The sequence below is a fragment of the Bordetella genomosp. 13 genome, assembly GCF_007679965.1.
Classification (GTDB): Bacteria; Pseudomonadota; Gammaproteobacteria; order Burkholderiales; family Burkholderiaceae_B; genus Bordetella.
In genome coordinates this window covers 1-55,407 of sequence record NZ_VEHL01000001.1, presented here as the reverse complement: position 1 = coordinate 55,407, position 55,407 = coordinate 1, and the positions used below count along the sequence as shown (strand labels likewise).

Sequence of the window (55,407 nt, the reverse complement as noted above, 5' to 3'; positions counted from 1 at the left end):
CCAGCGTTTCCCAGGACGCGTCGGGCTGCGCCGCGCCGACGGCCACGCCATCGGCCACGGCCAGGCCGACCACGTCGGTCAGGTAGTACTCGCCCTGCGCGTTCTTGTTGTCGATGCGGGCGAGCCAGTCTTTCAGGCGCGCGGTAGGCGCGACCAGGATGCCGGTGTTGACCTCGCGGATGGCGCGCTGGGTCTCGTTGGCGTCCTTGTGTTCGACGATGCTGGCGACGTTGCCCTGGGCATCGCGCACGATGCGGCCATAGCCGGTGGCGTCTTCCAGCACTTCGGTCAGCACCGCCGCGCCCTGGCCACGCGCCTGCAGCAGGCGCTTGAGCGTATCGGGCTGCACCAGCGGCACGTCGCCGTACAGCACCAGCGTGACGTCGTCGGCGCCGTCGCCTTCCAGCAGTTGCGGCACGGCCTGCTGCACCGCGTGGCCGGTGCCGTGCTGCGGCTGCTGCAGCGCGAAAGCCAGGCCGTCCTGGCCTTCGAAGGCGCCGCGCACGCGGTCGGCGCCATGACCGACGACGACGATGATGCGCGCGGGATCGAGCTGGCGCGCGCTGTCCAGCACGTGGGCCAGCATGGGCTTGCCGGCCAGCGTGTGCAGGACCTTGGGCAGGTCGGACTGCATGCGTTTGCCGAGTCCGGCGGCGAGGATGACTACGTTGAGCATGGGATGGAATTCGCTAAAAAAAGAAAGCGCACGGCCGCCTTGTGAGCGGCCGCGCGGGAGGATACAGGATCAGGTCTTGTCGGCCGCGGGCTTGGCGGCGGTCTTGCGCGCAGCGGCCTTGCTGGCCGGCGTCTTGCGTGCCGCCGGCTTCTTGGCGGCGGCCGCGGACTTGGCGGGATTGGCGGATTTGGTCGCCTGGGCCGCGGACGGTCGGGCCGCGAACGGCTCGGCGGCGCGAGGCGCGCCCGCCGGCGCGGTGGAGGATCCCGCTTGCGGACGCGATGCCGCGCCCTTCGCCGGCGCGGCGTCCTCGTTGGGCGCCATGCCGGACATGCTGGCGGCGGTGGCCTGGGCGATGTTGTTGAACTGCTGCTGCAGCAGGCTCCACCACGCCTGCGAGGCCGAGCGTGCCGCATTGTCCAGCGCTTCGGGGCTGGGAGCCCCGGCCGACGCGGTGCCGGACGAAGCCCCTGCGGCCGACGCCGCGCCGGCCGATGCCGCGCCCGCCGATGTCGCACCAGACGACGCCGGACCGGACGAGCCCGACGAAGATCCGCCAGGCACAGCCGCGCCCGGCGAACCGGCGCCGAACGGCGCCGTGCCGGCCCCGCCCACCTTTTCGTCCTTGGGCGCGGGCTTCAGGCCCAGCACGATCTCGAGCGGCGAGGGCTGGCCCGGCGCTGGCGCGGCGCCGGTGTCCATGGACGCGGCGCTGTCGATGAAGGACCTCAGCGTGGCGATGGTGGCACGCTGTACCTCCATGCCCTGGATGGTACTGTTCAGCATCGACAGGTTCATGCGCAGCCAGCCTTCGACGGCGCGCAGGTCAGCGATGCGCCGCTCGAGCTCTTCGACATTCATCGGAGGCGTCATGGGCAGCGACTGCGCCAGGCCGCCCGGGCCCGTCAGGCCTGCCCAGGCCTGCTTCATCATCTCCATGCTGGCCAGCAGCGGATTGCCCGACAGGTTGGAACTCTGCCCCATGCCGGGCAGGATGAACGGATTGCTGTTCGAATCGGTCATTCGGTCTCCTGGAGGCGCGGCGTCAAAGCGGCAACACTTGGTTGTTCTCGACGCGCACAGGGGCGCCAGACGCATACGGGAAGGGTTGGGCGCTGCGGAACGAGCGCGCGCTGCCGTCGTTCATGCGAACGGTAAGCTCGTAGTGTGTCACCGTCTGTTGCGACCTGATATTACGCTCGATTTCATGGCCTGCCAAAGCGCCCCCCACGGCCCCGATTACCGTCGCGGCATCGCGCCCGCGACCGCCGCCGATCTGGTTTCCGACCACGCCGCCCACCACGCCGCCAGCCACCGTCCCGACGATGTTGTTGCTGTTGTTGCGCACGGGCACCTGCACGGTGCGCACGGCCTCGACGGTGCCGCAGGTCGCGCAGGCGGCGGCCTGCTGCGCGGGCGCGGCAGCCGGCTGCTTGCCCTGCGCCGGGTGCTGGGCGGACTGCGGCTGGCCCTGCGCGGCCTGCTGCGGGCCTTGCGCCGCGCCGGGCTGGGGCGGCTGGCCGGGTTCCTGCGCGGCGGCCTGCTGGGCGGGCGCGCGGTCGGCCGATGAGCCGGGCAGCCAGCCGGCAAGGGCGGCGACGGCCACGGCGCACAGCACGATGACCGACACCGCCGCGGTGGCGATCAGGGGATGCAGGCCGCGGCGCGGCTCGGATTGACGGGGGCTCGAAGGCGAGACGTTCATGACGGGTCTCCCAAATACACACGGGGAAACGGTATAGCACCCGGGCGCCATTTCGGCGTGTTGCGATAGTGACCCTTTGCAAGACTGGCCCGCCGCCGGCCTCTTCTGGGACAATGGTCCGCATGGATCAACCCATCGCCCTGCCGGATCTGGAAGACGCCATCAACTACTGGCGCACGCACTCGCCCTCGCAGGGCGAAGAAGCGCGCCTGTGCCCCGAAGCCGCGGCGCTGGCCAAGCCCTATGCGCTGATGATCATCTCGCACCGCCGCGACATCGCCGCGGACGACCTGAGCCCCGAGGCGCGCGAGGCCTACCGGCAATGGCGATCCGCCAGAGCCGGCTGAAGATCTAGAACGGGGGTACGCCGCAATGCCTTGCGGCGCGGACGGGAACAGGCGGTGTCGCGCCAAAGGCGCGGGCCGCCCTGGGCGAACCTACAGCAGCGCCTTGATGTCGTGCACCAGCGCGTCGGCGCCCACGTTGTTGTTGGCCAGCACGCGCGCCTCGCCCTTGCCATCCATCAAGTAGAAGGCCGCGGTGTGGTCCATGGTGTAGTCGCCATCCTTGCGCGGCACCTTGGCGTAATAGGCCTTGAACGAAGCGGCCGCCTTGCGGATCTGCTCGGCGTCGCCCGTCAGCGACAGGAAACGCGGATCGAACGAGGTGACGTACTGCTTCAGCACGTCGGGCGTGTCGCGCTCGGGGTCGACGGTGACCAGCAGCACCTGCACGCGATCGGCGTCGGCGCCCAGCTTCTTCATGACCTCGGACAGCTCGACCAACGAGGTCGGGCACACGTCGGGACACTGCGTGAAGCCGAAGAACACCACCTGCACCTTGCCCGCGAAGTCCTTCAGCGTGCGCGGCTTGCCGTTGTGGTCGGTCAGCGCCAGGTCCTTGCCCAGGTGCGTGCCCGTGATGTCGCTGCCCTTGAACGTCGGCGTGCTCTCGCCGCAGGCCGCCAGGACCAGGGCCATCGCGCCGGCGGCGCAAACTTGCAACAGGCGACGACGGGCGACGGACGCGAACATGGGACGGGAATCTCCGGAAGATTGGGAGGCCTGTGGCTTACCAGGCCAGCAGGCCGATCCAGTGGTCCAGCAGCAGCGCCGCGAACAGCAGCGACAGGTACAGGATGGAAAAGCGGAACATGCTGCGCGCCAGCTCGTCGCTGTAGTCGCGATACAGGCGCCACGCATAGGACACGAACATGCCGCCAAGCACCAGCGCGCTGGCCAGGTACATCAGGCCGCTCATGCGGATGGCGTAGGGGATGATGGTGCAGGCCACCAGCGCCACGCTGTACAGCAGGATCTGCAGCTGCGTGAAGGCGCGGCCATGGGTGACGGGCAGCATGGGCAGGCCGGACTTGGCGTAGTCGTTGCTGCGGTACAGCGCCAGCGCCCAGAAATGCGGCGGCGTCCAGATGAAGATGATCAGGACCAGCGCCCAGGCCTCTGCCGGCACGGCATTGGCGACCGCCGCCCAGCCCAGCGCCGGCGGCATGGCGCCCGACAGGCCGCCGATGACGATGTTCTGCGGGGTGCGCGGCTTGAGAATGACGGTGTAGATGATGGCGTAGCCGACGAAGGTGGCGAAGGTCAGCCACATCGTCAGGGGATTGACCAGGTGATAGAGCACCAGCATGCCGGCGCCGCCCAGCAGGCCCGACAGGCCCAGCACCTGCGTGGACGAGATGGTGCCCTGCGCGGTGGCGCGGCGCGCCGTGCGCGTCATGCGCGCATCGACCTCCTGCTCGATGAGACAGTTGATGGCGAAGGCGGCGGCGGCCAGCAGCCAGATGCCCAGCGTGGCGAACACCACGCGGTCCATCGGCGGCACGCCTGGCGTGGCCAGGAACATGCCGATGACCGCACAGAAGACGGCCAGCTGCGTGACCCTCGGCTTGGTCAGCACGAGGTATTGGCGCAGCAGTCCGGAAGAAGAGGCGACGGCAGTACTCATAGCCTGACTATTTTACCCGCCGATGTCGCCCCCGGGTGCGACTTAGGGTCGCAGGCTGGCCATTCTCCCTCTCAGGCGGGCTGTACCGGCCGCTCTCCGGCCGACGCCAACCGTACCAAAATGACCACACTGGCCAGGGTCAGGCCCGCCGCACCGCCGTTATGTAACACCGCGATCAGAAGCGGCCACTGGAAAAAGATGGTGGTCAGGCCCGTCAGCAACTGCGCCAGCAGCAGGCCGAGCAGCAGCGTGGCCGGCTTGCGCAGGCCCGGCTCGGCGCGCAGCCGGAATCCCAGCACGCCCAGGTAGGCGAACACCACGAAGGCGAAGTTGCGGTGCACCCAGTGGATGGCCGTCAGCGCGGACTGCGAGATCATCTCGCCGGAAGGCAGCTCGCCCAGCCCGCGGATGATGGAGAAGCCGCCATGGAAATCCATCTCGGGCACCCATGCGCCGTGGCAGGTGGGAAAGTCCATGCAGGCCAGCGCGGCGTAGTTGGTGCTGACCCAGCCGCCCAGCGTCACCTGGATCAGCAACAGCAGCAGCCCCGCGCGCATCCAGGGGCGCCAGCGCGCGGCGGCCGCCGCCAGGGCCTGGTGCGGCTGCTCTCGCGCCGCCAGCCAGGTCATCAGCGACAGCAGCAACAGGCCCAGCACCAGGTGCGAGGTGACCACCGCCGGCATCAGCTTGTGGGTGACGGTCCACGCGCCGAACGCGCCCTGCACGCACACGGCCACCAGCGTGACCGAGGCCAAGAGCGGCGAGCGGCCCAGCCGGGCGCGGTGGCGCCAGGCCATGTAGACAATGGCGATGATGAGCATGCCCAGCGCGGCGCCCACGTAGCGGTGGATCATCTCGATCCAGGCCTTGGACAGCGTGACCGGCCCGAACGGCATGGCCTGCGACGCCTGGTCGATGTGGTGCATGGCGCCCAGCGGCGTGACGCTGGCGTAGCAGCCAGGCCAGTCGGGACAGCCCAGTCCGGAGTCGGTCAGGCGTACGAAGGCGCCGAACATGATCAGGTCCAGCGTCAGGAACCAGGTAAGAAAAACGAGCTTGCGATAGCGCAGTTTGATGCGATCGTGTTCCATCTTCAGCCGATGCGCGAGTTGTAGAGAAGTTTGCTCAGATCCTTGCGGACCTGCACGCCGTCGGCCTCGGCCGGGAATTGCATCATCAGGTTGCCCAGCGGATCCATCAGCCACACCGGCGCGTGCAACGATGCCGCGTCGGCGCCGCCCTGGGCCTGCAGGAAGGTGCGCAGTTGCTCGGGCCGGGCCCGCACCATCACCGTGCCCTTGTAGGCCTCGAGCACCTTGTCGGGCACGGGCGCGTCGTCGGTGATGAACCAGACACGCGCGACGCGGTCGACGTTCTTGCCCTGGCTGGCGTGGCTGTTGCGGGCCACGAACAGCTTGCGCGCGCAGGATTCAGGGCAGGCGGCCTGGTCGGCGCTCATCAGCACCCACTTGCCGCGCAGGCTGCGCAGATCGAAGGGCTGGCCGTCCAGCGTGGTCAGCGCCAGCGCGTCGGGACCCGGGGCCGGACGCTGCGGCTGGACCAGCGTGCCGTAGTTGCTGGAATCCTCGGGCCACCACTGCGGGTTGTAGTAGACGACGAAGGCCGCGACGATGGGCGCCAGCGCGCACAGGAACACCAGCACCAGCGGCGTCAGGGAGCGCTTGGGCTGCGGACGGGACGGGACGGAAGGCGTGGTCATGGTCGAAGGTAGGAAACGTTAGGAGCCCGCGCGCCGCCCACGCCGCCAGGCGCGCACGGCCACGGCCAGCCAGGCGATCGCCGCGATGCCCGCGAACGAAAACCACTGCATGGCATAGCCCAGGTTCTGGTTGTAGTCGACGGAAGGCTGGGGCCACTGGCGCACCAGCCCGTCTTCGCCGCGGGTCTGCATCAGCACGGCCGGCAGCAGGCTCAGGCCCGTGGCTTGCGCGTAATCGGCCAGGTCCAGGTTCTGCACCGTGGGAACGCCGCCCGCGGCCGGCAGGGCCGCCGGCAAGGCGGCACGCGGCTGGCCGAAGGACCACAGCTCGAACAGGCGAGGCACGCGCGAGGACAGTTCGCCGGCCACGTCCTGGTCGCCCGAGGGCGGCGCGGGCAGGGCGGGCGGCGTGCCGTCCAGCGAACGCGGCAGCCAACCCCGCAGCACCAATACCGCCTGCCGCCGCGCGGGCTCCAGCAGCAGCGGCGTGGCCAGCCAATAGCCCGGACGGCCGCCCTGGTTGCGGTTCTCCAGCAGCACGCTGAGGTCGGGCAGCCACTGTCCATGCCCCTGCGCGGGACGCCAGGCGCGCAGTTCGCCGGCCGGCGTGTCCGCCGCCAGCGCCACCGGCGCCTGCGCGCGGCCCGCCTCGATGGCGGCCAGCGTGGCGCGGCGCTCGTCGGCGCGATGCAGTTGCCATCGGCCCAGCGAGGCGAGGATCGCGACGGCCGCCGCCAGCAGCAGCAAGGCCGCCACGGTCAGCCGGAAGGAATGCGGTCGCGCCATGTCTGCAATAATTTCCGTTCCACGCAGGAGGAGACCCAAAAATGCGAATTATCGTCGTGGTGGCCTTCATCGGCATCCTGGCCAGCCTCGGCTCGGCCCTGGTGTACCTGATGAAGGACAAGGGGGGCACCAACAGGACGGTCAATGCCTTGACCGTGCGCATCGGGCTGTCGGTGGCCCTGTTCCTGTTCGTGCTGTTCGCCCATCACATGGGCTGGATCGAAAGCACCGGGATCAGATGATCCGCCGGGGCCGAAGTTCCAGGCCCGCGCCAGGCATCCCCAACAAGGCAATGCCCCCGGATGGGGGCATTGTCGCATGGGGTCCTGGCGACCCGCCGATGCGCGGCCATGGGGCCGCGCCGGTCACATCCAGTAGACGAACAGGTACAGTCCCAGCCACACCACGTCGACGAAGTGCCAGTACCATGCGGCGCCCTCGAAGCCGAAATGATGGTTGGCCGTGAAGTGGCCGCGCAGCAGGCGGAAGAAGATCACCGTCAGCATCGTGGCGCCCATGATGACGTGGAACCCGTGGAACCCCGTCAGCATGTAGAACAGCGAGCCGTACGCGCCCGAATTGAAGCGCAGGTTCAGCTCGGTATAGGCGTGGTGGTATTCGGCCGCCTGGCAGGCCACGAAGATGAAGCCCAGGATGACGGTGGCGGCCAGCCAGAACATCGTCTTGCGGCGATGGTCCTCGCGCAGCGCATGGTGGGCGATGGTCAGCGTGACGCCGGACGACAGCAGCAGCGCCGTGTTGATGGTGGGCAGCCAGAACGGGCCGACGGTCTGGAAGTGCTCGACGACGCCGGCCGGGCCGAAGTTGGGCCACACGGCCTGGAAGTCGGGCCACAGCAGCAGGCGGTGGTCGAGGTCGCCCAGCCACGGCGTGGTGACGGTGCGCGTGTACCAGAGCGCGCCGAAGAAGCCGGCGAAGAACATCACCTCGGAAAAGATGAACCAGCTCATGGCCCAGCGGTACGACAGGTCGATCCGCTTGCTGTTCATGCCGGTTTCGGACTCGTGGATGGCGTCGCCGAACCACTGGAACATCACGAAGATCAGCCCGATCAGGCCGACCAGCACCGACCACTTGCCCCAACTGATGCTGTTGACCCACGTCGCCGCGCCCACGCCCATGAACAGCAGCGCGACCGCCATGCGCACCGGGTGCCTGGAATCGGCCGGCACGTAGTAGTACGGCGCCTCATTGCCCTGAACCGAGTGGCTTGCACTCATGGTCTTCTCCCTGGTACTTGCGAATTCTGATTTGTCGGACGATTTTTTCGGTACAACGAATTCAGGAACTTGCCACGACCCAGCGCACGATCGACACCAGCCCGATCACGAACAGCGCCGCCGCCAGTACGCCCGCGATGATGACGTGCACCGGATTCAGGCGCGCGGCATCGTCCTGGTAGCCCGCGCCGCGCCGCACGCCGAGGAAGGCCCACAGCACGGCCCGCATCGTCTGCAGGAAGCTGGCCTTGCGGGGTTGCGTCGGCGGCGTCGGTTGCGGGTCGACCATGGCTAGCCCATCTTGCCGGTCAGCAGCACGGCCCCGCGGAAGACCGTCCAGGCGAACACCGCCACGACGAACACCAGCAGGATCAGGCCGACCTTGCGATTGCGGCGGGTTTGCTCAGGCGTGGCCATGTCGATATTCCTGGGGCATGGCGTCACTTGACCTCGGGCGGCGTCTCGAAGGTGTGGAAGGGCGCCGGCGACGGCACGGTCCATTCCAGTCCTTCGGCGCCTTCCCAGGGCTTGGCCGGGGCGGGCTCGCCTTTGCCGGCGAAGCTGCGGACGGCCACGTACAGCAGGATCAGCTGCGACAGCCCGAACCAGAATGCGCCGATGGTGGCGATCTGGTGGAAGGTCGTGAACTGGGCGGCGTAGTCGGCATAGCGGCGCGGCATGCCGGCCAGGCCCAGGAAGTGCATGGGGAAAAACGTGAGGTTGAACGACAGCATCGACGACCAGAAGTGGATCTTGCCGAGCCTCTCGCTGTACATCACGCCCGTCCACTTGGGCAGCCAGTAGTAGGCGCCGGCGAACAGCGCGAACAGCGAGCCCGCCACCAGCACGTAATGGAAGTGCGCGACCACGTAGTACGTGTCGTGGACCTGGATGTCGATGGGCGCCACCGACAGGATCAGGCCCGTGAAGCCGCCCATGGTGAACACGAAGATGAAGCCGATCGCGAACAGCATGGGGGTTTCGAAGGTCATGGAGCCGCGCCACATGGTGGCCACCCAGTTGAAGATCTTCACGCCCGTGGGAATGGAGATCAGCATGGTGGCGTACATGAAGTACAGCTGCGCGGTCACCGGCATGCCGGTGGTGAACATGTGGTGCGCCCACACGATGAAGGACAGCACGGCGATGGCGGCCGTGGCGTACACCATCGAGGCATAGCCGAACAGCTTCTTGCGGGCGAAGGCGGGAACGATGGCCGACACGATGCCGAACGCCGGCAGGATCATGATGTAGACCTCGGGGTGCCCGAAGAACCAGAACACGTGCTGGTAGAGCACCGGGTCGCCGCCCGCGGCCGCATTGAAGAAACCGGTGCCGAAGTGGCGGTCGGTCAGCACCATGGTGACGGCGGCGGCCAGCACGGGCATCACGGCGATCAGCAGGAAGGCGGTGATCAGCCAGGTCCAGCAGAACAGCGGCATCTTCATCAGCGTCATGCCGGGCGCGCGCATGTTCAGGATGGTGACGATGATGTTGATGGCGCCCATGATGGACGAGGCGCCCATGATGTGGACCGCGAAGATGGCCAGGTCCATGCCGGGACCCATCTGCGCCGACAGCGGGGCATACAGCGTCCAGCCCGCGGCGGTGGCGCCGCCCGGCACGAAGAACGACCCCGTCAGCATCAGGCCCGCCACCGGCAGCAGCCAGAAACTGAAGTTGTTCATGCGCGCGAAGGCCATGTCGGACGCGCCGATCTGCAGCGGGATCATCCAGTTGGCGAAGCCCACGAAGGCCGGCATGATCGCGCCGAACACCATAATCAGGCCGTGCATGGTGGTGAACTGGTTGAACAGCTCGGGGCGGAAGAACTGCAGGCCGGGCTCGAACAGCTCGGTGCGCAGCAACAGCGCCAGCGTGCCGCCTTCCAGCAGCATGACGAACGAGAAGATGAGATACATCGTCCCGATGTCCTTGTGGTTGGTCGCGAACAGCCAGCGACGCCACCCGGTCGGGAGGTGATGGTGGTGATCATCGTGACCGTGGCCGTGATGGCCGGGCGACACGTGGTCTGCGGTGACGCTGCTCATGGTGGACTCCTTCCTGCTGATCGCCGGGCTCGGTCCAGAAGCCCGGCGGAGTGTCTCTGTCTCGGGAAACTATGTTTTTTGCCAGGAAAGCGCGGTGCTCAGCGCCCCGCCGTGACGTCCTTGGGCTGAACCACGGGGTCCTCGCCCTTGCCCGCGTTGCTCCAGGCATGGCGGGTATAGGTGATCACGGAGGCGATCTCGACGTCGTTCAGCTGCGGGCCGAAGGCCGGCATGGGGGTGCCGGGGCGGCCCTTGAGCACGGTCTCGATCTGCTTGGCCTTGGGCCCCATGACGGTGGGGTCGCCATCGAGCGCCGGGAACGAGTTCGGCACGCCCTTGCCGTTGGCCTGGTGACAGGCCACGCAGTTGGCGGCGTAGACCTTCTCGCCGCGGGCCTGCAGTTCGGCCTGCGTCCATTCCTTGTTGGGATCGTCGGCGTTGGCGGCCAGCTTCTTCTTCTGCTCGGCGACCCAGCCATCGTAGTCGGCCTGGGACTTGACCTCAACCACGATGGGCATGAAGGCGTGGTCCTTGCCACAGAGCTCGGCGCACTGCCCGCGGTAGATGCCGGGCTTTTCGGCGCGGAACCAGGTGTCGCGCAGGAAGCCGGGGATGGCATCCTGCTTGACGCCGAAGTCCGGCACCATCCACGAGTGGATGACGTCGGCCGCGGTCAGCACGATGCGCACCTTCTTGTCGACCGGCACCACCAGGTGGTTGTCGACTTCCATCAGGTAGAACTGCCCCTTGGGCTCGCGGCCTTCGATCTGCGCGCGCGGCGTGGACAGGTTGGAGAGGAACTTGACGCCCGCGGCCTCGCCGTCGAGGTACTCGTAGCCCCATTTCCACTGGTAGCCGGTGACCTTGACGGTCAGGTCGGCGCTGGAAGTGTCCTTCATGGCGACCACCGCGCGCGTGGCCGGCAAGGCCATGGCGATGACGATGATGAACGGAATGACCGTCCAGGCCACTTCGACGCCGAGATGCTCGTGGAAGGTGGCAGGCTGGTGGCCGCGTGACTTGCGGTGCGCCCAAATCGAATAAAACATCACGCCGAACACACCGACGAAGATCACGATACAGATCGTGAGCATCATCCAGTGCAGCCACATCACGTCGCGCGTCATTTGCGTGACGCCTTCGTGCAGGTTCAGCTGATTGACCTTCGGACCTCCAGGCATGTCCTGCACCTGCGCGCTAGCGACAGTGCAAAGAAGCATGGCACAGGCGCCCAGGAACCTCCCTCTCCACTTCTTCATGCTTACCTCGTGATACGGCGCGCAGTTGTCCGGTATCTCCTGTTCAGCCGTTGGGCGGCTGCCGGCACTGTTGTTCGCGCACTGTTATTAGACGTCGGGTACTCGCCGGGGTTAAGACTACCCCATCGACTCCGCGCGAGTTCACAAGAAAACCGCGAAATTATAGCGGACCCGTCCCTCCGTGGGCCGTCGCGGCCGTTTGCGCCGTCTCGGCGATAACCCCATGTCGGTCCGCTGCACTAAAATCCGCGCCATGCTGAACACCGCTATCCCGGACCCGACGGAGCAAGCCTCGCGCCTGGCCCAGTTGTACGATCGACTGGGCGCGCGCGCCCATGAACTGCCTCCGCAACTGGCGCGCCCGCTCTATGTCGCGGGCCACTGTTGCGGCTGGGCGACGCACGCGGCATGCGATGCCCTGCGCGGCACCGGCCTGGCCGTGATCGAGGCCGACGCGCTGCGGCTGGCGCCTGGCCTGGCTCCCGGCCCCGGGCTGGACGCCGCGCTGGCCCAGGTGGCGCAGGCCTTGCGCGACGCCAACTGCCTGCGCGGCTGGCGCGACGAGCTGCTGGACGTGATGGCGGGCGACGTGCATCTGGGCGTGATCGAGCGCGCCGCCATGCGGCCGCTGGGCCTGCCGACGCGCGCCGTGCACCTGAACGCCTGGACGCCCGACGGCCGCATGTGGGTGGCGCGCCGCTCGCTCAGCAAGTCCACCGACCCCGGCATGTGGGACAGCCTGGTGGGGGGCCTGGCCGGCGCGGGCGAGGACCTGGAACTGGCGCTGGAACGCGAATGCGGCGAGGAAGCCGGCCTGGACCCGCGGCACCTGCGGGCGCGCGAGCCGCTGCGGACCATCCTGCGCATGCACCGCCGCCTGCCCGAGGGCTATCAGGTCGAGGACCTGCTGGTCAGCACCTGTGTGCTGGCCGAAGGCGTGCAGCCGGCCAATCGCGACGGCGAGGTGATGGAGATCGCCGCGCTGCCGGTGGAAAAGGTTCTGCAAGGCATCGAAGCCGGCGAGTTCACGCTGGAAGCCGCGCTGGTCATCGTCGAGGACGTCATCCAGCAGCGCGCGCAGGGCCGCCTCCGCTAGATTGGGCGCAACGTGCCCAGCCGCGGCGGTCAATGCGAATGCCTCGGGTCGCCGCGCGTTTCCACCACGCGCAGGTACAGCGTGGCCGGCTCCAGGCAGGCGCCGGTCGACAGCTGTCCCACCATGCTGCGGTAGATCTCCTGCCACGGCGTCTGCGATTCGGGCACGACGGTGCGCATCGTGGCGCTGCGCCGCTTCAGCTCCTCCTCGTCCACCCGCAGCGTGACGCTGCGCGCGTTCAGGTCCACGCGCAGGACGTCGTCCGTGCGCAGCAGCGACAGACCACCGCCCACCGCGGCCTCCGGCGACATGTTCAGGATGGACGGGCTGGCCGAGGTGCCGCTCTGGCGGCCATCGCCCAGGCAGGGCAGCGACTCGACGCCGCGCTTGATCAGCGCCGCGGGCGGGGCCATGTTGACCACTTCCGCGCTGCCCGGATAGCCCACCGGACCGCAGCCGCGGATCACCAGGATGCAATGCTCGTCGATCCCCAACGCCGGATCGTCGATGCGCGCGTGGTAGTCCTCCGGCCCTTCGAACACGATGGCACGCGCCTCGAAGGCATTCTCGTCGCCGGGCTTGGACAGGTACGCGTGGCGGAATGCCTCGCTGACCACCGACATCTTCATCACGGCGCTGTCGAAGAAATTGCCGGACAGCACGATGTAACCGGCATGCGGCATCAGCGGCTCGCCGTAGGTCCGGATGACCTCGCGGTCGTGCGTGGCGGACGCCCTGGCGATCTCGCCGATGCGCTTGCCCGATACGGTCATGCAGTCGTCGTGCAGGCGGCCGGCCGCCTGCAGCTCGTGCAGCACGGCGGGCACGCCCCCCGCGCGATGGAAGCCCTCGCCCAGGTACTCGCCGGCGGGCACGCAGTTGACCAGCAGCGGCACGTCCTCGCCCAGGCGTTGCCAGTCTTCCGTGGTCAGCGCCACGCCCATGTGGCGCGCGATGGCCACGAGGTGCCACGGGCAGTTGCTGGAGGCGCCCAGCGCGGAGGCCGCTGCGATGGCGTTCTCGAAGGCTTCGCGCGTCAGGATGTGCGAAGGCCGCAGGTCTTCGTGGACCATGTCGCAGATGCGCTTGCCGGTGGCATACGCCATCTGGCCGCGCTCGCGGTAGGGCGCGGGGATGCTGGCACAGGTGGGCAGCGACATGCCCAGCGCCTCGGCCAGGCAGTTCATCGACAGGGCGGTGCCCATGGTGTTGCAGTGGCCCACCGACGGCGACGAGGCGGTGGCCAGGTCCATGAAGCCCTCGTAGTCCAGCTTGCCCGCCGCCATCAGGTTGCGGGCCTGCCAGATGACCGTGCCCGAGCCGACGCGCTGGCCTTCATGCCAGCCGTCCAGCATCGGACCGCCCGAAAGCACGATGGCGGGGATGTCGACCGTGGCCGCGGCCATCAGGCAGGCCGGCGTGGTCTTGTCGCAGCCGGTGGTCAGCACCACGCCGTCCAGCGGATAGCCGTGCAGGATCTCCACCAGGCCCAGGTAGGCCAGGTTGCGGTCCAGCGCGGCGGTGGGCCGCCGCCCCTGTTCCGCCAGCGGATGCACCGGGAACTCCATGGGGATGCCGCCCGCGTCGCGGATACCGTCCTTGACGCGCTTGGCCAGCTCGATGTGGTGGCGGTTGCATGGCGCCAGATCGCTGCCCGTCTGGGCGATGCCGATGATGGGGCGGCCGGATTGCAGTTCGCCGCGCGTCAGGCCGTAGTTGAGATAACGCTCGACGTAGATGGCGGTCATGTCGGCGTGCGTGGGGTCGTTGAACCACTTCTGGCTGCGCAGCCGGCGGCTTGGATCGGACATTGAAAAACCTCTCGTTGATGAAAACGAAAAGGCGTCGGCAACATGCCCGCCGCGTCCTGTTGTTCTGGGCCGGCGCCTTCATCGAGTGTACACACTGCTCTCGATACAACGTTGTTATCGATAACAACCAGAGGTTTTGTAACGGCGGCTGCGGAAATGCAAAAACGCAGGATATGCTGACGTCATAATGACTTTATAAATTCGCGGAAAACCGCAGCGTTCAGTACATGCCCCCCAGGAAGCCCCGCAGTACCCGCAATGGCCGCGTGACGATGCAGGATGTGGCCGATCGAGCCGGCGTGAGCGCCATCACCGTCTCGCGTGCACTGCGCACCCCCCACAAGGTTGCCCCCCTGCTGCGCGAACGCATCCTGCTGCTGTGCCGCGAGATGGGCTATGTGCTGAACCATGCCGCCAGCGCGCTGGCGTCGGCGCGTTCGCATGCGATCGTGGTGCTGATCCCGTCGCTGGCGAACGTGGTCTTCATCGACATCATCGCCGGCATCAAGGAAGAGCTCGAGGCGCACGGCTATCACATGCTGCTGGGGGTCACCGGCTACGGCGCCGACGCCGAGGAAACCATGCTGCGCACGTATCTGCAGCATGCGCCCGACGGCGCGATCCTGACGGGCACCGATCATGCCGACGGCGTGTGGAGGCTGCTGCGCACGCACCGCGTGCCGGCCGTGCACACCATCGAGAACCTGCCGGCCAGCCATGCCGGCATGAGCGTGGGCTTCTCGCAGTTCGACGCCGGCCTCGCGGCCGGCCGCCACCTGGTGGAGCGCGGCTACCGCCGCATCGGCATCCTGGGCGCGCATCCCGATCCTCGTTCGCTGCGGCGCCGCGAGGGCTGCCGCACCGCCCTGCAGGAAGCGGGCCTGCACGATCCAGCCTTGGAGATCAGCAGCGCCGACGACACTTCCATCGGCTTGGGCGCGCAGCTGCTGTCGCAACTGCGCCAGGCGCATCCCGACTGCGACGCCCTGTTCGTATGCAACGACGACCTGGCGCAGGGCGCGCTGTTCCAATGCGCGCGGCTGGGCATAGCCGTGCCGCGCGAGATGGGCCTGGTGGGTTTCCACGACCTGTCCGGCAGCGCGTGGACCACGCCGCCGCTGTCCACCATCGCCACCCCGCGGCGGCGCATGGGCGCGACGGCCGCGCGCATGCTGGTGCAGCACCTGGCCGGAGAACCGTTGCCGCAACGGCACGTGGACGTGGGATTTGAACTGATGCGGCGCGAGACGTCCTGAGCGCGCGCGCCGCTGCGATCCACCGGTCCGGCCGGCGCGATCGCTTCGGCATCAGGGCAGTTGCTGCGCCTGCTGCTGGAACTGCTTCCACACCTCGATGGCGCGCATGCGCTGCTTGGCCACCGTCTGGATGCGTTCGCGCAGTGCTTCGTCGCGCGCCAGCAGCGCATGGAAATCGCGCGACGACAGCATCAGCAGCTTGCTGTAGCCCAGCGAGGTCACGTCGGGATTGACCTGGTTCTCGCCCAGCAGCGCCAGTTCGCCGAAGAACTCGCCGCTGCCCAGCTCGATGGTGGTGCCGTCGGGCAGGTGCACCGCCACGGCGCCCGAGGCCACGATGCACATTTCCTCGCCATGCCGGCCCGCGCCCAGCACGGGCTGGTCGGGCAGGGCCAGGCGCGGCCGCAGCAGCCGGCAGATGGCGCGCAGCGAGTCGGGGCTGAGCCCTTCGAACAGCGGCACGCGCTTGATCAGGTCGGCCGCCCCCATCTCCATGTCCAGGCCGGAATGATGGTCGATGTGTTCCCAGCGGTCCTTCAGCTGGCTCATCAGGTCGGCATAGACCTCGCCGCTGATCAGGAACTGGTCGAGCATGCTGCGATAGCGCATGCGCTCGAGCTCGCGCGCGACGCGGCCCAGGTAGCTTTCCTGCAGCCACAGCGCGTACGAGGGGTACTGCAGGTTGAGCGCCTGCAGCGCATTTTCGATCAGGTCCAGGCGGCGCTGGTGCGCGCCCACGATGCGCTGCGCGGCATCCTCGCCCAGCAGCGGCCCGATCTGTTCGCGCGCGAACTGCATCAGCCGCTGCGCCACCGAGCGCTTGGTCATCAGGTTGGCGAAGCGATGCGCCAGCTCGCGCGCCAGCCACGACTTGAAGCCGAAGGTGTAGTGCAGCCGCAGCGCCATGCGGAAGCCGGGCGAATACCGCACGTCGGCCTCGATGGCCGACTCGAAGCCCGGCAGGCCGCCCACCCGGATGGCGTCTTCCAGGCGCTCGGCGCGCGCCAGCAGGGCCTCGGCCATGCGCCAGTCGACGATCTGCGCCTTCAGGATGTCGAAGAACATTTCCTCTTCGCGGCGCGCCACGATGCCCAGGCCCACCGCCACGCGCTGTTCCAGGCTCATCAGGTTGACCTGGCTGTCGTGCACGCTGGCCAGGCTGGCATCGAACACCGCGTGGATGCGGTCGCTGGCCTCGGGGCTGATGTGGTCGGTCTTGGCGATCTCGTCGGCCTTCTCCTGCAGGTCTTCGAGGGCGATCGACAGCGCCTGGTTGCGGATGGTGCGCTCGACCGGCGACAGCTGGTTCAGGCCCAGCATGCGGATCAGCGGCCGCAGGCTGATGCCGTTGATGAACAGCGTCATCAGCACGAAGCCCGTGGTGGCCACGGCGACGAACTGGCGCGCCTCTTCGGGCACGGCTTCCTGTTCGGTGACCGCCAGCGCCAGCGCCAGCGACACGGCGCCGCGCAGGCCGCCCCACAACATCACCGTCTTGTACGGATTGCTGACCTTGGTGCCCAGGCGCGTGAGCCCCAGCATCGGCAGCAGGCCGAAGACCACGATGGCGCGCGCCACCAGCGTGGCCACGAACACCAGCGCCACCAGCAGCAGTTCCTGCCAATCGGCCGCTTCCATCAGGCGCGGGATCAGCATGGACGCGAACAGGAAGATCAGCGAGTTGGCCCAGAAGCCGAACTGTTCCCAGGCGCTGGCCAGGTGTTCGAAGGTGGCCGGCGACATGCGCGTGCGGCCCGTGGAGCCCACCACCAGGCCCGCGATGACGGTGGCCACCACGCCCGACACGCCCAGGTAGTGCTCGGAGATGAAGAACGACAGATAGGCCAGCGTGAGCGTGAGCGTGATCTCGGCCGTGGGAAAGCCGCGCAGCCACACGAACAGGTAGCAGGCGCCGCGGCCCATCAGGTAGCCGGCGACGCCGCCGCCGATGAACGTGCGCAGGAAGTCGCCCACCACGTCGCCCACGCCCACCTTGCCCGTGCCGCTGGCCAGCGCGGCCAGCAGCACCGAGTACAACGCGATCGAGGCCGCGTCGTTGAACAGGCTCTCGCCTTCGACCAGCGTGGTCAGGCGCTTGGGCGCGCCCACTTCGCGGAAGATGCCGACCACCGCCACCGGATCGGTGGTGGCCACGATGGCGCCCAGCAGCAGGCACACGATCAGGCCGTACCCGGACACCGCACTGAGCGTGAAGCCCACCACGATGGTGCACACCACCACCGCCACGATGGCCATCATCAGGATGGGGCCGATGTCGTCCATCAGGCGCCGCACGTTCATGGCCAGCGAGGTCTCGAACAGCAGCACCGGCAGGAACACCATCAGGAAGGTCTCGGACGAGATCTCGAAGCGCTCGATGCTGTCCAGCATGTCGCCCAGCACGGGCGGCGCCCAGCCATGCAGGTGGACGACGATGCCCAGCAGGCAACCGACGATGGCCAGCAACACCGAATAGGGCAACTTGAGGCGGCCCGCCAGCGGCGGCATGAAGCACACCAGCGTCAGCAGACCTGCCAGACCGAAGACGATGAGACCGACATCCATGTGTGAATTCTTTTCCGGGTAGAGCGCGTGCAAGGCACAAGGATAGCGGGTTTTTGTCCACCCACCGCCCGCTCGGGGCGAATTGCAGGGGCATTCGGGCGGCGACCTTTGGTTACCGCTGCGCACAGAGCAAGACCCCTTCCGCGCGCTTTCTGGATACTGTGCTGAGATCGCATTCATTCCCGCTGGAGAGGCCATGTCCGCCGCCCACGCCACCCCGATCGACGAACAACCCGCGCTGCTGATCCACCTGACCGACACGCACCTGATGGACGAGCCGCACGCGGAAATGCTGGGCGTGGACACCGAGGCCAGCCTGAAGGCCGTGCTGCGGCAGGCGATGCGCGAGATGCCCAATGCGCAGCTGGTGCTGGCCACCGGCGACGCGGCGCAAGATGGCAGCCCCGCGGCCTACCGGCGCCTGCGCGGCCTGCTGGGCCAGTTGGGCACGACCGTGCGCTGCCTGCCCGGCAATCACGACAACCCCGCCGCGATGCATGCCGTGCTGCCCGACTGGACCACCCCCATCACCGACGTCGGCGCATGGCGCGTGGTGCTGCTGGACTCCACGGTGCGCGGCTCGGACGCGGGCCACCTGGACGACAGCCAGCTGGATCTGCTGGACCAGGCCGCGGCCACGGCGGGCGACCGCCACATCCTGGTGGCCATGCATCACAACCCGGTGCAGCTCGACAGCGAGTGGCACGACACGATGATGATCGACAACCCGATGGCGCTGTTCCAGCGCCTGGCCGACCTGCCCCAGGCGCGCGTGCTGCTGTGGGGCCACGTGCACCGGCAGTTCGACCGCCGCCGCCACAACCTGCGCCTGCTGGCCTCGCCGTCGACGTGCTTCCAGTTCGCCGTGCACAACGGTCGCCACACGCTGGACGGCGCCGCGCCGGGCTATCGCTGGCTGAAGCTGTACCGCGACGGCTCGCTGGCCACCGGCGTGAAGCGCCTGCATCCCGCCACGTGGCACGCATTGTGCACGGCCGCGCAGCCGCGCGCGGCGTAGAACACGCACCGTCCACGAACGACAAGGCCCGCATCGTGCGGGCCTTTTGACGTGCATTGTTCGTTTGGCGCGAGCATAAAAAACGGGGCACCGGAATACCGATGCCCCGCAAGCATCCGTCTCATAGGGGAGGGGAAAGAGGAGAAGCCGAGACGGACGTCAAGACTGCCGACCAGGAATTGCTCCAGGCTCTGCGGTCTACATGAAGTTAGTCCGTGGCTGCTCGGCAAAGTTTCCGGGATGGATAAAAAAATCGTCGCCGATTTTGTATCAATCCTTTAACCCCGGAACCTGCCCCGACGATTCAAGCAGGCTGCAGCGTGCCGCGCATCTTCTTCAGCGCGGCGGCCTCGATCTGGCGGATGCGCTCGGCCGACACGCCGAACTCGGCGGCCAGTTCGTGCAGCGTGGAGCCGCCCTCGTCCTGCAGCCAGCGGGCCTCGATGATACGGCGCGAACGCGGGTCCAGCGCGTCCAGTGCACTGGCCAGGCCGGCACCCTGCATGTCGTCGTGCGCCATGCGGGCCAGCACGCGCGTGGGCTCCTGGCGACCCTCGTCGGACAGATAGGAGATGGGCGCGAAGCTTTCGTCGTCGTCGTCCTGGTTTTCAAGCGACAGGTCGCGGCCGGTCAGGCGCACTTCCATTTCGCTGACGTCCTCGCGGCGCACGTTCAGTTCGCTGGCGATGTGATCGACCTGGTCCGGATCGAGCGCGTGGCCGTCGGGACGCATGCTGCGCAGGTTGAAGAACAGCTTGCGCTGCGCCTTGGTGGTCGCGACCTTGACCAGGCGCCAGTTGCGGATGACGTATTCGTGGATCTCGGCCTTGATCCAGTGCACGGCGAACGACACCAGGCGTACGCCACGCTCGGGGTCGAAGCGCTTGACCGCCTTCATCAGACCGACGTTGCCTTCCTGGATGAGGTCGGCGTGCGGCAGGCCATAGCCCAGATATTGGCGCGCCACCGACACCACCAGTCGCAGGTGCGACAGGACCAGCTCGCGCGCCGCACCCAGGTCGTCCTGGTCGTGCAGGCGGCGGGCAAGTTCGTGTTCGCGCTCGGGCGTCAGAACCGGCAGGCGGTTGACGGCCGAGATGTAGGCATCGATGGTGCCGAGCGCGCCCGGATTGGCGACCGCCAACGCCAGGGCGTTGCCGGAGGGGGCCAACGAGCTACTGGGTTGCTTCATGATTGCGGCCTCCAGGGGAAGGTGGGATACGGACAAGGGATGTTAGCACTCTCGTTTGGTGAGTGCTAATTCGACCGTACGGCCAGTAGGGAGTTCCCGTAAAAATATGTCCCCATTTACCAACCCTGCTGTTTTACCCCGGCCTCGGTGGCGGCATCGGCCGGACGGATGAACAGCGCGCCGCGCGGATCCATGAAGACCTCGTAGCGGGCGCCGTCGAACATGGGCATGTAGGCGGCGCTGCCGAACTGCACGTCCACGAAGGGCAGCCAGTTGGGGAAGGTGCGCTTGAGTTCGCCCAGGTCGGGCGCGGGCCAGTCGTCCAGGTTATGGACCGAGCGCGTGGCCGAACGTTCGCGCTCGACGTCGCCGTAGCGGCCCGACAGGCGTTCCAGCCGGTAAAGCGGCTGCGCGCCGGCCAGCATGGCGGGCAGCCGCCAGCGCACCACGCGGGCATCGATCTGCCATTGATCGCCATACAGCGTGTATTCGCTGGGCTCGCCGCCCTCGGGCCGCAGGCTGACCAGGAAGGTCTGCTCGTTCTGGCGAACCATCTTCACCGCGGCGATAGGCTTGTCGGCCGTCAGGCGGTAGAACTGCACCAGCGAAGCGGCCAGCAGGCCCGACACGCAGGCCAGCGCCACGATCAGCAGACCGAACAGCCGCCGCACCGGCCGCAGCCGGAACACCTTGCGGCCCATGTCGTCGCGCGGACCGCCGCGGCCCAGCAGCATGCCCAGGCCGAGCAGCAAGGCGATGACGGCGCCCAGCGCGAACCAGGCAAAAGGGGCGAAATCGATCACGGCGCGCAGGCTCCTTGTACCGCGGCGCGCCGGGGCGCGCCGCCAGGGGCCTCAGTATAAGGACGCCTGCGCCCGCGGAAACCTATCCGAGACGCTCGGCGTGAAACCGGATGTGATCTTCGATGAAAGTGGCGATGAAGTAGTAGCCGTGGTCGTAGCCCTCGTGGCGGCGCAGCGTCAGCGGCTGGCCGGCCACCTGGCAGGCCGCCTCGAATGCCTCGGGATACAGCTGGGGAACCAGGAAATTGTCGGCCAGGCCCTGGTCGACCAGAATGCCGGCCGGGAACGGCGTCTTCAGGTTTTTCATCAGTTCGGTGGCGTCGTACGTGGCCCATTGGGCGCGGTCTTCGCCCAGGTAGCCGCCGAACGCCTTGTGGCCCCAGGGGCACTGCGACGGCGCGGCAATGGGCGCGAACGCCGACACCGAGCGGAACTTGCCGGGATTGCGCAGCGCCAGGACCAGCGCGCCGTGACCTCCCATCGAATGGCCGAAGATGCCGGTGCGGGCCGCGTCGCCCTGCAGCTCGCCGCAGACGATGCCGTGCAGTTCGTCCACTACGTAGCTATACATCCGGTAATGGGTTTTCCAGGGTTCGGCGGTGGCGTCCACATAGAAGCCCGCCCCCGTGCCGAAGTCCCAGTCGGTGTCCTCGCCCGGCACGCCCGCGCCGCGCGGGCTGGTGTCGGGCGCCACCAGCATCAGGCCGTGCCGCGCCGCGTAACGCTGCGCTCCGGCCTTGATCATGAAGGTCTCCTCGGTGCAGGTCAGGCCGGCCAGGTAGAAGAGCACAGGCACGCGCCCGGCGGTGGCCTGCTCGGGCACGAAGACCGAGAAACGCATGGGCAGCCCGACCTGGGCCGACGCGTGGCGGTAATAGCGCTGCCAGCCGCCGAAGCAGCGATGCTGCGAAATCAGTTCGAGGGAAGTCGTCATGTTTTTTCCAGGTCGGCCTGTTCGATCGCCGGCAGCGCGCCGGATTTCCGGACGGAGCCGGCTTTCGTCATCCTGCAGGGCTCGCGAGCCGTAGGTATATCTGCGGGGTACTGTATCCCTGCGCGGAATGGTAACCTGCCCAACAGACAGCCGAGCCGCCATACCTGCCTACCGCTGTCGCACGCTGCTACCACGCTTGACCGTCGGCAACGACACTATTTATATAGTGCAAGTAGCCGGCAACCTCGATATAGTCAACGAACAGCAACCGTTCTTGCGTATACCGCAAGCCCAGAGCTTATGGCCCGTCTGCCTCGTCTGTACGCCCCCGGGCTGCCCCAACTGGTGCAGGCCAACTTCGTTCAGCCGCTTGCCGCGCCGTCCCAACCTGCGCCGCAGGACATCCTGAATCAACTGGCCACGTGGCTGGGCGACTCCGCCCAGCGCCATCGCGTGGCCGTGCATGGCTGGGTGCTGGCTACCGACCGCATCCTGCTGCTGGCCACCCCGGCCGACGAAGACGGCCTGCCTCGCCTGATGCAGACCCTCGGCCGCAACCTGGCCGCCCGCCTGCGCGGCGGCCGCGTGTTCGCGGGACGCTACCGCTCGGCGTTGCTCGAGCCGGGCGCCTGGGTACTCAAGGCGCTGATCTGGCTCGAAACCTATCCGGTACGCAGCGGCAACTCCACCGATCCAGACGGTTGGCCCTGGTCGTCCGCCGGCAGCCATACCGGCAATAGCCATGCGCAGCCCGCCCAATGGCAGTCGGACCACGCCGACTACTGGGCCTGCGGCAACACCCCCTTCGACCGCCAGGCCAATTACCGCCGGCGGCTGCATGATGGCCTGTCGCGCGAGGAATCCCTGCGCATCGAGCAGTCCGTGTCCGGCCAGTGGGCGCTGGGCGGACCCAGCTTCATCGCCAGCCTGGCGCATACCGCCAGCCGCCGCGTGGCCCCCGGCCAGCGCGGCCGTCCGCGCAAGAAACCGGCGTCGCCTGTGCCCGCGGCCTCGCCCTCCGATCCCACGCAGACGCCCTGACGTACTGATGCAACGCGGCGGGCCACGCCGGCCCGCGGACGGCGCATGCCCATGAAATAAGGGGACGCATTCAAATCCCATATTGGAGACGAGGCCGCCACGGGCGCGCCCCGGGAACGAGATTCTTGCTGCCTCTTTCAATACGTCCCCAATAAATTTCTCAGGAAAAATCCCTGCTTTTATTTGGGGACGCACCCCTAATATTCTTATTGCACGTCCTGATGGTCCGCAGTATCGTCGCCTCCTGCACTGCAACAATTCGACGCAGACCCCTGCGGAGCGCGCCTCATGTCCCATATTCCTTCCTCTGAATCCTGTCGTCCTGCCGGCAAGGCGGTGGCCATCGACGCCACCCGCATCGGCATTCCCGCGGCCCAGGGCCTCTACAACCCGGCCAACGAACACGACGCCTGTGGCGTGGGTTTCGTCGCGCACATCAAGGGCCGCAAGAGCCACTCGATCATCCAGCAGGGCCTGAAGATCCTGGAGAACCTGGATCACCGGGGCGCGGTCGGCGCCGACAAGCTGATGGGCGACGGCGCGGGCATCCTCATCCAGATCCCCGACGCGCTGTACCGCGACCAGATGGCGCAGCAGGGCATCGTCCTGCCCCCGCCCGGCGAATACGGCGTGGCCATGGTGTTCCTGCCCAAGGAAACCGCCTCGCGCCTGGCCTGCGAACAGGAACTGGAACGCGCCGTGCGCGCCGAAGGCCAGATCGTGCTGGGCTGGCGCGACGTGCCGGTGGACGTCGACATGCCCATGTCGCCCACCGTGCGCTCGGTCGAGCCCGTCATCCGCCAGCTGTTCATCGGCCGCGGCCCCGACGTCATGGTTCCCGACGCGCTCGAGCGCAAGCTGTACGTCATCCGCAAGACCGCCAGCCACGCCATCCAGCACATGCAGCTGGCGCACGGCAAGGAATACTTCGTGCCCTCGGCCTCGGTGCGCACCGTCGTCTACAAGGGTCTGCTGCTGGCCGACCAGGTGGGCCGCTACTACCGCGACCTGGCCGACACCCGCACGGTGTCCGCCCTGGCGCTGGTGCACCAGCGCTTCTCCACCAACACCTTCCCGGCCTGGCCGCTGGCTCACCCGTACCGCATGATCGCCCACAACGGCGAGATCAACACGGTCAAGGGCAACTTCAACTGGCTGCGCGCCCGCGAAGGCATGATGCAGTCGGCCGTGCTGGGCGACGACCTGCCCAAGCTGTACCCCATCGTCTACGAAGGCCAGTCCGACACCGCAACGTTCGACAACTGTCTCGAACTGCTGGTCAATTCCGGCTATTCGCTGTCGCACGCCATGATGATGATGATCCCCGAGGCGTGGGAGCAGCACACCCAGATGGACGAGAGCCGCCGCGCTTTCTACGAGTACCACGCCGCCATGATGGAGCCGTGGGACGGTCCGGCCGCCGTGGCCTTCACCGACGGCCGCCAGATCGGCGCCACGCTGGACCGCAACGGCCTGCGCCCGGCGCGCTACCTCATCACCGACGACGACATGGTCATCATGGCGTCCGAGGCCGGCACGCTGCCCATCCCCGAGAACCGCATCGTCAAGAAGTGGCGCCTGCAGCCCGGCAAGATGTTCCTGATCGACCTGGAACAGGGCCGCATCATCGACGACGCCGAGATCAAGTCCCAGCTGTCCAACAGCCGTCCGTACCGCCAGTGGATCTCGCGCCTGCAGGTCAAGCTGGAATCGCTGCCCGCGCCGTCCACCGCCTCGCCCGCCGCCCAGTCGCCGGTGCCGCTGCTGGACCGCCAGCAGGCCTTCGGCTGGACCCAGGAAGACTACAAGTTCATCCTGGAGCCCATGGCCACCAGCGGCGAGGAAGTGATCGGCTCGATGGGCAACGACGCCCCGCTGGCCGTGCTGTCCGACCGCGCCAAGCCGTTCTACAACTACTTCCGCCAGTTGTTCGCGCAGGTCACCAATCCGCCGATCGATCCGATCCGCGAACAGATGGTGATGTCGCTGGTGTCCTTCATCGGGCCCAAGCCCAACCTGCTGGACATCAACAACGTCAACCCGCCGCTGCGCCTGGAAGTCACGCAGCCCGTGCTCGACTTCGCCGCCATGGCGCAGATCCGCGACATCGAGCAGGTCACCTCGCTGAAGTTCCGCAGCTTCGAACTGGACATCACGTATCCGGCCGCCTGGGGTTCGGAAGGCATCGAGGCCCACGTAGCCGCGCTGTGCGCGCGTGCCGTCGACGCCGTCAAGAGCGGCTACAACATCCTGATCGTGTCCGACCGCCTGGTCGACAGCGAGCGCGTGGCCATCCCCGCGCTGCTGGCCACCTCGGCCGTGCACCAGCACCTGATCCGCGCCGGCCTGCGCACCAACACCGGCCTGGTGGTGGAAACCGGCTCGGCCCGCGAAGTGCACCACTTCGCCCTGCTGGGCGGCTACGGTGCCGAAGCCATCCACCCGTACCTGGCGCTGGAATCGCTGGGCCGCATGGCCGACCCCGAGAAGGCCATCAAGAACTTCGTGAAGGCCATCGGCAAGGGCCTGAACAAGGTCATGTCCAAGATGGGCATCTCGACCTACATGTCGTATTGCGGCGCGCAGATCTTCGAAGCCGTCGGCCTGCAGCGCGAGCTGGTGCAGAAGTACTTCACCGGCACCGCCACCAACATCGAGGGCATCGGCATTTTCCAGGTCGCCGAAGAGGCCCTGCGCCTGCATCGCGCCGCGTTCAGCGCCGATCCCGTGCTGGCCCACGACCTGGACGCGGGCGGCGAATACGCCTTCCGCATCCGCGGCGAAGAGCACATGTGGACGCCGGACTCCATCGCCAAGCTGCAGCACGCCTCGCGCGCCAACAACTATCGCACCTACAAGGAATACGCGCAGATCATCAACGACCAGAGCCGCCGCCACATGACGCTGCGCGGCCTGTTCGAGTTCAAGGTCGATCCCAGCCGAGCCATCCCCCTGGACGAAGTCGAGCCCGCCAAGGAGATCGTCAAGCGCTTCGCCACCGGCGCCATGTCGCTGGGCTCCATCTCGACCGAAGCCCACTCGGTGCTGGCCGTGGCCATGAACCGCATCGGCGGCAAGTCGAACACGGGCGAGGGCGGCGAGGACGAGCTGCGCTACCGCGAGGAAATGCGCACCGGCAGCAGCGGCATCAAGGACGGCGACACGCTGGCCTCGGTGCTGGGCGAGGAACGCATCGCCGCCGACGTGTCCCTCAAGGCCGGCGATTCGCTGCGCTCCAAGATCAAGCAGGTCGCCTCGGGCCGCTTCGGCGTCTCGGCCGAATACCTGTCCTCGGCCGACCAGATCCAGATCAAGATGGCACAGGGCGCCAAGCCCGGCGAGGGCGGCCAGCTGCCCGGCCACAAGGTCTCCGACTACATCGCCAAGCTGCGCTACTCGGTGCCGGGCGTGGGCCTGATCTCGCCTCCGCCGCACCACGACATCTATTCCATCGAAGACCTGGCCCAGCTGATCCACGACCTGAAGAACGTCAACAGCCGTTCGTCGATCTCGGTCAAGCTGGTGTCGGAGGTCGGCGTGGGCACGGTGGCGGCCGGCGTGGCCAAGGCCAAGGCCGACCACGTCGTCATCGCCGGCCATGACGGCGGCACCGGCGCCTCGCCCGTGTCGTCCATCAAGCATTGCGGCACGCCCTGGGAACTGGGCCTGGCCGAAACCCAGCAGACGCTGGTGCTGAACCGCCTGCGCAGCCGCATCCGCGTGCAGGCCGACGGCCAGATGAAGACCGGCCGCGACGTCATCATCGGCGCGCTGCTGGGCGCCGACGAATTCGGCTTCGCCACCGCGCCGCTGGTGGTCGAGGGCTGCATCATGATGCGCAAGTGCCACCTGAACACCTGCCCGGTGGGCGTGGCCACGCAGGATCCGGAACTGCGCAAGAAGTTCCAGGGCAAGCCCGAGCATGTCGTCAACTTCTTCTTCTTCGTCGCCGACGAAGTGCGCGAGATCATGGCCCAGCTGGGCATCCGCCGCTTCGACGATCTGATCGGCCGCACCGACCTGCTGGACATGCGCGCCGGCATCGAGCACTGGAAGGCCAGCGGGCTCGATTACTCGCGCATCTTCCACCGCGTCCAAAGCGATGCCGAGGTGCGCCAGACGGAAGTGCAGGACCACGGCCTGGCCGCCGCGCTGGACCACCAGCTGATCGAGCGCTCCAAGCCCGCGCTGGAGCGCGGCGAGAAGGTCTCGTTCATCACTCCCGTGCGCAACCGCAACCGCACCATCGGCGCCATGCTGTCGGGCGCGGTGGCCGCGCGCTTCGGCCACGAGGGCCTGCCGGACGATACCATCCACATCCAGTGCAACGGCACGGCCGGCCAGAGCTTCGGCGCCTTCCTGGCGCACGGCATCACGCTGGACCTGGTCGGCGAAGGCAACGACTACGTCGGCAAGGGCCTGTCGGGCGGCCGCATCGTGGTGCGCTCGCCCAACGACTTCCGCGGCTTCGGCCCCGACCACATCATCGCGGGCAACACCGTGCTGTACGGCGCGCTCTCGGGCGAGGCGTTCTTCAACGGCGTGGCCGGCGAACGCTTCGCGGTGCGCAACTCGGGCGCGGCCACCGTCGTCGAAGGCACCGGCGACCACGGCTGCGAATACATGACCGGCGGCACGGTCGTGGTGCTGGGCGACACCGGCCGCAACTTCGCGGCCGGCATGTCGGGCGGCGTGGCCTACGTCTGGGATCCCGACCGCTCGTTCAAGCACCGCTGCAACCTGTCGATGGTCGAGCTCGAATCGATCATCCCGCACGCCGAGCAGCAGTCGCAGAACGCCATGGACACCTGGCACAGCGCCCAGCGCGGCGGCGAACGCAACACCGACGAGGCCATCCTGCGCCGCCTGGTCGAGGACCACTTCCGCTACACCGGCAGCTTCCGCGCCCGCGAGATCCTGGGCGACTGGGAGGCCTCGCGCGGCAAGTTCATCAAAGTCATGCCCACGGAATACCGCCGGGCCCTGCGTGAAATGTGGCGCGCCGCCAACCCGCAACAGCTGGCCGCCTGAGGACGAAGAACATGGGAAAGATCACTGGCTTCATGGAATACGAGCGCCTGCAGGAGGCCTCCGAGGCCCCGCAGAAGCGTCTGAAGCACTGGCGCGAGTTCGTGCTGCACCTGACCGACGACCAGGCCAAGCAGCAGGCGGCGCGCTGCATGGACTGCGGCATCCCGTTCTGCAACAACGGCTGCCCGGTCAACAACATCATCCCGGACTGGAATGACCTGGTGTTCAAGCAGGACTGGCGCCGCGCGCTGGACGTCCTGCACTCCACCAACAACTTCCCCGAGTTCACGGGCCGCATCTGCCCGGCGCCCTGCGAGGCCGCCTGTACCCTCAACATCAACAGCGACGCGGTAGGCATCAAGTCGATCGAGCACGCCATCATCGACAAGGGCTGGTCCGAAGGCTGGGTGGTGCCGCAGCTGCCCGCCCGCAAGACGGGCAAGAAGGTCGCCGTGGTGGGTTCGGGCCCGGCCGGCATGGCCTGCGCCCAGCAACTGGCGCGCGCCGGCCACGCCGTCACGCTGTTCGAGAAGAGCGACCGCATCGGCGGCCTGCTGCGCTACGGCATTCCCGACTTCAAGCTCGAGAAGTCGCAGATCGACCGCCGCATCGCCCAGATGGAAGCCGAGGGTGTCGAGTTCGCGCCGTCCACCTACATCGGCAAAGCCACCGATGCCGCTGCCGACGGCCTGACGGTGCGCACCCCCGAATCGCTGCAGGCCGAGTTCGACGCCATCGTCATGACCGGCGGTGCCGAGACCCCGCGCGACCTGCCCGTGCCCGGCCGCGAACTCGACGGCGTGTACTTCGCCATGGACTTCCTGCGCCCGCAGAACAAGGCCGTGGCGGGCGACCGCCTGAAAGACCAGCCCAATGCCCGCGGCAAGCACGTGGTGGTCATCGGCGGCGGCGACACCGGCTCCGATTGCGTGGGCACCAGCAACCGCCACGGCGCGGCCTCGATCACGCAGTTCGAGCTGATGCCCCAGCCGCCCGAAAGCGAGAACAAGCCCATGGTGTGGCCGTACTGGCCGCTGAAGATGCGCACCTCGTCCTCGCACGACGAAGGCTGCGAACGCGATTGGTCCGTCACCACCAAGGCGCTGGTCGGCGCCGACGGCAAGCTGCAGAAGCTGGTCGGCGCGCGCGTCGAATGGGCCAAGGACGACGCCACCGGCCAGATGAAGATGCGCGAGGTCGAAGGCTCGGAATTCGAGATCCAGGCCGACCTGGTGCTGCTGGCCATGGGCTTCGTGTCGCCCACCGCCACCGTGCTGGAAGCCTTCGGCGTCGATCGCGACGGCCGTGGCAACGTGCGCGCCAACACCGACGACTACCGCACCAACGTCGACAAGGTCTTCGCCGCCGGCGACATGCGCCGCGGCCAGTCGCTGGTGGTGTGGGCCATCCGCGAAGGCCGCCAGTGCGCCCGCTCGGTGGATGCGTTCCTGATGGGATCGAGCGAACTGCCGCGTTGACGTCCTCGGCAACGGCGTGACCTTATGGCGCGGGCGGGGTGTTGCACCCCGCCCGCGTCGCGCATAATGCGGGCATAAACCTATAAGGAGATGCTCGCATGCGCACCCCCCGCGCCATCCTCGCCGCCGTCCTGACCGGCGCCTCGCTGATCGCCACGGCCGCCCACGGCCAGTCCTCCGGCAACTGGCCCAGCAAGCCCATCACCATGATCGTGCCCTACGCCCCCGGCGGCTTCGCCGACACGCGGGTGCGCCTGCTGGCGCGCAAGCTGGGCGACTCCCTGGGCCAGCCCATCGTCATCGAGAACAAGGCCGGGGCCGGCGGCGTCATCGGCACCAACCTGATCGCCAAGGCGGCGCCCGACGGCTACACCATCGGCACGGGCAACCTGGCGCCCATGGCCGTCAATCCCACCCTGATGCGCGACATGCCGTACGACCCGCGCAAGGATCTGGCCCCCATCATCCTGATCGAGAACAGCCCGCTGGTGCTCAGCGTGAACAACACGCTGAAGGTCAGCAACCTGCAGGAACTGATCGCGCTGGCCAAGAAGGACCCGGGCAAGCTCAACTTCGGCTCGTCCGGGGTGGGCGGCGCGCATCACCTGTCGGGCGAGATGTTCCGCGAGCAGGCCGGCATCGACATCGTCCACGTGCCGTACAAGGGCGGCAACCTGGCCGCCACCGACCTGATGGGCGGGCACCTGACCATGATGTTCGAGATGGGCTATTCGGCGCTGCCGGCCATCCAGGGCAAGAAGATCCACCCCATCGCCGTCACGTCCGCCAAGCGCCTGGACGTGCTGCCCGACCTGCCCACCATGGCCGAGTCGGGCCTGCCGGGCTTCGAGTCGTACAACTGGCAGGGCATCGTGGCCCCGGCCGGCACGCCCGCGCCCATCATCGCCAAGCTGAACGCCGAGTTCAACCGCATCCTGCAGGAACCCGACGTGAAGAAGGCCATCGCCGACACGGGCAGCCAGGCCGGCGGCGGCACGCCGGAGGAATTCGGGGCCTTCATCGCCGCCGAGACCGACAAGTGGGCCAAGGTCATCAAGGCCGGCAATATAACCCTGCAATAAATAAGGCTTCCGGGCGCTACAACGGGCCGGCTTGCCGGCCCTTTCTTTAACCTCGTCTTAAAGCGCCTGCTCTAGTCTCGAAGCGCGTCATGGGCAAATGCGCACCGCCCCCCGCTGTACGCAAATTGTCACTGTTCCATTACTGACGCTTTCAACGGAGCCCCTTGGGCGACCAGCTACAATGGCGCACGCTTTCGCCGGGCGTGCGCCCTGCGCGCGCCCCGCAGAACCCACATTGCCTATGCCCCCTTCCATCCGCTCGGAACTCGTCCTGTCCCTGAAAAACGTGGACCTGGGATACGGAGACTTCACTGTGCTCCGTGGCATCAGCATGCAGGTCCATGCCGGCCAGGTCGTGGCCATCATGGGCGGATCGGGCTCGGGCAAGACCACGCTGCTGCGCGCGGCCACGGGCCAGATCGCCGCCCAGTCGGGCTCGGTGCAGGTCTTCGGCACCGAACTGGCCGGCTTGCCGGCGGCGGGCCTGCGGGACCTGCGCAAGCGCATGGGCGTGCTGTTCCAGCAGGGCGCGCTGTTCACCGACCTGGACGTGTTCGAGAACGTCGCCTTCCCGCTGCGCGAACACACTGCGCTGGACGAGGGCGAGATCCTCGAACGCGTGCTGGACAAGCTCGACGCCGTGGGGCTGCGCGGCGCGGCCCACCTGAAGGTGTCCGAGATCTCCGGCGGCATGGCGCGGCGCGTGGCGCTGGCCCGCGCCGTGGTGCTCGAACCCGAACTCATCCTTTATGACGAGCCTTTCGCCGGACTGGACCCCATCTCGCTGGGCATCACCGCCCGCCTGATCCGCGACCTGTCCGACCGTCTGGGCTGCGCCTCGGTGCTGATCACCCACGACGTGCAGGAATCCTTCGCCATCGCCGACCAGGTCTATCTGGTCGGCCAGGGCCGCCTGGCCGCCTCGGGACCGCCGCAGACGCTGTCCGAGTCGCAAGACCCCTACGTGCGCCAGTTCCTGGACGGCGCCCCCGACGGCCCGGTGGCGTTCCGCTATCCCGACACGCCCGCGTTCCAGGCCTGGCTGGCCAAGCAGCAGGGACACAAGAAATGAGCAATCCCATCAGCGCCGTCGGCGGCTGGGCCCGCGACCGCATCGGCGGCGTGGGCTATTTCGCCCGCTTCCTGTGCGCCCTGGTGGCCCGCAGCGGCATCGCGCTGCGCCGTCCCCGGCTGGTGTCGCAGCAGGTGCACTTCATCGGCAACTATTCGCTGCTGATCATCGCCGTCTCGGGCATGTTCGTCGGTTTCGTGCTGGGCCTGCAGGGCTACTACACCCTGAACCGCTATGGTTCCGAAGAGGCGCTGGGGCTGCTGGTGGCCCTGTCGCTGGTGCGCGAGCTGGGCCCGGTGGTGACGGCGCTGCTGTTCGCCGGCCGCGCCGGCACGTCCCTGACGGCCGAGATCGGCCTGATGAAGGCCGGCGAGCAGATCTCGGCCATGGAAGTCATGGCCGTGGACCCCATTCGCCGCGTGCTGGTGCCCCGCTTCTGGGGCGGCATCATCGCCATGCCGGTCCTGGCCGCAGTGTTCTCCATGGTGGGCATCCTGGGCGGCTGGCTGGTCGGCGTGGTGCTGATCGGCGTGGACTCGGGCGCCTTCTGGTCGCAGATGCAAAGCGGCGTGGACGTCTGGAAGGACGTGGCCAACGGCGTCATCAAGAGCCTGGTGTTCGGCGTCACGGTCACCCTGGTCGCCCTGTACGAGGGCTGGCAGGCCCGGCCCACCCCGGAAGGGGTGGCGCGCGCAACCACCCGTACCGTGGTGGCGGGCTCGCTGGCCGTGCTGGGCCTCGATTTCCTGCTTACCGCCCTGATGTTTGGCAATTGAACTTACGGATTCCCCGATCATGTCTCGTGCAAGAACCGATTTCTGGGTAGGACTGTTCGTGCTGCTGGGCGCGGCCGCGCTGGTGTTCCTGGCCCTGCGCGCCGGCAACCTCAGCACCTTCTCGTTCAAGCCCACCTATCACCTGACCGCCAATTTCGACAACATCGGCGGCCTGAAGGTGCGCGCGCCCGTCAAGAGCGCCGGCGTGGTGGTGGGCCGGGTGGCCGCCATCGGCTTCGACAACCAGACCTTCCAGGCCGTGGTCTCGCTGGACATGGACACGGGCTTCGAATTCCCCAAGGACTCCTCCGCGTCCATCCTGACGTCGGGCCTGCTGGGCGAGCAATACCTGGGCCTGGTGCCCGGCGCGGAAGACGAGAATTTTGCGGATGGCGGCAAAATCCGCTATACACAAAGCGCCGTCGTGCTGGAACAGCTGATCAGCAAATTCCTGTACGGCACCGCCGAGAAGCAGGGCGCGTCCGCCGACGGCGATACGCCGCCCCCGCCGGCCGCCCCGCAGAACTGACGAGTACGGCAGCGCCCGCCGCCGCAACCGCGGGCCATCGACCTCAAGAACACTCATGAAAAAAACCGTCAATCCCCGCTTTGCCGCCGCTGCCCTCGCCACCGCCATGCTGGCGGGTTGCGCCACCACCGGCCAGAATCCGAACCCGAGCGATCCGTGGGAAGGCTTCAACCGCGGCGTGTACAAGTTCAACGACACGGTCGACCGCGGCCTGTTCAAGCCGGTCGCGCAGGCCTACGACTACGTCACGCCCGATCCGGTGCAGAGCTGCGTGCACAACATGTTCAGCAACCTGGGCGACGTCTGGGGCGCGGCCAACAGCATGCTGCAGGGCCGCGGCCATGACGCCGTCAACACCCTGGGCCGCTTCCTGTTCAACTCCACCATGGGCCTGGGCGGCTGCATCGACGTCGCTTCCATGAACGGCGCGAACAAGATCCCCAATGATTTCGGCACCACGCTGGGCGTGTGGGGCATCGGCCAGGGCCCTTACCTGGTGCTGCCGCTGCTGGGTCCCAGCACGGTGCGCGACGGCGTCGGCCGCGTGGGCGACTGGGCCGGCAACGTGGTGTCGGTACGCGAGATCGACAACGTCCGCCTGCGCAATTCGCTGTGGGGCCTGGAAGTGGTCGACACGCGCGCCAGCCTGCTGGACGCCACCGACACGGTCGACCGCGTGGCGCTGGATCCCTACAGCTTCGTGCGCGACGCCTATCTGCAGCGCCGCGCCGCGATGGTCCGCGGTGCCAAGCCGGGCAGCGATGCCAACCTGCCCGACTACAGCATCGACGAGGACGCCGACGCGCCCGCCGCCGCCCCCGCGGCCGCGCCGGTGCCCGCGCCGGCCAAGTAACACCGGGCGGCTTGCCGCCCGCAACCAGGAGTCTCCATGTCGTATTACGTTTCCCGCCTGATGCAACGCCTGTTCCTGGCCTGCAGCCTGATGGCCGCCGCCGCCGCCGTGCAAGCCCAGGGCGCCAAGCCGAATCCGAACGGCCCTCCCGACCAGTTCGTGCTGACGGCCGCCAACGAAGCGCTGGCCGTGCTGCGCGCCGACCCCACCATCAAGTCCGGCGACATCAACCGCATCAACCAGGTCGTCGACCAGCACATCCTGCCGTACGTCGACTTCCAGAAGACCACGCGCCTGGCCGCCGGCCGCTACTGGCGCCAGGCCACGCCGCAGCAACGCACCGCGCTGGCCGACGCCTTCCGCGGCACGCTGATCCGCACCTACAGCGGCGCGCTGGCCAAGGCCGACAACTCCACCGCCGTCAAGCTGCTGCCGTTCCGCGGCGACGCCAAGGCCGACGACGTGGTCGTGCGCTCGACCATCACCCAGTCCAACAACCAGCCCGTGCAGGTCGACTACCGACTGGGCAAGGAAGGTGGCCAGGGCTGGCGCATCTATGACCTGAACGTCGAAGGCATCTGGCTGATCGAGAACTACCGCAACCAGTTCGCGCAGCAGATCAACCAGAACGGCATCGACGGGCTGATCAACGCGCTGAACCAGCGAAATAAATAAAGGCCCCCCACGCCGCGCCTTCGGCTTGCTGCCCCCCGAGGGGGCGCTTTTGCCTTGGGGCGGCCCGGCGGCAAAAGGGGCCCCCACGCCGCGCCTTCGGCTTGCTGCCCCCCAAGGGGGCGCTTTTGCCTTGGGGCGGCCCGGCGGCAAAAGGGGCCCCCACGCCGCGCCTTCGGCTTGCTGCCCCCCAAGGGGGCGCTTTTGCCTTGGGGCGGCCCGGCGGCAAAAGGGGCCCCCACGCTGCGCCTTCGGCCCCGCGCCGGGCGGTGCGCGCAAGCCGTCAGGCTGACGCTTATATAATGGTCGGCCTCGTCCGGCATGCCCGTTGGCAGCCCGGGCCCCTCCGGGCCACCCCGCCTTATGTCCGCCGTCAGTCTCGAACACGTCTCCAAGATCTACACCGCGCGTCAGCCCGGCTGGAAGAAGCTGCTGGGCCGCCGCCCCGCCGGCAAGGATTTCCAGGCCCTGAACGACGTCAGCCTGCAGGTCGAGCACGGCGAATTCTTCGGCCTGCTCGGCCCCAACGGCGCCGGCAAGACCACCATGATCTCCATCCTGGCCGGCCTGGCGCACGCCACGCAGGGCACGGCCAGCGTCTGCGGCTACGACGTCATCGCCGACTACAAGTCGGCGCGGCGCGCGCTGGGCGTGGTGCCGCAGGAACTGGTGTACGACCCTTTTTTCACGGTGCGCGAGACCCTGCGCATCCAGTCCGGCTATTTCGGCCTGCGCCGCAACGACGACTGGATCGACGAGATCCTCTACAACCTGGGGCTGGCCGACAAGGCCGACACCAACATGCGCGCCCTGTCGGGCGGCATGAAGCGGCGCGTGCTGGTGGCGCAGGCCCTGGTGCACCGTCCGCCGGTCATCGTGCTGGACGAGCCCACCGCCGGGGTCGACGTCGACCTGCGCCGCACGCTGTGGGAGTTCATCTCGCGCCTGAACCGCGCCGGCCACACCATCATGCTGACCACGCACTACCTGGAAGAGGCCGAAGCGCTGTGCAACCGCATCGCCATGCTCAAGGGCGGCCGCATCGTGGCCCTGGACACCACGCAGGCGCTGCTGGCGCGCGTGGGCGGCGTCGACCTGGAAGACGCCTTCGTGCGCATCATGCATCAGGATGACCCGGTCACCGCCCTGAAACCCGAAGGACTGACGACGTGACCGCCCCCGCCCCGTCCAAACCCCTGGTCCAGCCCAAGCTGGATGCCGGCTCGGGCTTCCCGACGCTGCTGCGCAAGGAATTGCTGCGCTTCTGGAAGGTCAGCTTCCAGACCATCCTGGCCCCCGTCATCACGGCGCTGCTGTACTTGCTGGTGTTCGCCCACGTGCTCGAAGACCGCGTGGTGGTCTACGACACCGTGCCGTACACGGCCTTCCTCATCCCCGGCCTGATGATGATGAGCATGCTGCAGAACGCGTTCGCCAACCCGTCGTCGTCGCTCATCCAGAGCCGCATCACCGGCAACCTGGTGTTCGTGCTGCTGCCGCCGCTGTCCCACCGCGAGATCTTCGGGGCCTACGTGCTGGCCGCCGTGGCGCGCGGCCTGGCGGTGGGCCTGTGCGTGTGGCTGGTGGCGCTGTGCTTCGTGCGGCTGGTGCCCGCGCACCCGCTGTGGGTGCTGGTGTTCGCGGTGATGGCCTGCGGCATCATGGGCGTGCTGGGCCTGGTGGCCGGGCTGTGGTCCGAGAAATTCGACCAGCTGGCCGCGTTCCAGAACTTCCTGATCATGCCGGCCACCTTCCTGTCCGGCGTGTTCTACTCCATTCATACCTTGCCGCCTTTCTGGCAGGCCGTATCGCACTGGAATCCCATCTTCTACACCATCGACGGCTTCCGCTACGGCTTTTTCTCCGTCTCCGACGTTTCGCCCTGGCACAGCCTGGCGGTCGTGGCGGGGGTGTTCGCGGCACTGACGCTATACGCGCTGCGCCTGCTGGGCAGCGGCTACAAACTCAGGAATTGACCATGCTTCCCACCCCGCAACAGGTGCGCGATTACATCGCCCAGGGCCTGCCCTGTGACCATCTCGACGTGCAGGGCGACGGCCAGCATTTCGACGCCCTGATCGTCAGCGCGTCCTTCGAAGGCAAGCGCCTGATCGCCCGGCACCAGCTGGTCTACGCGGCGCTGGGCGACCGCATGAAGGCCGAAATCCACGCGCTGTCGATGCGCACCCTCACTCCCGGCGAATACGCCAAGGCAGGCGCCTGATGGACAAGCTGCGCATCACCGGCGGCAAGCCGCTGAACGGCGAGATCGCCATTTCCGGCGCCAAGAACGCGGCGCTGCCCATCCTGTGCGCGGGCCTGCTCACCGCCGACGCGGTGAAGTTGCACAACGTGCCGCGCCTGAACGACATCCACACCACCCTGAAGCTGCTGCGCCTGATGGGCGTGCGCGCCGAGCGCGACGAGAACGGCGGCGCGGTGGTGCAGGCCGACAAGGTCGAGAAGGTCGAAGCGCCCTACGAGCTGGTCAAGACCATGCGCGCCTCGGTACTGGTGTTGGGCCCGCTGCTGGCCCGCTTCGGCGAGGCCCGCGTCAGCCTGCCGGGCGGCTGCGGCATCGGCCAGCGGCCGGTCGACCAGCACATCAAGGGCATGGCGGCGCTGGGCGCCGACATCAGCATCGAGCATGGCTTCATCGTCGCGCGCGCCACGCGCCTGAAGGGCGCCTCGATCCGCACCGACATGGTCACCGTCACCGGCACCGAGAACCTGCTGATGGCCGCCGTGCTGGCCGAGGGCCGCACCGTGCTGGAGAACGCCGCGCGCGAACCCGAGGTCGTCGACCTGGCCGAGTTGCTGATCAAGATGGGCGCCCGGATCCAGGGCCACGGCACCGACCGCATCGTCATCGAAGGCGTCGAGCGCCTGCATGGCGCCGAGCACAGCGTCATCCCCGACCGCATCGAGGCCGGTACCTTCCTGTGCGCGGTGGGCGCCACCGGCGGCGACGTCATGCTGCGCAACGCCGCCCCCGAGACCATGGGCGCCACGCTGGACAAGCTGGCAGAGGCCGGCGTGCAGCTGGAAACCGGCCCCGACTGGATCCGCGGCACGATGACCGGCCGCCCGCGCGCCGTGGGCTTCCGCACCCACGAATACCCCGGCTTCGCCACCGACATGCAGGCGCAGCTGATGGCGCTGGACACAGTGGCCGAAGGCACCGCGGTCATCGTCGAGAACATCTTCGAGAACCGCTACATGCACGTGCAGGAACTGCGCCGCATGGGCGCGGACATCGACATCGACGGCCACACCGCCGTGGTGCGCGGCGTCAAGCGGCTGTCGGGCGCGTCCGTCATGGCCACCGACCTGCGCGCCTCGGCCAGCCTGGTCATCGCCGGCCTGGCCGCCGAGGGCGACACGGTGGTCGACCGCGTCTACCACCTGGACCGCGGCTACGACCGCATGGAAAACAAGCTGCGCGCCCTGGGCGCCACGATCGAACGCCTGGACGGCAAGGAGTCCAAATGATGGTCGCGGGAGCGCCCCTGACCCTGGCGCTGTCCAAGGGTCGCATCTTCGAGGAAACCCTGCCGCTGCTGGCCGAGGCCGGCATCGACGTGCCCGAGAATCCCGAAAGCTCGCGCAAGCTGATCCTGCCCACCAGCGATCCTGGCCTGCGCCTGATCATCGTGCGCGCCACCGACGTGCCGACCTACGTGCAGTACGGCGCGGCCGACCTGGGCATCGCCGGCAAGGACGTGCTGATCGAGCATGCCGACCAGCAGCCCGGCCGCCTGTACCAGCCGATCGACCTGAACATCGCCCGCTGCCGCCTGTGCGTGGCCGTGCGCAACGGGTTCGACTACCAGGCCGCCGTGCGGCAGGGCGCGCGCCTGCGCGTGGCCACCAAGTACGTGCGTGCCGCGCGCGAGCACTTCGCCGGCAAGGGCGTGTACGCCGACATCATCAAGCTGTACGGCTCGATGGAACTGGCGCCGCTGGTCGGGCTGGCCGACTGCATCGTCGACCTGGTCTCCACCGGCGGCACGCTGCGCGCCAACGATCTGGTGGCCGTGGAAGACGTCATGCCGATCTCGTCGCGCCTGATCGTCAACCAGGCCTCGCTGAAGACGCGCGGCGAGCGGCTGCAGCCGCTGCTGGACGCGTTCGAACGGGCGGCCGCACGCGGCGAATGACGGGGCGCCTCGCGCCTTCGGTCAAGTAGGTTCTACGTAGTTGCCGCAGCCGTAGTATCCGCAGTCGTATTCACCCTTGGTCCCCGGCTGTTCCGGGGCCTGTTTGCATTACCATGACGCCATGGCTTTGATCACTCGTCTCGACTCCCGCGACCCTGGGTTCGCTTCCGCCCTGTCCAAGCTGCTGGCTTTCGAAGCCGGCGAGGACGAATCCATCGATCGCGCCGCCGCCGGCATCCTGGCCGACGTACGCACGCGCGGCGACGCCGCGCTGCTCGAGTACACCCATCGATTCGACCGCGTGCCGGCCGATTCGGTAGAAGCCCTGGAAATTCCCAAGTCCGAATGGCATGCGGCCCTGGCTGCGTTGCCGGCCGCCCAGCGCAACGCGCTGGAAGCCGCCGCCGACCGCGTGCGCGCCTATCACGAGCACCAGCGCGGTGAAACCTGGTCCTACACCGACGCCGACGGCACCCTGCTGGGCCAGCAGATCACCCCGCTGGACCGTGTCGGCCTGTACGTGCCCGGCGGCAAGGCGGCGTATCCGTCCTCGGTGCTGATGAACGCCATCCCGGCCAAGGTCGCCGGCGTGCCCGAGGTCGTCATGGTCACGCCCACGCCCGACGGCGTGCGCAACCCCATCGTGCTGGCCGCGGCCGCCATCGGCGGCGTCGACCGCGTCTTCGCCATCGGCGGCGCGCAGGCCATCGGCGCGCTGGCCTACGGCACCGCCACCGTGCCCACCGTGGACAAGATCGTCGGCCCGGGCAATGCCTACGTCGCCGCCGCCAAGCGCCGCGTGTTCGGCGTGGTCGGCATCGACATGATCGCCGGCCCCAGCGAAATCCTGGTCATCTGCGACGGCAAGACGCCCGCCGACTGGATCGCCATGGACCTGTTCTCGCAGGCCGAGCACGACGAACTCGCCCAGTCCATCCTGCTGTGCCCCGACGCGGCCTTCATCGACGAGGTCGAGGCCGCCATCGCGCGCCTGTTGCCCACCATGCCGCGCGTCGACATCCTGCGCGCCAGCCTGGCCAACCGCGGCGCGCTCATCCTCGTGCGCGACCTCGAGGAAGCCTGTGCCATCGCCAACGACATCGCGCCCGAGCACCTGGAGATCTCCACCGAGCAGCCCGAGGTCTGGACGGCCAGGATCCGCCACGCCGGCGCCATCTTCATGGGCCGCTACAGCTCCGAATCGCTGGGCGACTACTGCGCCGGCCCCAACCACGTGCTGCCCACGTCCCGCACCGCGCGCTTCTCGTCGCCGCTGGGCGTGTACGACTTCCAGAAGCGCTCCAGCCTGATCCAGGTCTCGCGCCAGGGCGCGCAGACGCTGGGCCGGATCGCAGCCGAACTGGCATTGGGCGAGGGCCTGCAGGCGCACGCCGCCAGCGCGCAATACCGGCTCGATACCGAATGAACGCCGACCCGGCATCCGGCCGTATCGCCCAGACGGTACGAGCCGGCGTCCGCGCCCGGCAGGCCTATCCGGTTCCCGACGCCACGGGCTGCATCAAGCTCGACGCGATGGAATCGCCCTACACGCTGCCCGAGGCCGTGCGGGCCGAGGTCGCCGCCGCCGTCGCCGCCGCCTCGCTGAACCGCTACCCCGAGGGCGACCTGTCCGTGCTGGGCGGCCTGGTGCGCCAGGCCTTCGGCGTGCCCGACGCAGCCGGCCTGCTGTTCGGCAACGGGTCCGACGAACTCATCCACCTGGTCATCCAGGCCTGCTGCGAGCCCGGCGACGTGGTGCTGTCGCCCTGGCCCTCGTTCGTCTATTTCGACATCGCGGCGCGCCTGTCGCACGCCCGCTTCGTCGGCGTGCCGCTGACGGCCGCGCTGCAGCTCGACCTGCCCGCCATGCTGGCCGCCATCGCCCTGCACCGGCCCAAGGTCGTCTTCCTGGCGCTGCCCAACAACCCCACCGGCGGCCTGTGGCGCGACGCCGACGTGCAGGCCATCCTGGACGCGGCACCCGGCCTGGTGGTGCTGGACGAGGCCTACCAGCCGTTCGCCGGCAGCACCTGGATGCCCCGCGCCGCCGATCTGCCCCACGCCGTGGTGCTGCGCACGGTGTCCAAGATCGGCCTGGCCGGGCTGCGCTTCGGCTACCTGGCCGGCCACCCCGACTGGATCGCCCAGATCGACAAGGTGCGCCCGCCCTACAACCTGGGCGTGCTGGTCCAGGCCGCCCTGCGCGCGGTGCTGCCGCACAAGGCCTTGCTGGACGAACAGGCCGCCCGCCTGCGGGCCGACCGCGGCCCCCTGGCCGCCGCGCTGGCCGCTTTGCCGGGCGTCCACGTGCACGACAGTGCCGCAAACTTCCTTCTTGCACGCTTTTCCGGCAAGAAAGACGCAAACGCCGTGCATCTGGAACTGAAAACGCGCAAAATACTGGTAAAAAACTTCTCGTCGGCTCATCCGCTGCTCAACGGATGCCTGCGCATCTCGGTAGGCGCCCCCGACGAGAACGCGGCCTTGCTGGCCGCCTTGCAAGACATCCTGAGTCACTGACATGCGCACCGCAGAAATCACCCGCAATACCAACGAGACGCGCATCCGCGTCGCGATCGACCTGGACGGCACCGGCAAGCAGACCATCGCCACCGGCGTGCCCTTCCTGGACCACATGCTCGACCAGATCGCGCGCCACGGCCTCATCGACATGGACATCCATTGCGATGGCGACCTGCACATCGACGACCACCACACCGTCGAGGATGTCGGCATCACGCTGGGCATGGCCATCGCGCAGGCCATCGGCGACAAGAAGGGCCTGCGCCGCTACGGCCACGCCTACGTGCCGCTGGACGAAGCGCTGTCGCGCGTGGTCATCGACTTCTCCGGCCGTCCCGGCCTGGAATACCACATCGATTTCACGCGGGCGCGCATCGGCAACTTCGACGTCGACCTCACCCGCGAATTCTTCCAGGGCCTGGTCAACCACGCCCTGATGACGCTGCACATCGACAACCTGCGCGGCTTCAATGCGCACCATCAGTGCGAAACCGTCTTCAAGGCCTTCGGCCGCGCGCTGCGCATGGCCGCCGAGGTCGACCCGCGCATGGCCGGCGTCGTGCCGTCCACCAAGGGCGTGCTGTAAGCCGCGCCCCGCGCGGCTCCCTCCACACACTACGTACGCATCCGAACCCGTGAGCACCATCGCCATCGTCGACTATGGAATGGGCAACTTCCATTCCGTCGCGCGCGCCCTGAAATTCGCCGCCCCCGACGCCGACATCCGCATCTGCAACCAGGCCAGCGAGATCGACGCGGCCGACCGCGTCGTCTTTCCCGGACAGGGCGCCATGCCCGACTGCATGCGTACGCTGAACCAGTCCGGCCTGCGCGAGGCCGTGCTGCGCGCCGCGCGCAACAAGCCCCTGCTGGGCGTGTGCGTGGGCGAGCAGATGCTGTTCGACCTCAGCGAAGAGGGCGATACCCCCTGCCTGTCGGTGTTTCCCGGCACGGTGCGCCGCTTCGTGGGCGAACAGTTCGCCGCGCCGGTCACCGGCGAAGGCGAGGGCGCCGTGCCCGCCGACCGGCAAGAGCACCTGAAGGTGCCGCACATGGGCTGGAACCAAGTCCGCCAGACGCGCTCTCATGCGTTGTGGGCAGGCATTCCCGACCACACGCATTTCTACTTCGTCCACAGCTATTACGCGGCGCCGGCCGATCCGGCGCTCACCGTGGGCGAAAGCGACTATGGCTTCGCATTTACCTGCGCCGTGGCCGCCGCCAACATTTTCGCGGTGCAATTCCATCCCGAGAAGAGCGCCGAGCACGGTTTGCGGCTGTATCGCAATTTTGTAGACTGGAATCCCTGACCCCCCTCGGACACCGGCCTTCCCCGCTGTCCCGGCCAGGGCATCTCAACCGCTTTTCAAGCTCGCACATACACTCACGACCATGCTGCTGATCCCCGCCATCGATCTCAAAGACGGGCGCTGCGTGCGCCTTCGCCAGGGCGACCTGGACGATGCAACGGTGTTCTCCGAAGACCCCGCCGCCATGGCCACCCAATGGCTCGAGCGCGGCGCACGACGCCTGCATCTGGTCGACCTGAACGGCGCCGTTGCCGGCAAGCCCCTCAACGAAGCGCCCATCAAGGCCATCCTCGACGCGCTGGACGGCGAAATCCCCGTGCAGATCGGCGGCGGCATCCGCGACCTCGACACCATCGAGCGCTATCTCGACGCCGGCATCTCGTACGTCATCATCGGCACGGCCGCGGTCAAGAATCCGGGCTTCCTGCACGACGCCTGCGGCGCCTTCCCCGGCAACATCATCGTCGGCCTGGACGCCCGCGACGGCAAGATCGCCACCGACGGCTGGAGCAAGCTCACCCGCCACGACGTGCTCGATCTGGCCAAGAAGTTCGAGGACTACGGCTGCGAGGCCATCATCTACACCGACATCGGCCGCGACGGCATGCTGTCGGGCGTCAACGTCGAAGCCACGGTCCGCCTGGCGCAGCACGTCCGCATTCCCGTCTACGCATCGGGCGGCATCGCCGGCATCCAGGACATCGAGGCGCTGTGCGCGGTCGAATCCGAAGGTGTCGAGGGCGCCATCCTCGGCCGCAGCATCTACGAAGGCACGCTCGACTTCCAGGCCGCGCAGGCCCGGGCCGACGAACTCACGCAATGAGCACCGCCAACGCACTGACCCGCCGCATCATTCCTTGCCTGGACGTCACCGCGGGACGCGTGGTCAAGGGCGTCAACTTCGTCAACCTGGCCGACGCGGGCGATCCGGTCGAGATCGCGCGCCGCTACGACGAACAGGGCGCCGATGAACTCACCTTCCTGGACATCACCGCCACCAGCGACGGCCGCGACCTGATCCTGCCCATCATCGAGCAGGTCGCGTCGCAGGTCTTCATTCCGCTGACGGTGGGCGGGGGCGTGCGCCAGGTCTCCGACGTGCAGCGCCTGCTCAACGCGGGCGCCGACAAGATCAGCATCAACAGCGCCGCCGTGGCCAATCCCGAGCTGGTGCGCGCCGCGGCCGATTACCACGGCTCGCAATGCATCGTGGTGGCCATCGATGCCCGCCGGGTGCCCGTGGCCGAAGGCCAGGCGCCGCGCTGGGAAGTCTTCACGCACGGCGGCCGCAAGGCCACCGGCCTGGATGCCGTGGCGTGGGCGCGCCGCATGGCCGCCTACGGCGCAGGCGAGATCCTGCTGACCAGCATGGACCGCGACGGCACCAAGTCGGGCTTCGACCTGGCGCTGACGCGCGCGGTGTCCGATGCCGTGCCGGTGCCCGTCATCGCCTCGGGCGGCGTGGGCAACCTGGAACACCTGGCCGACGGCGTCACCACCGGCCGCGCCAGCGCGGTGCTGGCCGCCAGCATCTTCCACTTCGGCCAGCACACCGTGGGCGAGTGCAAGCGCTACATGGCCGACCGCGGCATCACCGTCCGAATGGATCAAGCATGAGCCTCACCAACGTCCCCACGTGGATGGCCGACGTCGTCTTCGACGACAAGGGCCTGATTCCCGCCATCGCCCAGGATGCCGAAAACGGCCAGATCCTGATGGTGGCCTGGATGAACCGCGAATCCCTGGCCGAAACGGCCGCCACCGGCCGCGCCGTGTACTGGTCGCGTTCGCGCAACCGCCTGTGGCGCAAGGGCGAAGAGTCGGGCCACATGCAGCACGTGCACGAGCTGCGCCTGGATTGCGATGGCGACGTGGTGCTGCTGAAGGTGCACCAGGACGGCGGCATCGCCTGCCACACCGGCCGTGCCAGCTGCTTCTATCGTCGCCTCGAAGGCACGGCCGACCAGGCCCAATGGAGTACGGTCGACCCCGTCCTGAAAGACCCCGAGCTGATCTACAAATGACCGACGCCCTCACTTCCGCCGACATCCTGGCGCGCCTGGCTGCCACCGTGGCCGCGCGCCATCCCGACCGCGGGGGCGACCCGGCCACCTCGTACGTGGCCAAGCTGCTGAAGAAGGGCCCCGATGCCTTCCTGAAGAAGATCGGGGAAGAGGCCACCGAACTGGTCATGGCCGGCAAGGACGGCGAGCGCGACCGTATCATTAACGAGACAGCCGACCTCTGGTTTCACAGCGTGGTCATGCTCGCTTACTACAATCTGAGCCCCGAGGACGTACTGGCCGAATTGGCCCGCCGCGAAGGCCTTTCCGGCCTGGAAGAAAAAGCGCGGCGACCGGCCGACTGAACGGTCACTTGATGAGCGACACCTGTATTTTCTGCAAGACCGTGCGTGGCGGCATTCCGGCGAAACGCGTCTGCGAGGGCGGCGATTGCGCCGGCCTCCACGACATTCGCCCCGCCGCGTCCGCGCACTTGCCGTCCATCGGGCGCCGCCATCGGGTTTCCCTGCAGGACATCGGTTCCGACGACGCCGGCTGGTTGGGTAAAATGGCCGGATTGGCCTTCCGGCCGGCAGCCGAAAACGGTTGCAGGCCAGGCCCCGACAGCGGGCCTGCGCGGGTGGCCGATTCCGGCGTGGACGGCGGCCAGGAAGTCCCCTCTCTGCATTTCCACAACTTCGGTGGTCCGCAGCCCTGGCATGGGCGCGTGGCCGTCAACGCCTAATTCACGGAGAACTTCCATGGGCAGCTTCAGCATCTGGCATTGGTTGATCGTTCTGGTCATCGTCGCGCTGGTTTTCGGCACGAAGAAACTGCGCAACATCGGCGGCGACCTGGGTGGCGCCGTCAAGGGCTTCAAGGAAGGCATGAAGGACGCCTCCAGCGAACCCACGACGCAGGAAAAGGTCGCCCAGAACCGCGTGGCCGACGACACGATCGACGTCGACGCCCGCGAAAAGACTCGCTCCTGATTCCGGCGGCCAGTCATCCTGCCGGCCGGGCGCCTGAGCCTGGCCGTTTCCGTTTTCTCTTTCAATCGGCTGCCGCATGTTTGATGTGAGCTTCACCGAGCTGCTGATCATCGGCGTGGTCGCGCTGGTGGTCATCGGCCCAGAACGCCTGCCCAAGGTCGCCCGCACGGTCGGCCACCTGCTGGGACGCGCACAGCGCTACGTCAACGACGTCAAGTCCGACATCCAGCGCGAGATCGAGCTCGACGAGCTGCGCAAGTTCAAGGAGAACATGGACGCGGCCGCAAGCGACATGCAGAACACGCTGCGCGACACCGAGAACTCGCTGCGCAGCGCCGAGCAAAGCATCCGCGCCGACCTCGGCACCACCTCGCAGGAAGTCAAGGCAGCGGCGGCCGCCACCATCCACGAAGCCCAGGCGTCGGTATCCAGCGCCGCCCAGGAAGTGAAGGAAGCGCTCGAGACCAACCCGCCCGCCGAGCCGGCCGCGCAGCCCGTGCCTTCGCCCTCGGTGGCGGCGGCGCCGGCGGCCGCTGCGGTGGTGTCAGACAACGCCCCCGCAGCGGCCGTGCCTGCTGCGGCGCCTGCCGCTGCCGCAGTGTCGGCCGCCCCCACGGCGCCTTCCGCGACCGCCAGCCCCGCCGCCGCGCCGATGCCTGCCGACGCCCCCGCGGCACCGGCGCCCGCGCCCAAGAACCCACCGCCTACCGGTACCCCCACGTGAGCCAGCACGCCCCCAACGCAGACCAAGAGCAGCCCGAGGAAAGCTTCATTTCCCATCTGGTCGAGCTGCGCAGCCGCCTGATCCGCGCAGGCGGCAGCGTCATCGCGGTCTTCATCGTGCTGTTCCTGTACCCCGGCGCCTCGGCCATCTACGACGTGCTGGCCCAGCCCATGCTGTCGTCGCTGCCCCAGGGCACCACCATGATCGCCACGGGCGTCATCACGCCCTTCATGGTGCCGATCAAGGTCACGATGATGGCTGCGTTCGTCATCGCGCTGCCCATCGTGCTGTACCAGGCCTGGGCCTTCGTCGCCCCCGGCCTGTACCGCCACGAGAAACGGCTGGCCCTGCCGCTGATCGTCTCCAGCACGCTGCTGTTCATCCTGGGGATGATGTTCTGCTACTTCTTCGTGTTCCGCACGGTCTTCCACTTCATCGCAAGCTTCGCGCCGAAGTCGATCACGCCCGCGCCCGACATCGAGGCCTACCTCAGCTTCGTCATGACCATGTTCATGGCCTTCGGCATCACCTTCGAGGTGCCGGTGGCCGTGGTGCTGCTGGTCAAGATGGGCATCGTCGAACTGGCCAAGCTGCGCACGATGCGCGGCTACGTGGTGGTCGGCGCCTTCATCATCGCCGCGGTGGTCACGCCGCCCGACGTGGTCAGCCAGTTCATGCTGGCCGTGCCGCTGTGCCTGCTGTTCGAGGTGGGATTGCTATGCGCCCGCCTGGTCACGCCAAGAAACAGCGGCAGCACCGACGGGGAAGGCAGCGACGCGCTGAGCGAACGCCACTGATCCTGATCTGCCCATGACGACGATGGCGGCCATTTTGGCCGCCATCGTCGTCATGGAGGCACGACAGACACGCAGATAAATGTGGGACGCTTTCACCCTTGTCGCGCCCTGCCTGCAACCGTACATTGCACGCATGTCGCTCGCCTACCGTTTGCGCGCCCAGATGCGATGGCGCGGAATCAAAAGCCAGACCCAGCTGGCACGCATCTCGGGGGTCGCCCAGCCCACCATCCATCGCATACTCAAATGCGACGATACCTACATGCCCGCGCGGCGCACCATCCAGCGCCTGGCGCACGCGCTGGACATCACGCCCGCCTGGCTCGAAGGCGAGCCGGGCGCGACGGCGCCGCCGCACGCCGTCGCATCCACCGACGGCTACGACGCGGAAATCCGGGTATTGATGGCGCGCCTGCCCGCCGATGCGCGCAGGAAGATCGTGGCGGTGGTGCGCCTGATCGCCGACGAGCAGGCCCGGGGCTAGGCGATCATCGCGCCCTCACGAGGCCGATGCAGACCACTCGGCCGCACGACCGGCCATGCAAGCCTATCGACGCCTGAGAGCGCCCGAGACAGCCTGAGGGCGCCCCAGCCGCCTCAACGCGGCCGGGTCGGACGCGTCCCTACCTTCACCTTCACGGACAGCGCCTTGCCCGCGCGCAGTACGTCCAGCGTGGACGTCTCGCCCGGCGGCAGCGCCGCGATCATCGCCAGCATGGTGGCCGTGTCCGCCACCTGCGTGCCGTCGATGCGCCGCACGATGTCGCCCACCCTCAGCCCGCCGCGGCCGGCGGGTCCATTGCGCTGCACGCCCGCGATGATCACCCCGCGCGTGTCGCGCGGCAGGTTGAACGCGCGCGCCAGCTCGGGGGTGATGTCCTGCGGCTCGACGCCCAGCCAGCCGCGCTTGACGGCGCCGCTCTGGATGATCTCGTCCATCACGCGCCGCGCGCCCTCGATGGGAATGGCGAAGCCGATGCCCAGCGATCCGCCCGTTTCGGAATAGATCGCGGTGTTGATGCCCACCAGGTTGCCCTGCGCGTCGATCAGCGCGCCGCCCGAATTGCCCGGATTGATGGCCGCGTCCGTCTGGATGAAGTTCTCGTAGGTGTTGATGCCCAGGCCGTTGCGGCCCAGCGCCGACACGATGCCCTGCGTGGTGGTCTGGCCCACGCCGAACGGATTGCCGATGGCCAGCACCACGTCGCCGACGCGCAGCGGGCTGTTCTGCGCGATCTCGGCCACCGGCAACTCGCCCAGGCCCGCGCCCACCTTCAGTACCGCCAGGTCGGTATCGGGATCGGCACCCACCACCTTCGCGGTCGCCTTGCGGCCGTCGGACAGCGCCACCTCGATGGAATCGGCGGCCTCGACCACGTGGTAGTTGGTCAGCACGTAGCCGCCCGCGCTGACGATCACGCCCGATCCCAGGCTGGACGCCGCCTGGCGCCGGCTCATGCCCGGCATCTGGCCGAACAGCTGGCGCAGCACCGGGTCGTCGGGCATGGGCATCAGCGGCACCTCGACGTGCTTGGCGGTGTACACGTTCACCACCCACGGCGTGGCGCGCGCCACCGCCTCGGCGTACGAAAACGACGACTGCTTGGGCGACGCCACGGGCGGCAGCGGTGAAACGGGCACCGGCACCGGCACCTGCGCCGCCGGGGCGGCAGGCGGCGATCCCAGCCGCACCCAGTCGGGGCGCAGCGTGGTGACGACGAATAAAATGGCCAGACTGACGGTGACAGCCTGGGCGAATATCAGCCAAAGGCGACGCATGATCCCCACAGGAACGACATGACGACTACGATCGAGACCCGCGAGCTGGCCGCCTGGCTGGACGGCACGCTGCAGGCGGCGCGCTTCAAAGACTACTGCCCCAACGGCCTGCAGGTCGAAGGCCGGGAACGCACGGGCCACATTATCACCGGCGTCACGGCTTCCGAGGCGCTGTTACGCGCCGCGATCGAACGCAATGCCGACGCCGTGCTGGTACACCACGGCTGGTTCTGGAAGAACGAAGACCCTCGCGTGCGCGGCCCGCGCCGCACCCGCCTGGCCCTGACGCTGGCCCATGGCCTGAACCTGTTCGCCTACCACCTGCCGCTGGACGCGCATCCGCGACTGGGCAACAACGCCCAACTGGCGCGCATCCTGGGCCTGCAGCCCGACATGGCCGGCGACCAGCCCCAGACCTGCGGTCCCGATGGCCTGATCTGGCTGGGCCGCGCGCCCGGACTGAACACGCTCGGCGACCTGGCGGCACGCGTGGCCGAACGGCTGGATCGCGCGCCCCTGGTGGTGGGCGACGCGCAACAGCCGCTGGGCCGCATCGCATGGTGCACGGGCGCCGCGCAAGGCATGCTGGCCGACGCCATCGAGGCCGGAGCCACCGCCTACATCACCGGCGAAGCCTCGGAACCCACCGTGCACCTGGCGCGCGAGACCGGCACCGGGTTCGTCGGGGCGGGCCATCACGCCACCGAGCGCTACGGCATCCAGGCGCTGGGCGACGCCGTGGCGAAGCAGTTCGGCATCCGCGTCGAGTTCGTCGACATCGACAATCCCGTGTGACGCGGCGCGGCCGCCAAGTGCTTATTTCCTCAGCAGATCGCGGATCTCGCGCAGCAGCGCGACGTCCTCGGGCGGCGGCACGGGCTTGGCCGGCGCCGGCGCTTCCTCGTGGCGGCGGCGGGCCGCATTGATGCCGCGGACCATCAGGAAGATCACGAAGGCCAGCAGGATGAAGTTGATCAGGATGGTGAGGAAGTTGCCCCACGCCAGCACCGTGGCGCCCGCCTTGGTCAGGTCGGCATAGGTCTGCGGGCCCGTGTAGTTGGGCGGCGCGGACAGGACCAGGAATTTGTTGGTGAAGTCGACGGAGCCGCCGACCAGGAAGTTCACCAACGGCATGATGATGTCTTTGACCATCGAGTCGACGATCTTGCCGAACGCCGCGCCGATGATCACGCCGACCGCGAGGTCGACGACACTGCCCTTGACGGCGAATTCGCGGAATTCGTGAAAAAACCCTTTGGACGAGCTCATGCCTACTCCTAGAGATGACTGCCTGAAAAAAGTACTGCCGGGCGTCCGCCAGCAAAGGCCGTGCCTGCCGCGCGAGACCCAGCCGCCGTCATAGTGCTGGATACAGACCTGCTGAAGCATATAATATGCGGTTGCTATGGTGTAACACGTGCCAGTACCTAAGTTTGCTGCAAGCCTGATCCGAGTAGAAGAACAGGCGCATCCACGAGGAAGGGAAGACAATGAGTCAGGACACGTTGTTGGTGCACGATGACGACGGCGCAGTGGATCCCACGCTGCCGCCCGACCCGTCGCGTCGCTTTTGGGTAACGACAGCCTGTGCAGCCGGCGGCTTCGCAGGCGTTGCCGCCGCAGTACCTTTCGTCAGTACATTCGCACCGTCCGAGCGGGCCCGCGCAGCGGGCGCCCCGGTCGAAGTCGACGTCGGCGATCTCGCCCCCGGCCAGATGCGCACCGTCGAATGGCGGGGCAAGCCCGTCTGGATCATCCGCCGCACCGACGACCAGATCAAGGGCCTCGCGTCGCAGGACGGCCTGCTGGCCGATCCCAAGTCGGACCGCCCCGGCTTCACCCCCGAATACGCCAAGAACGAAACCCGCTCGCGCAAGCCCGAGCTATTCGTCTGCGTGGGCATCTGCACCCACCTGGGCTGTTCGCCCACGCCCCATTTCGAGACCGGCGGCGGCGCCGGCATGCCCAGCAGTTGGGAAGGCGGATTCCTCTGCCCCTGCCACGGCTCGACCTTCGACCTGGCAGGGCGCGTCTATCGCAACAAGCCAGCTCCAGACAATCTGGAAGTCCCCCCTTATCAGTACCTGAGCGACACCCGCATCATCGTCGGCGTGGACGAAGAGAACAAGGCGTAGCGCGGCGCGCCGCCCTGTTTCTTCCCCGACGGACGCATAGCAGTACGCCACGTATAAAAAAGGAGCCGTGATGGCTGGCGATAAGATTGTCGAGACAACGGGTTTGCTGGGTTGGCTGGACCGGCGTTTTCCGGCTTCCTCCACCTGGAAGGCGCATCTTTCCGAGTACTACGCGCCCAAGAATTTCAACTTCTGGTATTTCTTCGGATCGCTGGCGCTGCTGGTGCTGGTCATCCAGATCCTCACCGGCATCTTCCTGGTGATGCACTACAAGCCGGATGCGCAACGCGCGTTCGAATCCGTCGAATACATCATGCGCGAGGTCCCGTGGGGCTGGCTGGTGCGCTACATGCATTCCACCGGCGCCTCCATGTTCTTCGTGGTGGTCTATCTCCACATGCTGCGCGGCCTGTTCTACGGCTCGTACCGCAAGCCGCGCGAACTCGTATGGATCTTCGGCGTGGCGATCTTCCTCTGTCTGATGGGCGAGGCCTTCTTCGGCTACCTGCTGCCCTGGGGCCAGATGTCCTACTGGGGCGCCCAGGTCATCGTGAACCTGTTCTCGGCCATTCCCTTCATCGGCCCTGAACTGTCGATCTGGATCCGCGGCGACTACGTGGTCTCGGACGCGACACTCAACCGCTTCTTCTCGTTCCACGTCATCGCCATCCCGCTGGTGCTGGTCGGCCTGGTCGCGGCCCACCTGGTGGCGCTGCACGAAGTCGGTTCCAACAATCCCGACGGCGTCGAGATCAAGGAGGGCCCGAAGGACAGGTACGGCCGCCCGGCCGACGGCATCCCTTTCCACCCGTTCTACACGGTGCACGACATCGTCGGCGTGGCAGGCTTCCTCATCGTCTTCGCCGCCATCGTGTTCTTCGCCCCCGAGATGGGCGGGTACTTCCTCGAGTTCAACAACTTCATTCCCGCCGACGCGCTGAAGACCCCGCCGCACATCGCGCCGGTCTGGTACTTCACGCCGTTCTACTCCATGCTGCGCGCCACCACCGACGAGTTCACGTGGGTGCTGGCGGGCGCCGCGGTGCTGGGCGCGATTGCGCTGTTCCTGCGCGGCGGACTGAAGGGCATCTGGCGCATCGTGTTCCCGGTCGCGCTGGTCGTGGTGGCGGTCCTGCTGCGCAGCATCGATGCCAAGTTCTGGGGCGTGGTTGCCATGGGCGGCGCGGTCGTCATCCTGTTCTTCCTGCCGTGGCTCGACCACTCGCCGGTCAAGTCCATCCGCTACCGGCCCACGTGGCACAAGTGGTTCTACGGCATCTTCATCGTCAACTTCCTGATCATGGGCTACCTGGGCACGCAACCGCCCAGCGACGTGTTCAACCTGATGTCGCAGGCCGGCACGCTGATCTACCTGGGCTTCTTCTTCCTGATGCCCGTGTGGAGCCGCATCGGCACCTTCAAGCCCGTGCCCGCGCGCGTCACCTTCCACGCCCACTGAGCCCACGACAGGACGAAACGACCATGATCAAGAAGCTGATCGGTGCCGTAGCGTTGATGCTCACGTGCACCGCCACCTATGCCGCCGAGGGCGGCTACCACCTGGAAAAGGCGCCGGATCGCATCAACGACCTGGCCGCCCTGCAGAACGGCGCCAAGCTGTTCGTCAACTACTGCCTGAACTGCCACAGCGCCAATTCCATGCGCTACAACAAGCTGGCGGAAATCGGCCTGACCGACGACCAGATCAAGGCCAACCTGCTGTTCACCGGCGAGAAGGTCGGCGACCTGATGCACATCGCCATGACGCCGGCTGACGCCAAGCGCTGGTTCGGCACCACGCCGCCCGACCTGTCGGTGATCGCGCGCGCCAAGTCGATCAACGCCGGCCCCACGGGCGCCGACTACATCTACACCTACCTGCGCACGTTCTACCGGGACAGCAGCAAGGCCACCGGCTGGAACAACCTGGTGTTTCCCAACGTGGGCATGCCGCACGTGCTGTGGGAACGCCAGGGTCCGCGCGAACTGACCACCGTGGCCCTGCACCAGGTCGAGGGCAAGGACGGCACGCACGCCTGGGAACGCGTCACCACGGTGTACGATGCGCAGGGCTACGCCACCGCCAAGACCGAGGCGGTGGCCGACTACCATGGCCATGGCAGCGTCGAGACGCGCTTCAAGTCCCTCAACCCGGCGCAGACGGCCGCCTACGACCGCGACATGGCCGACCTGACCGGTTTCATGTCCTGGATGGCCGAACCCGCCCAGCGGCAGCGCCGCGAACTGGGCGTCTGGGTGCTGCTTTTCCTGGGTGTTTTCTTCGTGATCGCGTGGCGTTTGAACGCGTCCTACTGGAAACACGTACGCTAAATCTGCTAAAACATCCGGTTTGGCCCAATCCGGCGTGCGCCCCATGGGTGCGCGCCGACTGATTTCGACGCAAAGGCGCAGGGCAAAGACCCCTGCCCAAGCCTGGAATTCCGGGCCAGCGGCCGCTAGACTAGGCCGCTGGCCTTTCGCTTTTCATACAAGGACTTACCACCATGATGGTGCTCTACTCCGGGACCACGTGCCCCTTTTCGCAACGCTGCCGCTTCGTGCTTTTCGAAAAGGGCATGGATTTCGAGATCCGGGACATCGACCTGTACAACAAGCCTGAGGACATCTCGGTGATGAACCCGTACGGTCAGGTGCCCATCCTGGTCGAGCGCGATCTGATCCTGTACGAGTCGAACATCATCAACGAATACATCGACGAGCGCTTCCCGCACCCGCAGCTGATGCCGGCCGATCCGGTCATGCGCGCGCGCACCCGCCTGTTCCTGTACAACTTCGAGAAAGAGCTGTTCATCCACGTCTCCACGCTGGAAGACCGCTCGGCCAAGCCCGATGACAAGAAGATGGTCGTTGCCCGCCAGCACATCCGCGACCGCCTGGCCCAGCTCGCTCCCATGCTGCTGAAGAACAAGTACATGCTGGGCGAAGAATTCTCCATGCTGGACGTGGCCGTGGCCCCGCTGCTGTGGCGCCTGGACCACTACGGCATCGAGCTGCCCAAGAACGCCGCTCCCATCCAGAAATATGCCGAGCGCATCTTCTCGCGCCCGGCCTACATCGAAGCGCTGACCCCGTCCGAAAAGGTCATGCGTCGCTGATCATGGGCGAAACGTCGACCAAACCCTATCTGATCCGGGCGTTGCACGAGTGGTGTACCGACAACGGCTACACCCCGTACATCACCGTCCAGGTCGACGCGCACACGCTGGTCCCGCTGGCACACGTGCGCGACGGCCAGATCACGCTGAACGTGGGCACGCTGGCCACGAACAAGCTGGTGCTGGGCAACGAGTTCATCGAGTTCCAGGCCCGCTTCAGCGGCGTCACGGAGAACGTGCTGGTGCCGGTGTCGAACGTCAGCGCGATCTACGCGCGCGAGACGGGCGCGGGCATGGGCTTCGAGGTGCAGGCCTACGAGCCTGCGGCCGAGGCGCCCGAGGACGATTCGGCGGCGGCCCTGTCGTCGGTGCCCCCGTCCGAGGCGGCACTGGCGGAATCGGCCGACGGCGATTCGCCCGACGACGACGAGCCCAAGCGGCCTCGCCTGACGATCGTGAAGTGATCAGCGGATGACACCCGCCGCGGCATGACCGCGGCGGCGTCTTTCCCATACAATGCAATCCCCTCGCCGTGCGCAACGCACGGCGGGCCGTGCCGGTGTAGCTCAGTTGGTAGAGCAGCTCACTTGTAATGAGAAGGTCGAGGGTTCGATTCCTTTCACCGGCACCACGTGGTCACCTGGCTCGAACCAGCCTCTCGTGCTGCCACGCATCCGCCAGACAGCCCAGACAGTCGGAAGACGTCGAAAAACCTTTTTTTGCACGGCGCGGACGAAGATGCCCTGGCCATGAAGTGGGGGGGCGCCCGACAACGGCTATGCCCTGTCCAGCGGCACCTAGATGTCGAGTTTCAATAGGTTGTTTACCCCGAGCCTGGAGGCAGGAGGGTTGTATCCGAGGGCAGAGTGAGGCCGTCGGATGTTGTAGTAGGCCAGGAACGCCGGTAGCCAGTCACAGCGCTCGTCGCTGGTGTTCCAGGTCCGACCATAAGCCCATTCGCGCAGACAGGTCTGGATGAACCGCTCAGCCTTGCCGTTGGTCTGGGGCCGGTAAGGCCGGGTGAAGGTGTGCTTGATACCCAGAGCCAGGCAGGTCTTGGCGAACAGGCCGGAACGATACGCCGAGCCATTGTCCGTGATCAGGCGTTTGATATTTACGCCCAGAGCCGCGTAGTGGGCCACAGCAGCTCGCAGAAACGCAACCGCTGAGTCTTTCCCCTCGTTTGGGTGCATCTGCACGAAGCCCAGCCGCGAGTGATCGTCAATGGCCACATGGGCGTACTCCCAGCCCGC

General features: G+C 67.5%; 58 protein-coding genes, 1 tRNA gene and 1 pseudogene (1 of these 60 only partly in view). 39 read left to right on the top strand and 21 right to left on the bottom strand.

The window, feature by feature from the left end; genetic code table 11:
- From glmU to FS845_RS00290, 3 genes are all read right to left on the bottom strand, one after another.
- Positions 1-676, bottom strand: partial view of a bifunctional UDP-N-acetylglucosamine diphosphorylase/glucosamine-1-phosphate N-acetyltransferase GlmU gene (gene glmU, locus FS845_RS00300; RefSeq protein ID WP_144629777.1) — the 5' end (the start) only. The gene continues 701 nt to the left of window position 1, outside the view; only the first 676 of its 1,377 coding nucleotides appear in the window; the start codon lies at positions 674-676; its stop codon lies beyond the left edge, outside the window.
- Positions 677-745: 69 nt separating this feature from the next.
- On the bottom strand, positions 746-1,699 hold the full coding sequence (locus tag FS845_RS00295) for a PhaM family polyhydroxyalkanoate granule multifunctional regulatory protein (protein WP_144629776.1): 954 nt from the start codon (positions 1,697-1,699) through the stop codon (positions 746-748).
- 22 nt (positions 1,700-1,721) lie between these two features.
- Entirely contained in the window at positions 1,722-2,381 is a 660-nt protein-coding gene (locus FS845_RS00290) for a glycine zipper 2TM domain-containing protein (RefSeq protein ID WP_144629774.1), read from the bottom strand.
- Positions 2,382-2,503: 122 nt separating this feature from the next.
- Here FS845_RS00290 and FS845_RS00285 point away from each other — a divergent pair, with 122 nt between their 5' ends.
- Positions 2,504-2,728 carry a DUF3717 domain-containing protein gene (locus tag FS845_RS00285; protein ID WP_144629772.1) on the top strand — a complete coding sequence of 75 codons (225 nt, stop codon included), beginning with the start codon at positions 2,504-2,506 and terminating at the stop codon, positions 2,726-2,728.
- Positions 2,729-2,818: 90 nt separating this feature from the next.
- Here FS845_RS00285 and FS845_RS00280 read toward each other — a convergent pair whose 3' ends face one another.
- From FS845_RS00280 to FS845_RS00260, 5 genes are all read right to left on the bottom strand, one after another.
- The gene (locus FS845_RS00280) at positions 2,819-3,415 is read right to left on the bottom strand and encodes an SCO family protein (protein ID WP_144629770.1); all 597 of its coding nucleotides are present in this window, start codon (positions 3,413-3,415) and stop codon (positions 2,819-2,821) included.
- 37 nt (positions 3,416-3,452) lie between these two features.
- The gene (gene cyoE / locus FS845_RS00275; protein ID WP_144629768.1) at positions 3,453-4,349 is read right to left on the bottom strand and encodes a heme o synthase; all 897 of its coding nucleotides are present in this window, start codon (positions 4,347-4,349) and stop codon (positions 3,453-3,455) included.
- Positions 4,350-4,420: 71 nt separating this feature from the next.
- The gene (locus FS845_RS00270) at positions 4,421-5,440 is read right to left on the bottom strand and encodes a COX15/CtaA family protein (protein WP_144629766.1); all 1,020 of its coding nucleotides are present in this window, start codon (positions 5,438-5,440) and stop codon (positions 4,421-4,423) included.
- 2 nt (positions 5,441-5,442) lie between these two features.
- A complete protein-coding gene (locus tag FS845_RS00265) occupies positions 5,443-6,069 on the bottom strand; it encodes an SCO family protein (RefSeq protein WP_144629764.1) in 627 nt (208 codons plus the stop codon).
- An 18-nt stretch (positions 6,070-6,087) separates the two neighbouring features.
- Positions 6,088-6,855: an SURF1 family protein gene (locus tag FS845_RS00260; RefSeq protein WP_144629762.1), complete on the bottom strand. Its 768-nt coding sequence runs from the start codon at positions 6,853-6,855 to the stop codon at positions 6,088-6,090.
- A 41-nt stretch (positions 6,856-6,896) separates the two neighbouring features.
- Between FS845_RS00260 and FS845_RS00255 the strand changes: the two genes are divergently transcribed.
- Complete coding sequence (locus tag FS845_RS00255) at positions 6,897-7,097, top strand: twin transmembrane helix small protein (RefSeq protein ID WP_144629760.1); 201 nt, start codon at positions 6,897-6,899, stop codon at positions 7,095-7,097.
- A gap of 123 nt (positions 7,098-7,220) precedes the next feature.
- On the opposite strand, the gene FS845_RS00250 is transcribed toward FS845_RS00255, so the two are convergent.
- The 5 genes from FS845_RS00250 to coxB form a co-directional block, all read right to left on the bottom strand.
- Positions 7,221-8,096, bottom strand: coding sequence for a cytochrome c oxidase subunit 3 (locus tag FS845_RS00250; RefSeq protein ID WP_144629758.1), 876 nt, complete (start codon positions 8,094-8,096; stop codon positions 7,221-7,223).
- Between the two features lie 61 nt (positions 8,097-8,157).
- A complete protein-coding gene (locus FS845_RS00245; RefSeq protein ID WP_144629756.1) occupies positions 8,158-8,385 on the bottom strand; it encodes a DUF2970 domain-containing protein in 228 nt (75 codons plus the stop codon).
- 2 nt (positions 8,386-8,387) lie between these two features.
- Entirely contained in the window at positions 8,388-8,513 is a 126-nt protein-coding gene (locus FS845_RS26680; protein WP_222129942.1) for a cytochrome oxidase small assembly protein, read from the bottom strand.
- A 23-nt stretch (positions 8,514-8,536) separates the two neighbouring features.
- Positions 8,537-10,147: a cytochrome c oxidase subunit I gene (gene ctaD / locus FS845_RS00240; RefSeq protein ID WP_144629754.1), complete on the bottom strand. Its 1,611-nt coding sequence runs from the start codon at positions 10,145-10,147 to the stop codon at positions 8,537-8,539.
- Positions 10,148-10,245: 98 nt separating this feature from the next.
- Positions 10,246-11,406 (bottom strand): cytochrome c oxidase subunit II, encoded by a 1,161-nt coding sequence (gene coxB / locus FS845_RS00235; RefSeq protein WP_144629752.1) that lies wholly within the window; start codon positions 11,404-11,406, stop codon positions 10,246-10,248.
- A 268-nt stretch (positions 11,407-11,674) separates the two neighbouring features.
- Here coxB and FS845_RS00230 point away from each other — a divergent pair, with 268 nt between their 5' ends.
- Positions 11,675-12,502 (top strand): NUDIX hydrolase, encoded by an 828-nt coding sequence (locus FS845_RS00230; protein ID WP_144631166.1) that lies wholly within the window; start codon positions 11,675-11,677, stop codon positions 12,500-12,502.
- A gap of 29 nt (positions 12,503-12,531) precedes the next feature.
- Here FS845_RS00230 and FS845_RS00225 read toward each other — a convergent pair whose 3' ends face one another.
- Complete coding sequence (locus FS845_RS00225; RefSeq protein WP_144629750.1) at positions 12,532-14,313, bottom strand: IlvD/Edd family dehydratase; 1,782 nt, start codon at positions 14,311-14,313, stop codon at positions 12,532-12,534.
- Between the two features lie 227 nt (positions 14,314-14,540).
- Between FS845_RS00225 and FS845_RS00220 the strand changes: the two genes are divergently transcribed.
- Positions 14,541-15,569: a LacI family DNA-binding transcriptional regulator gene (locus FS845_RS00220; RefSeq protein ID WP_144629748.1), complete on the top strand. Its 1,029-nt coding sequence runs from the start codon at positions 14,541-14,543 to the stop codon at positions 15,567-15,569.
- 51 nt (positions 15,570-15,620) lie between these two features.
- Here the strand turns inward: FS845_RS00220 and FS845_RS00215 are convergent, their stop codons facing one another.
- Positions 15,621-18,134 (bottom strand): cation:proton antiporter, encoded by a 2,514-nt coding sequence (locus FS845_RS00215; RefSeq protein ID WP_144629746.1) that lies wholly within the window; start codon positions 18,132-18,134, stop codon positions 15,621-15,623.
- A gap of 196 nt (positions 18,135-18,330) precedes the next feature.
- Between FS845_RS00215 and FS845_RS00210 the strand changes: the two genes are divergently transcribed.
- Positions 18,331-19,152, top strand: a complete 822-nt coding sequence (locus tag FS845_RS00210; RefSeq protein ID WP_144629744.1) for a metallophosphoesterase — start codon at positions 18,331-18,333, stop codon at positions 19,150-19,152.
- Between the two features lie 304 nt (positions 19,153-19,456).
- Here the strand turns inward: FS845_RS00210 and rpoH are convergent, their stop codons facing one another.
- The 3 genes from rpoH to fghA form a co-directional block, all read right to left on the bottom strand.
- Positions 19,457-20,344, bottom strand: coding sequence for an RNA polymerase sigma factor RpoH (gene rpoH, locus FS845_RS00205; protein WP_186332110.1), 888 nt, complete (start codon positions 20,342-20,344; stop codon positions 19,457-19,459).
- 116 nt (positions 20,345-20,460) lie between these two features.
- Positions 20,461-21,147, bottom strand: coding sequence for a hypothetical protein (locus FS845_RS00200; RefSeq protein ID WP_144629740.1), 687 nt, complete (start codon positions 21,145-21,147; stop codon positions 20,461-20,463).
- Between the two features lie 82 nt (positions 21,148-21,229).
- On the bottom strand, positions 21,230-22,081 hold the full coding sequence (fghA, locus tag FS845_RS00195) for an S-formylglutathione hydrolase (RefSeq protein WP_144629738.1): 852 nt from the start codon (positions 22,079-22,081) through the stop codon (positions 21,230-21,232).
- A 300-nt stretch (positions 22,082-22,381) separates the two neighbouring features.
- On the opposite strand from fghA, the gene FS845_RS00190 reads away from it, so the two are divergent.
- The 27 genes and pseudogenes from FS845_RS00190 (at position 22,382) to FS845_RS00055 (ending at position 47,608) form a co-directional block, all read left to right on the top strand.
- Complete coding sequence (locus FS845_RS00190) at positions 22,382-23,122, top strand: hypothetical protein (protein ID WP_144629736.1); 741 nt, start codon at positions 22,382-22,384, stop codon at positions 23,120-23,122.
- Positions 23,123-23,410: 288 nt separating this feature from the next.
- Complete coding sequence (locus tag FS845_RS00185; RefSeq protein ID WP_144629734.1) at positions 23,411-28,153, top strand: glutamate synthase-related protein; 4,743 nt, start codon at positions 23,411-23,413, stop codon at positions 28,151-28,153.
- Between the two features lie 11 nt (positions 28,154-28,164).
- Positions 28,165-29,631, top strand: a complete 1,467-nt coding sequence (locus tag FS845_RS00180; protein WP_144629732.1) for a glutamate synthase subunit beta — start codon at positions 28,165-28,167, stop codon at positions 29,629-29,631.
- A gap of 98 nt (positions 29,632-29,729) precedes the next feature.
- A complete protein-coding gene (locus tag FS845_RS00175) occupies positions 29,730-30,713 on the top strand; it encodes a Bug family tripartite tricarboxylate transporter substrate binding protein (protein ID WP_144629730.1) in 984 nt (327 codons plus the stop codon).
- 241 nt (positions 30,714-30,954) lie between these two features.
- Positions 30,955-31,785, top strand: a complete 831-nt coding sequence (locus FS845_RS00170) for an ABC transporter ATP-binding protein (RefSeq protein WP_144629728.1) — start codon at positions 30,955-30,957, stop codon at positions 31,783-31,785.
- On the top strand, positions 31,782-32,561 hold the full coding sequence (gene mlaE / locus FS845_RS00165) for a lipid asymmetry maintenance ABC transporter permease subunit MlaE (RefSeq protein WP_144629726.1): 780 nt from the start codon (positions 31,782-31,784) through the stop codon (positions 32,559-32,561). Before FS845_RS00170 ends, mlaE begins: the two co-directional genes overlap by 4 nt.
- Positions 32,562-32,580: 19 nt before the next feature.
- Entirely contained in the window at positions 32,581-33,090 is a 510-nt protein-coding gene (gene mlaD, locus FS845_RS00160) for an outer membrane lipid asymmetry maintenance protein MlaD (protein WP_144629724.1), read from the top strand.
- A 55-nt stretch (positions 33,091-33,145) separates the two neighbouring features.
- Positions 33,146-33,943 (top strand): VacJ family lipoprotein, encoded by a 798-nt coding sequence (locus FS845_RS00155; protein WP_144629722.1) that lies wholly within the window; start codon positions 33,146-33,148, stop codon positions 33,941-33,943.
- A 36-nt stretch (positions 33,944-33,979) separates the two neighbouring features.
- Complete coding sequence (locus FS845_RS00150) at positions 33,980-34,618, top strand: phospholipid-binding protein MlaC (RefSeq protein ID WP_144629720.1); 639 nt, start codon at positions 33,980-33,982, stop codon at positions 34,616-34,618.
- Between the two features lie 360 nt (positions 34,619-34,978).
- Positions 34,979-35,788 carry an ABC transporter ATP-binding protein gene (locus tag FS845_RS00140; RefSeq protein ID WP_186332109.1) on the top strand — a complete coding sequence of 270 codons (810 nt, stop codon included), beginning with the start codon at positions 34,979-34,981 and terminating at the stop codon, positions 35,786-35,788.
- Entirely contained in the window at positions 35,785-36,591 is an 807-nt protein-coding gene (locus tag FS845_RS00135) for an ABC transporter permease (protein WP_144629714.1), read from the top strand. Before FS845_RS00140 ends, FS845_RS00135 begins: the two co-directional genes overlap by 4 nt.
- Positions 36,592-36,593: 2 nt before the next feature.
- The gene (locus tag FS845_RS00130) at positions 36,594-36,839 is read left to right on the top strand and encodes a BolA family protein (RefSeq protein ID WP_186332108.1); all 246 of its coding nucleotides are present in this window, start codon (positions 36,594-36,596) and stop codon (positions 36,837-36,839) included.
- On the top strand, positions 36,839-38,107 hold the full coding sequence (gene murA / locus FS845_RS00125; RefSeq protein ID WP_144629710.1) for a UDP-N-acetylglucosamine 1-carboxyvinyltransferase: 1,269 nt from the start codon (positions 36,839-36,841) through the stop codon (positions 38,105-38,107). The genes FS845_RS00130 and murA overlap by 1 nt, the downstream gene beginning before the upstream one ends.
- Positions 38,104-38,775 (top strand): ATP phosphoribosyltransferase, encoded by a 672-nt coding sequence (hisG, locus tag FS845_RS00120; RefSeq protein WP_144629708.1) that lies wholly within the window; start codon positions 38,104-38,106, stop codon positions 38,773-38,775. Before murA ends, hisG begins: the two co-directional genes overlap by 4 nt.
- Positions 38,776-38,896: 121 nt before the next feature.
- Entirely contained in the window at positions 38,897-40,201 is a 1,305-nt protein-coding gene (gene hisD / locus FS845_RS00115; RefSeq protein WP_144629705.1) for a histidinol dehydrogenase, read from the top strand.
- Positions 40,198-41,295: a histidinol-phosphate transaminase gene (gene hisC, locus FS845_RS00110; RefSeq protein WP_144629703.1), complete on the top strand. Its 1,098-nt coding sequence runs from the start codon at positions 40,198-40,200 to the stop codon at positions 41,293-41,295. The genes hisD and hisC overlap by 4 nt, the downstream gene beginning before the upstream one ends.
- 1 nt (position 41,296) lies before the next feature.
- Entirely contained in the window at positions 41,297-41,884 is a 588-nt protein-coding gene (gene hisB, locus FS845_RS00105) for an imidazoleglycerol-phosphate dehydratase HisB (RefSeq protein WP_144629701.1), read from the top strand.
- Positions 41,885-41,933: 49 nt separating this feature from the next.
- The gene (gene hisH, locus FS845_RS00100) at positions 41,934-42,608 is read left to right on the top strand and encodes an imidazole glycerol phosphate synthase subunit HisH (RefSeq protein ID WP_144629699.1); all 675 of its coding nucleotides are present in this window, start codon (positions 41,934-41,936) and stop codon (positions 42,606-42,608) included.
- Positions 42,609-42,690: 82 nt separating this feature from the next.
- Positions 42,691-43,431: a 1-(5-phosphoribosyl)-5-[(5-phosphoribosylamino)methylideneamino]imidazole-4-carboxamide isomerase gene (gene hisA, locus FS845_RS00095; RefSeq protein WP_144629697.1), complete on the top strand. Its 741-nt coding sequence runs from the start codon at positions 42,691-42,693 to the stop codon at positions 43,429-43,431.
- Positions 43,428-44,225, top strand: a complete 798-nt coding sequence (gene hisF / locus FS845_RS00090) for an imidazole glycerol phosphate synthase subunit HisF (RefSeq protein WP_144629695.1) — start codon at positions 43,428-43,430, stop codon at positions 44,223-44,225. The genes hisA and hisF overlap by 4 nt, the downstream gene beginning before the upstream one ends.
- Positions 44,222-44,632 carry a phosphoribosyl-AMP cyclohydrolase gene (hisI, locus tag FS845_RS00085; RefSeq protein WP_144629693.1) on the top strand — a complete coding sequence of 137 codons (411 nt, stop codon included), beginning with the start codon at positions 44,222-44,224 and terminating at the stop codon, positions 44,630-44,632. The genes hisF and hisI overlap by 4 nt, the downstream gene beginning before the upstream one ends.
- Entirely contained in the window at positions 44,629-44,976 is a 348-nt protein-coding gene (locus FS845_RS00080) for a phosphoribosyl-ATP diphosphatase (protein ID WP_144629691.1), read from the top strand. Before hisI ends, FS845_RS00080 begins: the two co-directional genes overlap by 4 nt.
- A gap of 11 nt (positions 44,977-44,987) precedes the next feature.
- Positions 44,988-45,356: an HIT domain-containing protein gene (locus FS845_RS00075; RefSeq protein WP_144629689.1), complete on the top strand. Its 369-nt coding sequence runs from the start codon at positions 44,988-44,990 to the stop codon at positions 45,354-45,356.
- Between the two features lie 16 nt (positions 45,357-45,372).
- Positions 45,373-45,603, top strand: a complete 231-nt coding sequence (tatA, locus tag FS845_RS00070) for a Sec-independent protein translocase subunit TatA (protein ID WP_144629687.1) — start codon at positions 45,373-45,375, stop codon at positions 45,601-45,603.
- 76 nt (positions 45,604-45,679) lie between these two features.
- A pseudogene (gene tatB, locus FS845_RS26920) lies at positions 45,680-45,968 on the top strand (Sec-independent protein translocase protein TatB); the annotation flags it as partial.
- Between the two features lie 355 nt (positions 45,969-46,323).
- Positions 46,324-47,124 carry a twin-arginine translocase subunit TatC gene (gene tatC / locus FS845_RS00060; protein WP_144629683.1) on the top strand — a complete coding sequence of 267 codons (801 nt, stop codon included), beginning with the start codon at positions 46,324-46,326 and terminating at the stop codon, positions 47,122-47,124.
- A 79-nt stretch (positions 47,125-47,203) separates the two neighbouring features.
- The gene (locus FS845_RS00055; RefSeq protein WP_313960310.1) at positions 47,204-47,608 is read left to right on the top strand and encodes a helix-turn-helix transcriptional regulator; all 405 of its coding nucleotides are present in this window, start codon (positions 47,204-47,206) and stop codon (positions 47,606-47,608) included.
- Between the two features lie 113 nt (positions 47,609-47,721).
- Here the strand turns inward: FS845_RS00055 and FS845_RS00050 are convergent, their stop codons facing one another.
- Positions 47,722-48,903, bottom strand: a complete 1,182-nt coding sequence (locus FS845_RS00050; protein ID WP_144629676.1) for a trypsin-like peptidase domain-containing protein — start codon at positions 48,901-48,903, stop codon at positions 47,722-47,724.
- An 18-nt stretch (positions 48,904-48,921) separates the two neighbouring features.
- Between FS845_RS00050 and FS845_RS00045 the strand changes: the two genes are divergently transcribed.
- On the top strand, positions 48,922-49,698 hold the full coding sequence (locus FS845_RS00045) for a Nif3-like dinuclear metal center hexameric protein (protein ID WP_144629673.1): 777 nt from the start codon (positions 48,922-48,924) through the stop codon (positions 49,696-49,698).
- A 21-nt stretch (positions 49,699-49,719) separates the two neighbouring features.
- On the opposite strand, the gene mscL is transcribed toward FS845_RS00045, so the two are convergent.
- The gene (gene mscL / locus FS845_RS00040) at positions 49,720-50,172 is read right to left on the bottom strand and encodes a large conductance mechanosensitive channel protein MscL (protein WP_144629671.1); all 453 of its coding nucleotides are present in this window, start codon (positions 50,170-50,172) and stop codon (positions 49,720-49,722) included.
- 221 nt (positions 50,173-50,393) lie between these two features.
- On the opposite strand from mscL, the gene petA reads away from it, so the two are divergent.
- The 6 genes from petA (at position 50,394) to FS845_RS00010 (ending at position 54,785) form a co-directional block, all read left to right on the top strand.
- A complete protein-coding gene (petA, locus tag FS845_RS00035; RefSeq protein ID WP_144629669.1) occupies positions 50,394-51,038 on the top strand; it encodes a ubiquinol-cytochrome c reductase iron-sulfur subunit in 645 nt (214 codons plus the stop codon).
- 70 nt (positions 51,039-51,108) lie between these two features.
- Positions 51,109-52,497: a cytochrome b gene (locus FS845_RS00030; protein WP_144629667.1), complete on the top strand. Its 1,389-nt coding sequence runs from the start codon at positions 51,109-51,111 to the stop codon at positions 52,495-52,497.
- A 23-nt stretch (positions 52,498-52,520) separates the two neighbouring features.
- Positions 52,521-53,369 (top strand): cytochrome c1, encoded by an 849-nt coding sequence (locus FS845_RS00025; protein WP_144629665.1) that lies wholly within the window; start codon positions 52,521-52,523, stop codon positions 53,367-53,369.
- Between the two features lie 173 nt (positions 53,370-53,542).
- Positions 53,543-54,154 (top strand): glutathione S-transferase N-terminal domain-containing protein, encoded by a 612-nt coding sequence (locus FS845_RS00020; protein ID WP_144629663.1) that lies wholly within the window; start codon positions 53,543-53,545, stop codon positions 54,152-54,154.
- Positions 54,155-54,156: 2 nt separating this feature from the next.
- The gene (locus tag FS845_RS00015) at positions 54,157-54,618 is read left to right on the top strand and encodes a ClpXP protease specificity-enhancing factor (RefSeq protein ID WP_144629661.1); all 462 of its coding nucleotides are present in this window, start codon (positions 54,157-54,159) and stop codon (positions 54,616-54,618) included.
- A 91-nt stretch (positions 54,619-54,709) separates the two neighbouring features.
- Positions 54,710-54,785, top strand: a tRNA-Thr gene (locus FS845_RS00010).
- A gap of 166 nt (positions 54,786-54,951) precedes the next feature.
- Here the strand turns inward: FS845_RS00010 and FS845_RS00005 are convergent.
- Positions 54,952-55,407, bottom strand: a 456-nt coding sequence (locus FS845_RS00005) for an integrase core domain-containing protein (protein WP_144629659.1), incomplete at its 5' end; no start/stop codon positions are given.

What these genes read in the sequence shown, in the direction of transcription:
- FS845_RS00295 (WP_144629776.1), bottom strand. Translation starts at nt 1,699, where the DNA reads ATGACCGATTCGAACAGCAATCCGTTCATCCTGCCCGGCATGGGGCAG.
- FS845_RS00290 (WP_144629774.1), bottom strand. Translation starts at nt 2,381, where the DNA reads ATGAACGTCTCGCCTTCGAGCCCCCGTCAATCCGAGCCGCGCCGCGGC.
- FS845_RS00285 (WP_144629772.1), top strand. Translation starts at nt 2,504, where the DNA reads ATGGATCAACCCATCGCCCTGCCGGATCTGGAAGACGCCATCAACTAC.
- FS845_RS00280 (WP_144629770.1), bottom strand. Translation starts at nt 3,415, where the DNA reads ATGTTCGCGTCCGTCGCCCGTCGTCGCCTGTTGCAAGTTTGCGCCGCC.
- cyoE (WP_144629768.1), bottom strand. Translation starts at nt 4,349, where the DNA reads ATGAGTACTGCCGTCGCCTCTTCTTCCGGACTGCTGCGCCAATACCTC.
- FS845_RS00270 (WP_144629766.1), bottom strand. Translation starts at nt 5,440, where the DNA reads ATGGAACACGATCGCATCAAACTGCGCTATCGCAAGCTCGTTTTTCTT.
- FS845_RS00265 (WP_144629764.1), bottom strand. Translation starts at nt 6,069, where the DNA reads ATGACCACGCCTTCCGTCCCGTCCCGTCCGCAGCCCAAGCGCTCCCTG.
- FS845_RS00260 (WP_144629762.1), bottom strand. Translation starts at nt 6,855, where the DNA reads ATGGCGCGACCGCATTCCTTCCGGCTGACCGTGGCGGCCTTGCTGCTG.
- FS845_RS00255 (WP_144629760.1), top strand. Translation starts at nt 6,897, where the DNA reads ATGCGAATTATCGTCGTGGTGGCCTTCATCGGCATCCTGGCCAGCCTC.
- FS845_RS00250 (WP_144629758.1), bottom strand. Translation starts at nt 8,096, where the DNA reads ATGAGTGCAAGCCACTCGGTTCAGGGCAATGAGGCGCCGTACTACTAC.
- FS845_RS00245 (WP_144629756.1), bottom strand. Translation starts at nt 8,385, where the DNA reads ATGGTCGACCCGCAACCGACGCCGCCGACGCAACCCCGCAAGGCCAGC.
- FS845_RS26680 (WP_222129942.1), bottom strand. Translation starts at nt 8,513, where the DNA reads ATGGCCACGCCTGAGCAAACCCGCCGCAATCGCAAGGTCGGCCTGATC.
- ctaD (WP_144629754.1), bottom strand. Translation starts at nt 10,147, where the DNA reads ATGAGCAGCGTCACCGCAGACCACGTGTCGCCCGGCCATCACGGCCAC.
- coxB (WP_144629752.1), bottom strand. Translation starts at nt 11,406, where the DNA reads ATGAAGAAGTGGAGAGGGAGGTTCCTGGGCGCCTGTGCCATGCTTCTT.
- FS845_RS00225 (WP_144629750.1), bottom strand. Translation starts at nt 14,313, where the DNA reads ATGTCCGATCCAAGCCGCCGGCTGCGCAGCCAGAAGTGGTTCAACGAC.
- FS845_RS00220 (WP_144629748.1), top strand. Translation starts at nt 14,541, where the DNA reads ATGCCCCCCAGGAAGCCCCGCAGTACCCGCAATGGCCGCGTGACGATG.
- FS845_RS00215 (WP_144629746.1), bottom strand. Translation starts at nt 18,134, where the DNA reads ATGGATGTCGGTCTCATCGTCTTCGGTCTGGCAGGTCTGCTGACGCTG.
- FS845_RS00210 (WP_144629744.1), top strand. Translation starts at nt 18,331, where the DNA reads ATGTCCGCCGCCCACGCCACCCCGATCGACGAACAACCCGCGCTGCTG.
- rpoH (WP_186332110.1), bottom strand. Translation starts at nt 20,344, where the DNA reads ATGAAGCAACCCAGTAGCTCGTTGGCCCCCTCCGGCAACGCCCTGGCG.
- fghA (WP_144629738.1), bottom strand. Translation starts at nt 22,081, where the DNA reads ATGACGACTTCCCTCGAACTGATTTCGCAGCATCGCTGCTTCGGCGGC.
- FS845_RS00190 (WP_144629736.1), top strand. Translation starts at nt 22,382, where the DNA reads ATGGCCCGTCTGCCTCGTCTGTACGCCCCCGGGCTGCCCCAACTGGTG.
- FS845_RS00185 (WP_144629734.1), top strand. Translation starts at nt 23,411, where the DNA reads ATGTCCCATATTCCTTCCTCTGAATCCTGTCGTCCTGCCGGCAAGGCG.
- FS845_RS00180 (WP_144629732.1), top strand. Translation starts at nt 28,165, where the DNA reads ATGGGAAAGATCACTGGCTTCATGGAATACGAGCGCCTGCAGGAGGCC.
- FS845_RS00175 (WP_144629730.1), top strand. Translation starts at nt 29,730, where the DNA reads ATGCGCACCCCCCGCGCCATCCTCGCCGCCGTCCTGACCGGCGCCTCG.
- FS845_RS00170 (WP_144629728.1), top strand. Translation starts at nt 30,955, where the DNA reads ATGCCCCCTTCCATCCGCTCGGAACTCGTCCTGTCCCTGAAAAACGTG.
- mlaE (WP_144629726.1), top strand. Translation starts at nt 31,782, where the DNA reads ATGAGCAATCCCATCAGCGCCGTCGGCGGCTGGGCCCGCGACCGCATC.
- mlaD (WP_144629724.1), top strand. Translation starts at nt 32,581, where the DNA reads ATGTCTCGTGCAAGAACCGATTTCTGGGTAGGACTGTTCGTGCTGCTG.
- FS845_RS00155 (WP_144629722.1), top strand. Translation starts at nt 33,146, where the DNA reads ATGAAAAAAACCGTCAATCCCCGCTTTGCCGCCGCTGCCCTCGCCACC.
- FS845_RS00150 (WP_144629720.1), top strand. Translation starts at nt 33,980, where the DNA reads ATGTCGTATTACGTTTCCCGCCTGATGCAACGCCTGTTCCTGGCCTGC.
- FS845_RS00140 (WP_186332109.1), top strand. Translation starts at nt 34,979, where the DNA reads ATGTCCGCCGTCAGTCTCGAACACGTCTCCAAGATCTACACCGCGCGT.
- FS845_RS00130 (WP_186332108.1), top strand. Translation starts at nt 36,594, where the DNA reads ATGCTTCCCACCCCGCAACAGGTGCGCGATTACATCGCCCAGGGCCTG.
- murA (WP_144629710.1), top strand. Translation starts at nt 36,839, where the DNA reads ATGGACAAGCTGCGCATCACCGGCGGCAAGCCGCTGAACGGCGAGATC.
- hisG (WP_144629708.1), top strand. Translation starts at nt 38,104, where the DNA reads ATGATGGTCGCGGGAGCGCCCCTGACCCTGGCGCTGTCCAAGGGTCGC.
- hisD (WP_144629705.1), top strand. Translation starts at nt 38,897, where the DNA reads ATGGCTTTGATCACTCGTCTCGACTCCCGCGACCCTGGGTTCGCTTCC.
- hisC (WP_144629703.1), top strand. Translation starts at nt 40,198, where the DNA reads ATGAACGCCGACCCGGCATCCGGCCGTATCGCCCAGACGGTACGAGCC.
- hisB (WP_144629701.1), top strand. Translation starts at nt 41,297, where the DNA reads ATGCGCACCGCAGAAATCACCCGCAATACCAACGAGACGCGCATCCGC.
- hisA (WP_144629697.1), top strand. Translation starts at nt 42,691, where the DNA reads ATGCTGCTGATCCCCGCCATCGATCTCAAAGACGGGCGCTGCGTGCGC.
- hisF (WP_144629695.1), top strand. Translation starts at nt 43,428, where the DNA reads ATGAGCACCGCCAACGCACTGACCCGCCGCATCATTCCTTGCCTGGAC.
- hisI (WP_144629693.1), top strand. Translation starts at nt 44,222, where the DNA reads ATGAGCCTCACCAACGTCCCCACGTGGATGGCCGACGTCGTCTTCGAC.
- FS845_RS00080 (WP_144629691.1), top strand. Translation starts at nt 44,629, where the DNA reads ATGACCGACGCCCTCACTTCCGCCGACATCCTGGCGCGCCTGGCTGCC.
- FS845_RS00075 (WP_144629689.1), top strand. Translation starts at nt 44,988, where the DNA reads ATGAGCGACACCTGTATTTTCTGCAAGACCGTGCGTGGCGGCATTCCG.
- tatA (WP_144629687.1), top strand. Translation starts at nt 45,373, where the DNA reads ATGGGCAGCTTCAGCATCTGGCATTGGTTGATCGTTCTGGTCATCGTC.
- FS845_RS00055 (WP_313960310.1), top strand. Translation starts at nt 47,204, where the DNA reads ATGTGGGACGCTTTCACCCTTGTCGCGCCCTGCCTGCAACCGTACATT.
- FS845_RS00050 (WP_144629676.1), bottom strand. Translation starts at nt 48,903, where the DNA reads ATGCGTCGCCTTTGGCTGATATTCGCCCAGGCTGTCACCGTCAGTCTG.
- FS845_RS00045 (WP_144629673.1), top strand. Translation starts at nt 48,922, where the DNA reads ATGACGACTACGATCGAGACCCGCGAGCTGGCCGCCTGGCTGGACGGC.
- mscL (WP_144629671.1), bottom strand. Translation starts at nt 50,172, where the DNA reads ATGAGCTCGTCCAAAGGGTTTTTTCACGAATTCCGCGAATTCGCCGTC.
- petA (WP_144629669.1), top strand. Translation starts at nt 50,394, where the DNA reads ATGAGTCAGGACACGTTGTTGGTGCACGATGACGACGGCGCAGTGGAT.
- FS845_RS00030 (WP_144629667.1), top strand. Translation starts at nt 51,109, where the DNA reads ATGGCTGGCGATAAGATTGTCGAGACAACGGGTTTGCTGGGTTGGCTG.
- FS845_RS00025 (WP_144629665.1), top strand. Translation starts at nt 52,521, where the DNA reads ATGATCAAGAAGCTGATCGGTGCCGTAGCGTTGATGCTCACGTGCACC.
- FS845_RS00020 (WP_144629663.1), top strand. Translation starts at nt 53,543, where the DNA reads ATGATGGTGCTCTACTCCGGGACCACGTGCCCCTTTTCGCAACGCTGC.
- FS845_RS00015 (WP_144629661.1), top strand. Translation starts at nt 54,157, where the DNA reads ATGGGCGAAACGTCGACCAAACCCTATCTGATCCGGGCGTTGCACGAG.